Source organism: Oscillospiraceae bacterium NTUH-002-81 (assembly GCA_032620915.1).
Classification (GTDB): Bacteria; Bacillota; Clostridia; order Lachnospirales; family Lachnospiraceae; genus JAGTTR01.
The window spans coordinates 2973468-3031138 of sequence record CP136052.1; the positions used below are offsets into that span (position 1 = coordinate 2973468).

General features: G+C 44.7%; 49 protein-coding genes and 10 pseudogenes (2 of these 59 cut by a window edge). 11 read left to right on the plus strand and 48 right to left on the minus strand.

Translation table 11 applies throughout. The features are described from left to right. The 9 genes and pseudogenes from RJD28_14720 to RJD28_14760 all read right to left on the minus strand — a co-directional run. Positions 1-1519: the 5' portion of an acyl-CoA dehydrogenase family protein gene (locus RJD28_14720; protein ID WNV57468.1), read on the minus strand. Its footprint begins 395 nt before the window's first position; the window shows 1519 of its 1914 coding nt (coding positions 1-1519); its start codon is at positions 1517-1519; its stop codon lies off the left edge, out of view. 22 nt (positions 1520-1541) lie between these two features. After that, the gene (locus RJD28_14725) at positions 1542-1973 is read right to left on the minus strand and encodes an Rrf2 family transcriptional regulator (protein WNV57469.1); all 432 of its coding nucleotides are present in this window, start codon (positions 1971-1973) and stop codon (positions 1542-1544) included. A gap of 718 nt (positions 1974-2691) precedes the next feature. Further along, positions 2692-3393 carry a response regulator transcription factor gene (locus RJD28_14730; protein ID WNV57470.1) on the minus strand — a complete coding sequence of 234 codons (702 nt, stop codon included), beginning with the start codon at positions 3391-3393 and terminating at the stop codon, positions 2692-2694. Further along, positions 3386-6079 (minus strand): sensor histidine kinase KdpD, encoded by a 2694-nt coding sequence (locus RJD28_14735; GenBank protein WNV57471.1) that lies wholly within the window; start codon positions 6077-6079, stop codon positions 3386-3388. The genes RJD28_14730 and RJD28_14735 overlap by 8 nt, the downstream gene beginning before the upstream one ends. Before the next feature lie 72 nt (positions 6080-6151). Then, positions 6152-6670: a hypothetical protein gene (locus tag RJD28_14740; protein ID WNV57472.1), complete on the minus strand. Its 519-nt coding sequence runs from the start codon at positions 6668-6670 to the stop codon at positions 6152-6154. Between the two features lie 36 nt (positions 6671-6706). Next, positions 6707-7354 (minus strand): TrkA family potassium uptake protein, encoded by a 648-nt coding sequence (locus RJD28_14745; protein ID WNV57473.1) that lies wholly within the window; start codon positions 7352-7354, stop codon positions 6707-6709. A 10-nt stretch (positions 7355-7364) separates the two neighbouring features. Next, positions 7365-8696 (minus strand): potassium transporter TrkG, encoded by a 1332-nt coding sequence (locus RJD28_14750; GenBank protein ID WNV57474.1) that lies wholly within the window; start codon positions 8694-8696, stop codon positions 7365-7367. A 206-nt stretch (positions 8697-8902) separates the two neighbouring features. Next, a pseudogene (locus RJD28_14755) lies at positions 8903-9241 on the minus strand (potassium-transporting ATPase subunit C). Between the two features lie 350 nt (positions 9242-9591). Further along, positions 9592-10248, minus strand: a complete 657-nt coding sequence (locus RJD28_14760; protein ID WNV57475.1) for a peptidylprolyl isomerase — start codon at positions 10246-10248, stop codon at positions 9592-9594. Between the two features lie 150 nt (positions 10249-10398). Here RJD28_14760 and RJD28_14765 point away from each other — a divergent pair, with 150 nt between their 5' ends. From RJD28_14765 to RJD28_14780, 4 genes and pseudogenes are all read left to right on the plus strand, one after another. After that, positions 10399-12444: a hydantoinase/oxoprolinase family protein gene (locus tag RJD28_14765; GenBank protein ID WNV57476.1), complete on the plus strand. Its 2046-nt coding sequence runs from the start codon at positions 10399-10401 to the stop codon at positions 12442-12444. Then, positions 12444-14183, plus strand: coding sequence for a hydantoinase B/oxoprolinase family protein (locus tag RJD28_14770; protein WNV57477.1), 1740 nt, complete (start codon positions 12444-12446; stop codon positions 14181-14183). The genes RJD28_14765 and RJD28_14770 overlap by 1 nt, the downstream gene beginning before the upstream one ends. A 294-nt stretch (positions 14184-14477) precedes the next feature. Beyond that, on the plus strand, positions 14478-15626 hold the full coding sequence (locus RJD28_14775; GenBank protein ID WNV57478.1) for an SLC13 family permease: 1149 nt from the start codon (positions 14478-14480) through the stop codon (positions 15624-15626). Positions 15627-15695: 69 nt separating this feature from the next. Further along, a pseudogene (locus tag RJD28_14780) lies at positions 15696-16073 on the plus strand (transposase). A gap of 128 nt (positions 16074-16201) precedes the next feature. Here the strand turns inward: RJD28_14780 and RJD28_14785 are convergent. The 6 genes from RJD28_14785 to RJD28_14810 all read right to left on the minus strand — a co-directional run bounded on the left by RJD28_14785 (position 16202) and on the right by RJD28_14810 (position 23484). Further along, the gene (locus RJD28_14785; protein ID WNV57479.1) at positions 16202-18055 is read right to left on the minus strand and encodes an LPXTG cell wall anchor domain-containing protein; all 1854 of its coding nucleotides are present in this window, start codon (positions 18053-18055) and stop codon (positions 16202-16204) included. A gap of 528 nt (positions 18056-18583) precedes the next feature. Further along, on the minus strand, positions 18584-18940 hold the full coding sequence (locus tag RJD28_14790; protein WNV57480.1) for a hypothetical protein: 357 nt from the start codon (positions 18938-18940) through the stop codon (positions 18584-18586). A 36-nt stretch (positions 18941-18976) separates the two neighbouring features. After that, positions 18977-21289, minus strand: a complete 2313-nt coding sequence (locus RJD28_14795) for a DUF3848 domain-containing protein (protein WNV57481.1) — start codon at positions 21287-21289, stop codon at positions 18977-18979. 89 nt (positions 21290-21378) lie between these two features. Continuing rightward, positions 21379-22428, minus strand: a complete 1050-nt coding sequence (locus tag RJD28_14800) for a nucleotidyl transferase AbiEii/AbiGii toxin family protein (protein ID WNV57482.1) — start codon at positions 22426-22428, stop codon at positions 21379-21381. A gap of 4 nt (positions 22429-22432) precedes the next feature. After that, positions 22433-23170: a DUF6577 family protein gene (locus tag RJD28_14805; GenBank protein WNV57483.1), complete on the minus strand. Its 738-nt coding sequence runs from the start codon at positions 23168-23170 to the stop codon at positions 22433-22435. A 176-nt stretch (positions 23171-23346) separates the two neighbouring features. Next, positions 23347-23484, minus strand: coding sequence for a hypothetical protein (locus RJD28_14810; protein WNV57484.1), 138 nt, complete (start codon positions 23482-23484; stop codon positions 23347-23349). Between the two features lie 289 nt (positions 23485-23773). Between RJD28_14810 and RJD28_14815 the strand changes: the two genes are divergently transcribed. From RJD28_14815 to RJD28_14830, 4 genes are all read left to right on the plus strand, one after another. Next, positions 23774-23959 carry a BrnA antitoxin family protein gene (locus tag RJD28_14815; protein WNV57485.1) on the plus strand — a complete coding sequence of 62 codons (186 nt, stop codon included), beginning with the start codon at positions 23774-23776 and terminating at the stop codon, positions 23957-23959. 112 nt (positions 23960-24071) lie between these two features. Next, positions 24072-24482: a helix-turn-helix domain-containing protein gene (locus RJD28_14820; protein ID WNV57486.1), complete on the plus strand. Its 411-nt coding sequence runs from the start codon at positions 24072-24074 to the stop codon at positions 24480-24482. A gap of 150 nt (positions 24483-24632) precedes the next feature. Continuing rightward, positions 24633-25631 (plus strand): glycoside hydrolase family 3 N-terminal domain-containing protein, encoded by a 999-nt coding sequence (locus tag RJD28_14825; protein WNV57487.1) that lies wholly within the window; start codon positions 24633-24635, stop codon positions 25629-25631. Further along, complete coding sequence (locus tag RJD28_14830; protein WNV59642.1) at positions 25601-25840, plus strand: glycoside hydrolase family 3 N-terminal domain-containing protein; 240 nt, start codon at positions 25601-25603, stop codon at positions 25838-25840. The genes RJD28_14825 and RJD28_14830 overlap by 31 nt, the downstream gene beginning before the upstream one ends. A 346-nt stretch (positions 25841-26186) precedes the next feature. On the opposite strand, the gene ltrA is transcribed toward RJD28_14830, so the two are convergent. From ltrA to RJD28_14885, 11 genes and pseudogenes are all read right to left on the minus strand, one after another. Beyond that, the gene (gene ltrA, locus RJD28_14835) at positions 26187-27065 is read right to left on the minus strand and encodes a group II intron reverse transcriptase/maturase (GenBank protein WNV57488.1); all 879 of its coding nucleotides are present in this window, start codon (positions 27063-27065) and stop codon (positions 26187-26189) included. Between the two features lie 1114 nt (positions 27066-28179). Next, positions 28180-29349, minus strand: coding sequence for a site-specific integrase (locus tag RJD28_14840; GenBank protein WNV59643.1), 1170 nt, complete (start codon positions 29347-29349; stop codon positions 28180-28182). 192 nt (positions 29350-29541) lie between these two features. Next, on the minus strand, positions 29542-30756 hold the full coding sequence (locus tag RJD28_14845) for a tyrosine-type recombinase/integrase (protein ID WNV57489.1): 1215 nt from the start codon (positions 30754-30756) through the stop codon (positions 29542-29544). Positions 30757-30815: 59 nt separating this feature from the next. After that, a complete protein-coding gene (locus RJD28_14850) occupies positions 30816-31061 on the minus strand; it encodes a DNA-binding protein (protein WNV59644.1) in 246 nt (81 codons plus the stop codon). Continuing rightward, positions 31054-31476 (minus strand): type II toxin-antitoxin system PemK/MazF family toxin, encoded by a 423-nt coding sequence (locus RJD28_14855; protein WNV57490.1) that lies wholly within the window; start codon positions 31474-31476, stop codon positions 31054-31056. Before RJD28_14855 ends, RJD28_14850 begins: the two co-directional genes overlap by 8 nt. 473 nt (positions 31477-31949) lie before the next feature. Next, the gene (locus RJD28_14860; protein WNV57491.1) at positions 31950-32231 is read right to left on the minus strand and encodes a helix-turn-helix transcriptional regulator; all 282 of its coding nucleotides are present in this window, start codon (positions 32229-32231) and stop codon (positions 31950-31952) included. A gap of 473 nt (positions 32232-32704) precedes the next feature. Next, a complete protein-coding gene (locus RJD28_14865; GenBank protein WNV57492.1) occupies positions 32705-33436 on the minus strand; it encodes an ImmA/IrrE family metallo-endopeptidase in 732 nt (243 codons plus the stop codon). After that, entirely contained in the window at positions 33433-33693 is a 261-nt protein-coding gene (locus RJD28_14870; protein ID WNV57493.1) for a hypothetical protein, read from the minus strand. Before RJD28_14870 ends, RJD28_14865 begins: the two co-directional genes overlap by 4 nt. 81 nt (positions 33694-33774) lie before the next feature. Beyond that, the gene (locus RJD28_14875) at positions 33775-34002 is read right to left on the minus strand and encodes a hypothetical protein (GenBank protein WNV59678.1); all 228 of its coding nucleotides are present in this window, start codon (positions 34000-34002) and stop codon (positions 33775-33777) included. Between the two features lie 6 nt (positions 34003-34008). Further along, positions 34009-34218: pseudogene (locus RJD28_14880) on the minus strand (hypothetical protein). 391 nt (positions 34219-34609) lie between these two features. Then, a pseudogene (locus RJD28_14885) lies at positions 34610-35011 on the minus strand (DNA polymerase IV). 201 nt (positions 35012-35212) lie between these two features. Here RJD28_14885 and RJD28_14890 point away from each other — a divergent pair. Further along, positions 35213-35629: a helix-turn-helix transcriptional regulator gene (locus RJD28_14890; GenBank protein WNV57494.1), complete on the plus strand. Its 417-nt coding sequence runs from the start codon at positions 35213-35215 to the stop codon at positions 35627-35629. A gap of 48 nt (positions 35630-35677) precedes the next feature. Next, a complete protein-coding gene (locus RJD28_14895; protein ID WNV59645.1) occupies positions 35678-36187 on the plus strand; it encodes an ImmA/IrrE family metallo-endopeptidase in 510 nt (169 codons plus the stop codon). 155 nt (positions 36188-36342) lie between these two features. On the opposite strand, the gene bsh is transcribed toward RJD28_14895, so the two are convergent. From bsh to RJD28_14970, 15 genes and pseudogenes are all read right to left on the minus strand, one after another. Next, entirely contained in the window at positions 36343-37332 is a 990-nt protein-coding gene (gene bsh / locus RJD28_14900) for a choloylglycine hydrolase (protein WNV57495.1), read from the minus strand. Between the two features lie 116 nt (positions 37333-37448). Then, positions 37449-37579 (minus strand): annotated as a pseudogene (locus RJD28_14905) (CDP-alcohol phosphatidyltransferase family protein). Beyond that, a pseudogene (locus RJD28_14910) lies at positions 37569-38634 on the minus strand (FUSC family protein). The pseudogenes RJD28_14905 and RJD28_14910 overlap by 11 nt, the downstream one beginning before the upstream one ends. A gap of 33 nt (positions 38635-38667) precedes the next feature. Next, positions 38668-39711: a HAMP domain-containing sensor histidine kinase gene (locus RJD28_14915; protein WNV57496.1), complete on the minus strand. Its 1044-nt coding sequence runs from the start codon at positions 39709-39711 to the stop codon at positions 38668-38670. Beyond that, complete coding sequence (locus RJD28_14920; GenBank protein WNV57497.1) at positions 39711-40421, minus strand: response regulator transcription factor; 711 nt, start codon at positions 40419-40421, stop codon at positions 39711-39713. The genes RJD28_14915 and RJD28_14920 overlap by 1 nt, the downstream gene beginning before the upstream one ends. After that, positions 40400-41834: pseudogene (locus RJD28_14925) on the minus strand (phospholipase D family protein). The gene RJD28_14920 and the pseudogene RJD28_14925 overlap by 22 nt, the downstream one beginning before the upstream one ends. 197 nt (positions 41835-42031) lie before the next feature. Continuing rightward, positions 42032-43591 carry a cardiolipin synthase gene (cls, locus tag RJD28_14930; GenBank protein ID WNV57498.1) on the minus strand — a complete coding sequence of 520 codons (1560 nt, stop codon included), beginning with the start codon at positions 43589-43591 and terminating at the stop codon, positions 42032-42034. A 36-nt stretch (positions 43592-43627) separates the two neighbouring features. Continuing rightward, on the minus strand, positions 43628-44308 hold the full coding sequence (locus RJD28_14935; GenBank protein ID WNV57499.1) for a GTP pyrophosphokinase family protein: 681 nt from the start codon (positions 44306-44308) through the stop codon (positions 43628-43630). A gap of 38 nt (positions 44309-44346) precedes the next feature. Continuing rightward, positions 44347-44481 (minus strand): annotated as a pseudogene (locus RJD28_14940) (linear amide C-N hydrolase). Then, complete coding sequence (locus tag RJD28_14945) at positions 44433-45050, minus strand: MmcQ/YjbR family DNA-binding protein (GenBank protein WNV57500.1); 618 nt, start codon at positions 45048-45050, stop codon at positions 44433-44435. Before RJD28_14945 ends, RJD28_14940 begins: the two are co-directional and overlap by 49 nt. 82 nt (positions 45051-45132) lie before the next feature. Continuing rightward, on the minus strand, positions 45133-48273 hold the full coding sequence (locus RJD28_14950; GenBank protein WNV57501.1) for a type I restriction endonuclease subunit R: 3141 nt from the start codon (positions 48271-48273) through the stop codon (positions 45133-45135). Further along, positions 48257-48580, minus strand: a complete 324-nt coding sequence (locus tag RJD28_14955) for a hypothetical protein (protein WNV57502.1) — start codon at positions 48578-48580, stop codon at positions 48257-48259. The genes RJD28_14950 and RJD28_14955 overlap by 17 nt, the downstream gene beginning before the upstream one ends. Further along, positions 48567-49109, minus strand: a complete 543-nt coding sequence (locus RJD28_14960) for a hypothetical protein (GenBank protein ID WNV57503.1) — start codon at positions 49107-49109, stop codon at positions 48567-48569. Before RJD28_14960 ends, RJD28_14955 begins: the two co-directional genes overlap by 14 nt. A gap of 296 nt (positions 49110-49405) precedes the next feature. Beyond that, positions 49406-50266 (minus strand): restriction endonuclease subunit S, encoded by an 861-nt coding sequence (locus RJD28_14965; GenBank protein ID WNV57504.1) that lies wholly within the window; start codon positions 50264-50266, stop codon positions 49406-49408. A gap of 9 nt (positions 50267-50275) precedes the next feature. Beyond that, positions 50276-51259: a tyrosine-type recombinase/integrase gene (locus tag RJD28_14970; protein ID WNV57505.1), complete on the minus strand. Its 984-nt coding sequence runs from the start codon at positions 51257-51259 to the stop codon at positions 50276-50278. 282 nt (positions 51260-51541) lie between these two features. Between RJD28_14970 and RJD28_14975 the strand changes: the two genes are divergently transcribed. After that, positions 51542-51973: a restriction endonuclease subunit S gene (locus tag RJD28_14975; GenBank protein ID WNV57506.1), complete on the plus strand. Its 432-nt coding sequence runs from the start codon at positions 51542-51544 to the stop codon at positions 51971-51973. Here the strand turns inward: RJD28_14975 and RJD28_14980 are convergent. From RJD28_14980 to RJD28_15010, 7 genes and pseudogenes are all read right to left on the minus strand, one after another. After that, positions 51962-52486 (minus strand): restriction endonuclease subunit S, encoded by a 525-nt coding sequence (locus RJD28_14980; GenBank protein WNV57507.1) that lies wholly within the window; start codon positions 52484-52486, stop codon positions 51962-51964. The two genes, RJD28_14975 and RJD28_14980, sit on opposite strands and share 12 nt — an antisense overlap. Further along, the gene (locus RJD28_14985; protein WNV57508.1) at positions 52470-54044 is read right to left on the minus strand and encodes a class I SAM-dependent DNA methyltransferase; all 1575 of its coding nucleotides are present in this window, start codon (positions 54042-54044) and stop codon (positions 52470-52472) included. Before RJD28_14985 ends, RJD28_14980 begins: the two co-directional genes overlap by 17 nt. Before the next feature lie 327 nt (positions 54045-54371). Further along, positions 54372-55840: pseudogene (locus RJD28_14990) on the minus strand (relaxase/mobilization nuclease domain-containing protein). Positions 55841-55900: 60 nt separating this feature from the next. After that, positions 55901-56170 carry a protein BART-1 gene (locus RJD28_14995; protein ID WNV57509.1) on the minus strand — a complete coding sequence of 90 codons (270 nt, stop codon included), beginning with the start codon at positions 56168-56170 and terminating at the stop codon, positions 55901-55903. 16 nt (positions 56171-56186) lie between these two features. Beyond that, the gene (locus tag RJD28_15000) at positions 56187-56528 is read right to left on the minus strand and encodes a hypothetical protein (GenBank protein ID WNV57510.1); all 342 of its coding nucleotides are present in this window, start codon (positions 56526-56528) and stop codon (positions 56187-56189) included. Positions 56529-56646: 118 nt separating this feature from the next. Then, complete coding sequence (gene mobC, locus RJD28_15005) at positions 56647-56979, minus strand: plasmid mobilization relaxosome protein MobC (GenBank protein ID WNV57511.1); 333 nt, start codon at positions 56977-56979, stop codon at positions 56647-56649. After that, positions 56976-57671: pseudogene (locus RJD28_15010) on the minus strand (SNF2-related protein) (it continues 5540 nt past the right edge of the window). The gene mobC and the pseudogene RJD28_15010 overlap by 4 nt, the downstream one beginning before the upstream one ends.

A 57671-nucleotide genomic window follows, 5' to 3' on the forward strand; every position in this document is an offset into this window, starting at 1 on the left:
CGATGTACAGATTGCCGGTGAACTTCTGCCCGGACATACCCACATAGCGGTTCAGCGGCAGATATTTGAGAGTCTCCGCCACAGGGCGGGAAGAACCGATGGCCGCGCCGGCGGCCTTGGCCAGCGACTCTACCAGTTTCATGTTCTTTTTCTCCCCGATGCCCTTGCCCGCGGAGACCACCCGCTCCGCCTGCGGGATGGGCGTATCCATAGGGATGCCCACGGAGAAGTCGTGACCATCCTTCTTCAGCGCCGCTACAAGGTCGGCCACCTGCTGGGCAGCATCCCCTTCCCGGAAGATGGTCTTTTTGCGAATGCCGGTGATGGGCGCGGGTTTCTTGGCCGCCGAACGGCTCTCGCCGCCGGAGCTCTTGCCCAGCCTGCCCACCAGATGAGAGGCGATGACCACCCGCTGGATCTCGTTAGTGCCCTCGTAGATGGTGGTGATCTTGGCGTCGCGGTAGGCCCGTTCCACCTCCATGCCCTTGAGGAAGCCACTGCCGCCGTGGATCTGCAAGGCATCGTTGGTGACCTCCAGCGCGATGTCCGAGGCGTACATCTTCGCCATGGCGGACTCCATGCCGTAAGGCGCGTGCTGCTCCTTCAGCTCCGCCGCGGAGTAGATGAGGAACCGGGCGCAGCGCAGCTTGGTGGCCATATCCGCCAGCTTGAAGGCGATGCTCTGCTGGGCCGCGATGGGCTTGCCGAACTGGACGCGCTCCTTGGAATAGCTCAACGCGTGCTCAAACGCGCCTTGGGCGATGCCCAGCGCCTGCGCGGCGATGCCGATGCGTCCGCCGTCCAGCGTGGACATGGCAATCTTGAAGCCCTCGCCCTCCTTGCCCAATAGGTTTTCCTTGGGAACCTTCACGTCGTTGAAGATCAGCTCCGCCGTGGAGGAGGAGCGAATGCCCATCTTGTCATAGTGGTCGCCGAACTCAAAGCCCTTCCAGCCCTTCTCCACGATGAAAGCGGAGATGCCCCGGGTGCCGATGTCCGGCGTGGTGACGGCGAAAACCACATAGGTGTCCGCCTTAGGGGCGTTGGTAATGAAGATCTTGCCGCCGTTGAGGAGGTAGTAGTCCCCCTTATCCAGCGCCGTGGTCTCCGTGCCGCCGGCGTCGGATCCAGCGTTGGACTCCGTGAGGCCGAAGGCGCCGATCTTCTCGCCCTTGGCCAGCGGAACCAGATATTTCTTCTTCTGCTCCTCGGTGCCATAGGCGAAAATGGGCCATGAGCCGAGGGAGACGTGGGCGGAGAGGATTACGCCCGCGCCGCCGTCCACACGGGCCAGCTCCTCCACCGCGATGGCGTAGCTCAGGGCATCAAGACCGGCACCGCCGTACTCCTTGGGGTAGGGAATGCCCATCCAGCCCAGCTTACCCAGCTTCTTGACAGCCTCCTCGGGAAACTCATTGTTCTGATCCATTAAAAATGCGAGGGGCTTGATCTCCTCCTCCGCAAAACTCCGGATCTTCGCGCGCAGCTCTTCGTGCGCCGCCGTGGTTTGAAACAGCATACGGGTACCTCCTCTTAAAATTTTACAGCTCGCTTGTATCTTGGGGATCGGATCCGCCGGTCAGCAGCCTGCGCAGGCTCACGGCGCGGAACGCCTCGTCCTGCTCTCGCTGCAAGGCCGCCAGCTGACAGTGGATGGCGCACCGCCCATGCTTGTCCTGCCAGCGGCATTCATATCCCGGCTCCATGCAGGCGCACAGGATGCCCCGCTCCCCCATGACCTCCATGAGATCGTAGAGGGAGGTCGCGCCCAGATCACAGGACAGCGCGCAGCCGCCGAGGGCGCCGCGGCTCACCCGCACCAAATTGCCGGCGGAGAGCTTGCGCAGGATCTGGTAGGCAAACTGATTGGGGATCAATTCCGTTTCCGACATCTCGGCCACCGAATGCTTCTCCCCGTCCAGCAGCACCCGCAAAATGCGCAGCGCGTAGTCCGTCTCTTTTGTGATGATCATGCTCCGAATCCTCTTTTCGCTTGCTTGTTAATGCCATCATATCAATCTTGATAAATTTTGTCAAGATAATTTTCAAAAAAAAATATCGCTTTAACACAGACCGCCCCAGCCCGGGTCAGCTTCGCTTTCCATTCAGCGAAAAGCCATGTTCCTTACAATTATAGAAGCCGAAAAAGCTGTGCCGTGGCAGTCCGCCGAAAGCAGAAAAGACTATGACTGAAAACCAGAAAGCGGAGAAATTGGTTGGGGCTCGCAGGGGTCGCCCACCCAAGGCGGATGAGGCGATCCCTGACAAGCCTAAGCCATCCAACCGAAACAAGCAATAAAGTGCGTGCTTTTCATTTTATATTCGACACATTATGTTATGATAGGAAAGGTCAAGCTCCGTCAGTTCCAAAGCTGTCATTTTTGCGCGAATGGCCGTTGCCAGTACATCAATGCGCTTGTCAAGCCTTTATTATCTTCTGGTAAACTTGAAATGATGTTTCCAGACAAACCCAAAAGCAAAAACCAGAAATACACTACCGTTCATTCCAAATAACCAAGAAGCAGGGCATTGGGTCTCATTTCCCATTGTCCTGCTTCTTTTCATTCCAGATTATATTCGCATCATTTACCCATACATCCAATAAATGTCCATGGTAATCTTGCTGCTTTCATGGCCTGCCAGGTATTGAACCGTTTTGGGATCTAGAGAACACTGGCCGTCCTCATAGCGTTATTCTATTTTCATCATGCGGTAGCCCACACCAATATGTGTTTGAATATATTGTGGAGACTCCTCTGTTGGCTCCAGTTTTTTTCGCAATGTTGCCATAAATACCCGCAGCGAAGCCACATCGTTATCCCAACTGCGGCCCCAGATATTTTGTGTGATAAAGGTATGGGTCAGTACCTTGCCGACATTCTTGGACAGCAGACACAACAGCTTATACTCAATGGGTGTCAGGTGAAGTTCGTTTTCATCCAGATAAGCGCATCCCCCGGCATAATCCACTTTCAACTTACCATTCACAAATACAGAACTGGCAGTAAACATCTCTGCCGTCATCAGAGAAAGTCTTCGCTGCGTCACCCGAAGTCGTGCCAGCAGTTCTTCTACCGAAAAGGGCTTTGTCAAATAATCGTCCGCTCCGGCATCCAGCGCCTTGATTTTATCGTTATCCTCGCTTCGGGCGCTGATTACAATAATCGGAACATTGGACCAGGAGCGAACCGTTTGAATGACTTGAACGCCATCCATATCCGGCAAGCCCAAATCCAGTAAGATGATTTCAGGATTGTGCGATGTGGCCTCCATAATGGCTGCCGAGCCATTGGGCGCTACCACATAACGATAATCATTTGTTTTCAATGTGGTTGTAATGAGATTTCGTACAGACGGATCATCCTCAACCACTAATATCAAAGGTTTATTCATGAAGTTCTACCTCCCCTGCAGGTAATGTAAATTTAAAAGCAGTGCCATTTGGCTGATTGTCTGATACGGAAATCGTGCCGCCGTGGGCGGTCACAATGGACTTACAGAGGGACAGCCCCAATCCAAGGCTTCTGCGGCTGTCGACCACTTTATTGGCCCCACTATAAAACATATCGAAAATACGGGGTTTCTGCTCATCGGGAATCCCAGGGCCGTTGTCGGAAACGGAAACCGTGACCCATTGCTCTTTTTGATCGGTATGTATTTCAATTACTGAACCGACAGGGGTATATTTGATGGCGTTGTCAACCAAATTGATAATCACCTGAACGATCAGCTTCGCGTCAATGTGGGCAAGGATAAAGTCTTTACCGCTGGTCACACGAATGGTGTGTTCTTTACTCTTTCTGTTGATGTGCTTCAGTGCTTCAGAAACGACCTCATCCATGAGTTCGATACTCCGAGTCAGATTGACCTGTCCGCCCTCAATTCGTGTGACTGCCAACAGGTTTTCAACGAGATTAATCAGCCACATGGAATCGTCATAAATATCGGTAAAGGTCTGCTCCCGCAATGCATCGTCCATCTTTTTATAATTTGCAAGCAAATTGCCTGCGCTGCCGGAAATCGCTGTCAAAGGGGTTCGAAGATCATGAGAGATTGCCCGCAGCAGGTTAGCACGAAGCTGTTCATTTTGCGCCAGAACAGCCGCTTCCTCTTTTTCTTTGGCGTTTTTGATGTTTTCAAGTGCCAAAGCGCACTCGCCCAGAATAGAGAGGAGTACGCTGTTTTCGAAAGAGTCCAGCGGAATACCGTTCACCGCAATACCAGCCACTCCATATACATGCTGGTTGACCCGAATCGCAAGGTATAAACACTTTGCACTGGATAATGTATCTGTTGTGGCACCGGCGTGTTTATTGTTTCGGAAGACCCAATCGGCGACTGCTTTCTCGTTCTCAGAAATTAAATCTTCCTGAATGCTATTAACAGCACGAAAAACGTTAGGGGTGGCAAGTTCTTTACCATCAGACAGGTAGACGACAATATCTTTTTTCAGCAGCTTCATGAGCTGCCCTGCCGTAGCGGTGATTACCGCATTCTCATCCTGCTCTTTTTGCAGAAGCTGGTTGGTTTCAAAAAGAATCTTTGTACGGTAAGCTGTATGGGCAGATTGTTTCGCATTTTCTTTCAGCCGGGTAGCGAGAGATCCGGAAAGCAGTGTTACTATAAACATAATGGTAAAGGTAACAATATAGTTCGGATTGTCAAAATGGAATGTCAGTCTCGGAGTGGTAAAAAAGAAATTGAAAACCAGCACACTGACAACCGAGGTCAGAATTCCGCACAGTCGGTTGGTTGTGATTACAGCGGTCACAAGTACGCCTAATATGTAAACTGCGATAATATTACTCTCCGTGAACCCAAGAGCGTCAAAGCCACAGCCAATTAGTGTAGCTACCAGCAATACGACGATACTCTTCAGAACATCACGCAGGGGCATCGCATCTACCTGCGCCTTTCTCTTTTTTTCCTGATAGCTGGTTCCTGTGCTGGCATCCGGTATCACATGAATATCCAGATTAGGTACGCTGGAAATCAGGCGTTCCGTCAAGGTGGGCTTGCTGAAAATATTCTTTCGTGCAATGGTACTTCGTCCAATTACGATTTTTGAGATGCCGGAAAGACGGGCAAATTCCGCAATCTGATAAGGCACGTCATCGCCATAACTTGTCTCAATCGCAGCGCCAAGTTGCTGGGCCAGACGCTTATTATCCTGCAAACGCTTTTTATCATCGTCACTCATCGCCGCTATATTTGGCGTTTCCACATAAAGAGCGGTAAATGTCCCCCGAAAGGCTCTTGCCATCCTTGCAGCAGTCCGAATGATTTTTGCGTTGGATGGCGACGAGGAAAGACATGCCAGAATGCGCTCGTCTGTATGGTAATCGCCTCGGCTCTGTACTCTGGCGCTTTCCGTCAGCAAGTTCACCCGGTCAGCGCACCGACGGAGGGCGATTTCCCGCAATGCGGTGAGATTTTCCAGCGTGAAAAAATTAACTGTTGCCCGCTGCGCCTGATCTTCCCGGTACACATTTCCACTTGCCAGTCGTTCCAGCAACTCCGCAGGCTCAATATCCACCAGTTCTACCTGATCTGCTTGATCAAAGGTGGAATCCGGAATGCGCTCCCGCACAAGAATTCCGGTGATAGAGGCTACTGTATCGTTGAGACTCTCGATATGTTGGACATTTACAGTCGTATAGACATCAATTCCAGTATTTAGCAGTTCCTGAACATCCTGATACCGCTTCGTGTGCCGACTGCTTTCGGCGTTGGTATGGGCCAACTCATCCACCAGTATGAGCTGGGGATTTCGCTTGAGCGCAGCATCAATATCAAATTCACGAAGGGCCATTCCTTCGTAAGCAACTTGTTTCACAGGAAGCTGCTCCAAGCCGTCCAGAAGTGCCATCGTCTGGGGTCGGGCATGGGGTTCTATGTATCCAGCAACCACATCGATGCCACGCTCCTTAGCCTGATGAGCCGCCTGAAGCATGGCATAGGTCTTTCCGACACCTGCGGCATAACCGAAAAAGATTTTGAGTTTTCCGCTTTTCTTAGTGGATGTATCGTTACGGATCGCACGAAGAAGCTGATCCGGATCTTGTCTTGGCAGTTCCATTTTAACCCTCCTATCTGTCACTCAAGTAAAAGCGATTCCCTTTTTCAATATTATAACACACAACGTCAAAACCTACATCTGCGACTGATCCACGGCAAATTTGTTCAGGCATCCAATGGAAAAATCGACGACAGGTGATTTTTTGGAATCCCTCCATAGTGCTATTTGTGTGATTTGATTCTGGGTAATCGGCTCAATGGGCAAGTCAGCATGTTCCATCACAACTGGGGCGCAACGAAGAAGCACCATCCGTGCATTATAATGAGTTTTTTTTGATATGTCTGTATTCTCTGGTAAAAAAATTATGTCCAATTTGTGTGTTTCCAGTTCTCTGCACAATTCACTTTCTTCTCCGCTGAAAATATGGATAGAGATATCCGGATGCTGCTTTCCGTAAGTCTCGAAAGCATCTGCGAGACCGCCTGCCATTAATGGGTTGGAAAAACCAATTCGCAAGCTGTTTTCGCCGTAAGTCAGAGCAGTTTCTTGTCTATTCCAATTGTTTTCCAGAAAAACATCCAGTTTATTCATCAGAAAATACCCAAAAATAAATATAGCTGATGTACTTACAAGTAAAATAACATCCTGCATGGATTCACCCCCCAATTCCTTTGATTTTTCTTGAAATCAAGTATGAAAGCACTTTTGCAAATTTCTGTTACTTCCCAACGCCAACATGGTATCTCCTGCTTTCAGCACTGTGTCTGAAGAAATAGATAACTCCAGCTTGCCGCTTTTCTTGATTCCCATAATGTTAATATTGAATTTTTTACGAATATCAAGCTCTCCAATCGAATGGTCCGCCCAATCTTTGGGAATGGGAATCTCAAACATGGCATGATTTTCATCCAGTTCTATGTAATCGAGAATGTGATCCGCACTGTAACGGATTGCTGTCCACTTTGCGAGCTGTTTTTCCGGGTAGACTACTTCATTTGCACCGTTACGCAGCAAAAATTTTTCCTGAACATCAGTTGCAGCTCTGGAAACTACAAACCTCGCTCCTAATTCACTGAGCAGAGAAGTTGTTTCCAATGAACTTTGAAAGTTGTTGCCGATGGCCACAATGCATACATCATAGTTGCGAACACCGAGAGATTCCAAGAAATCGGCATTCGTACTGTCTCCAATCTGTGCATTGGTAACAAGGGGCAGAACAGCCTCTACACGTTCCTCCGAAGTATCTACCGCCATCACTTGATGACCCAAATGATTTAAGTGCAGGGCAATATGCTTTCCAAATCGCCCCAGACCAATTAGAAGAATTGATTTCATAATGTCTCCTTTATCCTACTGTTATTTTTTCCTTTGGTAGTTTTGAAACTTTCTTTTGTGCACTGGACAAGGCCGCAAAAATTAATGTAAGGCCACCGACTCGTCCAAAAAACATCAGCAGAATCAAAACACTCCGTGAGAGCAGATTCAGTTCCGGCGTAATTCCCAGGGACAGGCCGACTGTACCAACAGCTGAGGCAGTTTCAAAAAGGCAGGTAAGCATGGGAAGTCCTTCGGAAACGCTGATGATAAGGCCACCGGTACAACATAGCGTGATATACATTAGCGAAATTGTCGCTGCGTTTTTTACGACATCATCATCGATGCGACGTCCAAAGAGGTGTGCATTTTCTCTGCGCCGAAAGGTGGAAATTGCAGTAGTCAGCAAAACAGCAATGGTTGTTGTTTTCAAACCGCCTGCGGTAGACCCGGGACTACCGCCGATCAGCATCAGCGCAATGGTGATAAATTGTCCGGCCTCACTCAAATCGGTTAAATCCACTGTATTAAAACCCGCCGTTCGCGGTGTCACAGCTTGAAAAAGAGAAGATAAAAGCCGTTCCTTTTGGGTGAGATCAGCAAACTCAAAAAAATAAAAGTACATTGCCGGAACGATCAATAAAACCGCTGTGGTACAAAGAATCACCTTGCTCTGCATCCGATATTTGTGCAAATGCAATCGATTTGTCCGAATATCATCCCAAGTCAGAAAGCCAATGCCGCCAAACACAATCAAGAACATAATCGTAAAGTTTACGACTGGATTCGCTGCATAGCTGGTCAGGGAGGAAAAGGGAGTGCGCACACCCAACAGATCAAAGCCTGCGTTGCAAAAAGCAGACACGGAATGAAACAGTGCCATCCAAAGGCCAATTTTCCCGAAATCACGGCAAAACACCGGTGCCATCACGGCTGCACACAGCAGTTCCATCACCAATGTCACCCTGACGATAAAGCCAGTCAGGCGAACGATTCCTCCTACCTTTGGCGCTGAAATCGCCTCCTGCATGGTACTGCGCTGCATCAAAGAAATCTTCCGCCCGGAAAGCATTGCAAAGGATGCGGCTACGGTAATAACCCCCATGCCTCCAATCTGAATCAGCAGTAAAATGACAAGCTGGCCGAAGGCCGACCAGTATGTTGCCGTATCATGTACAATGAGTCCGGTTACACAGACTGCTGAAGTAGAAGTAAACAATGCCTCCGAGAAAGGCGTTGCCAGTCCGCTGCGGCTGGAAAACGGTAACATTAAAAGGAAAGTGCCGAAAAGGATCACACCGAAAAAACCGAGAATGATAATTTGAAACGAAGTCAACTTCCTTTTTAACAACACTACCCTCATAACTGCAATCCTCCTTTATGCCCCTTTACGTGTTCTTAATCATAAATCAAATGGAGTAAAGAAGGTAAAAGAGAATGCGTATCTGTATTAAGGCCGTCTAAAGATGCAGAACTTATTCTTTTTATCACGAGCTTGCGCCAGAAATTCAATCAGCCGTTTCCTTGTCAGAATCCTGCATAAGACATCACAATTTTTGCTATGTTCATTTATTCATCCAGGATACCATCCAGCATCAGATTGACCTCCAACACATTAACGGTTTCTTCGCCAAAGATGCCAAGGAATCGACCGTCGGTGCATTTTCGGATGATCTTGCGTACTTCATCATCGGTCATATCATTCGCTTTCGCAATACGTGCTACCTGATACTCCGCTGCCGCCGGGGAAATATGGGGATCAAGCCCACTGCCGGAACAAGTAACAAGATCCACCGGAACAGCTGTTTCATCCATATCCGGGTCGGCAGCCCGGAGCTTTTCCACCCGCTCTGCCACGAGCTGTGCATACTCCTCGCTTGCCGGAGAGATGTACGCCGTATTTTTGTGGCTTTAATTACAGAGGATTTTACAGGTAACAGAACAAGGAAAAAGCTTACCAGTCAGCGAATGCTATTAACATTATTCCATACGTCCATAGATAGAGGGGCATATTGAATATTGGGGCATCAGGAAATTCAAGAATTTAGGACATAAGATATTATGAAACAAAATGCAGGGATTTAAATTACAAAGATATAGATCCCTGCATCTGTTTTGAGAGATAATCACCAAACCGAAATCTATTTATCCATACATCTTATAATATGATTGCGTGTAACACTTTCTGTTTTCACACATTCATTGTAATCTAATTCTGTTAAATTACTTATTATATTAATAACGCAGTTTTTAAATTTTTAAGGAGAGACACAAGGCCAGAAAAGTGGTTTTGCAATGCCAGTCAGGCGAGTTGGTTCTCCATAAGATACGCCAAAGGTTTCAATCTGAATCTGTTCGATGAAGACAGGATAAACAGGGGTGTTGATCTTAACATTCGGTTCACCTGGATATGGAACAGGATAAGTTTCCAATTGTTCAAGACGTCGAATCTCTTCCATGCCATTTACAATTTTTCCGAAAATAGGATAAACGCCAGTGATTGCCGGGCAATCCGCAAGTGGAAAGAAAAATTCTCCGCCTGCAATCTCTGGTGCGCCATAACCGCCAAGCCCAATTGTACCTGGAACAGCTTCCAGATATTTTCCGGATTTTACATCATTGGGAATGAAATAGCAGGCTTTGGGATTATGAAAAGCATGGTAACTCATATCAAGAACCCAGCCTGGGACGATTCTCTCAATTGGGTAATGATCATAGACACCTTGTTTTGCAAGATATATAAAACTGGTAACTGCATTGGGGGCAATATCGGGGTAAAGCTCAATCTGAATAACACTGCCGTTTGAAAAAGTTATTGTGGCAACTGGATTTTGTTTCATTTTTTTGCCTTTCTGTAAATAGAAGATATCATTTATTGTCTGTTTTGCTTCATAGTAACACATTTCTTTTTCCAAATCTATATAGACTCAATAGATATTCTGCACTTCATTACCATAACAGATTGCTTTGGTAAAGTATATATGATACACTGATACGCAAGAATGGAAAAAATTGCAGTAGTGGATTTTGTACATTTGACAATAACATACGAGGAGGAACCTAATATGAAAGTTGCAACTGACATTGGCGGCACCTTTACTGATCTGGTAGCGATTGATGAAAATGGATCGCTGATTCTGGAAAAGGCACATACCACACCGCCGAATTTTGATCAGGGTGTTATGGACGTTCTGAAAAAAAGTGGTGTAGATATGAAAAGCATTGAGGCTTTTTTCCATGGAACCACAACGATCATTAATGCACTGACAGAAAGAAAAGGTGCAAAAACAGCCTTGATCACAACAAAGGGTTTCCGGGATATTCTGGAACTGGCGAGAGGTAATCGTCCGGATTTGTTTAACATGGTATTTGAAAAACCAACACCGTTTGTTCCGCGTTATTTACGCCGTGAAGTGACAGAACGTATCAGCTATAAAGGTGAAATTCTGACACCATTAAGTGAAGAAGATATTCGCACGGCAGTGGAATATCTGAAAAAGGAACAGGTGGAGGCTATTGCTGTCTGCTACATCAATTCTTATGCAAATGAAGAACATGAACGTAAAACAGTTGAAAAAATCAAAGAATTATGGCCGGAAGTATATGTATGCCCGTCTGTTGATATCACGAGAGAATGGCGTGAATATGAAAGAACCTCAACAGCTGTTCTGAATGCATACGTTATGCCGGTGGCATCCTCTTATCTGAATCGTCTGGGACAGAGACTTACAGATGCCGGAATGCCGGAAAACCGTTACATCATGCAGAGTAATGGCGGAACTACAACATTTGAACAGGCAAAACTGACTCCTGTTAATATTGTAGAATCAGGTCCTGTAGCCGGTGTGTTTGGTGCTTCTATTCTTGGAAAAATCATTGGCGAACCGAATATTATCGCATTTGATGTGGGTGGAACAACAGCGAAATGTTCTCTGATCGATCAGGGAGCAATAAAAGTAACTACTTCTTACTATATCGAAAAAGACGAAAGACATGCAGGCTATCCGATCATGGCACCTGTTATCGATATTGTAGAGATCGGAAATGGTGGAGGATCCATCGCATGGATCGATGAAGGAGGATCTCTGAAAGTTGGACCAAAGAGTGCAGGTGCGCTTCCGGGACCTGTTGCTTATGGAAAGAACGGAACAGAACCCACCACCACAGATGCCAATCTGATTGCAGGACGTCTTTCTGCGAAGAATTTCGACATGGAAGTCTCTCTTGACAATGTGAAGAATGCTTTGGTGGAAAAAGTCGGAAAACATTTTAATATTTCTGCGGAAGAATCAGCAGAGAGCATTATTCGTGTGGCAGATTCTAATATGAATAATGCGTTAAAGCTGATTTCTGTACGGCGTGGATATGACCCTCGTGATTTTGCGATGGTTGCATTTGGAGGAGGAGGCCCGATGCATGGACCGACACTCGCCAAAGAACTGAATATTCGTAAGGTCATTATTCCGGTAGCAGCTTCTGTATTTTCAGCATGGGGTATGCTGATGAGTGATATTCGTCATGACTTTATTCAGACAAAGATTCTTTCATTCCAGAATGCTTCTATGGATGAACTGAATGCGATGTGGAAATCACAGATTGATGAGGCACATAAGATACTGGCATCTGAGGGACTTAAGGAAGATCAGGCTGTATTTACTTTTATTGCAGATATGCGTTATGCGGGACAGGAACATACGGTACAGGTACAGGCTCCGGCTTATCCATGGAAAGAGGAAGATCGTGCTGAAATCATGAATCGTTTCCACAAAACACATGAGCATTTCTATACCTTCTCATTGCCAGATACACCGGCAGAGATTGTAAATCTTCATCTTGTGGCATATGGTCAGTTGAACAAACCTGCATTACAGAAGATTGCACCTCAAAAAGATGATATTTCCAGCGCATTGAAGGAAACACGTCCTGTATTCTTTAACGGTGATGGCTGGCTGGATACACCAATCTATGATCGGAGCAAGCTTGGATTCGGTGCAAAAGCACAGGGTCCATTGGTTGTAGAAGAGCCTACTACCGCAACTGTAGTTTGCCCGGGACAAAGCTTAAGTGTAGATGAATACGGTAACCTGATCGTAGAAATGGAGATGGAATAATGGCTGAGAAAGAAAAGATTAATCCGGTCACACTGGATATTGTAAAAGACTCTTTGATTGCAGTAAGTAACGAAATTTTCTATGCATTTGCACAGACTTCCATGAGCCCGATTATTTATGAAACACTGGATTATGCCAGCGGTATTGCAGATGCTGAAGGTCGACTGCTTACCCAGGGAAATGGTGTTACCGGATTTATCGGTATGATTTCACCCATGATTTGTGCAGTTGTGGAGAAACATGGAAAGGAAAATCTTCATCCGGGTGATGTATATATTATCAACGATCCGTTTATGGGCGGAGGAACCCATATGTCCGATGTTGGAATGGTAATGCCTATATTCTATCATGACGAGCTGATTGCTTTTGCTGGTAACAAAGCTCATTGGAGTGATATCGGAGGCATGGCACCAGGATCCTTTACGACTGATGCAACAAACCTTTATCAGGAAGGTATGTGTTTCTCTGGTACAAAACTGGTGGATCGCGGAGAACTGGTGGAACCTGTATGGGATCTGATGCGCAGCAATATGCGTTATCCGCAGATCTCACAGGGAGATATGTGGGGTCAGATATCCTCTCTTCGTACAGGTGAAAAACGTATTTGTGAATTATGCGATAAATATGGGGCAGACGTTGTAAAAGGATCTATGGAACGTCTGGTATCCCAGGGCGAAAAAGTAGCCCGCCGCCGTCTGGCTGAGATGCCAAAAGGCACATGGGAAATGGATGAATACATGGACAACGATGGACATGGCAATCCAGTTCATTTACAGGTAAAAGTTACCATTACCGATGATGAATTTATTGCTGATTTCACGGGTAGCGATCCGCAGGTAGTAGGATGCGTGAATTCCGGAGCAACGGCAGCATATGCAGGTGTAAAAGTAGTCTTTATGTCTGTGGTAGGACCAGAGTTGGCCGTAAATGATGGTGTATTTGCACCGCTGCGGACAATCTGTGAACCTGGCAGTGTATTGAAAGCGAATCGTCCGGCAGCAACCTCCTGTTATTATGAAAGCATGATTTACGTTATTGACTTGGTATGGAAAGCACTTGCACCGGTTTTCCCGGAATCTCTTGGTGCAGGACATTTACTTTCTGTATGTACCGTATTGATGGCCGGAAAACATCAGGACTTTGGAAATGATTATCTGATTATTGAGCCAACTGTTGGCGGATGGGGAGCTTGCAAAGGCCATGATGGTCAGGTAGGACTTTTCTGTGTTGGCGATGGAGAAACTTATAATGTGCCGGTAGAGATGGCTGAGACTCGTTATGGAATTCGTGTAGATGAGCACAGTCTGCATACTGATGGGGCAGGTGCGGGAGAATACCGTGGCGGAAGTGGTGCGGTTCGTGTATACCGTTCTATGAATGAGAATCAGACCTTTACAGCATCTTTTGGTCGAAATAAATGGCCGGTATGGGGTGCAGCTGGTGGAAAAGACGGTTCTGTAAATTATTTCCAGTTTATTGATGCAGATGGAACCGTAAGCGAACCAATGGGAATTGCAGCACGCCGTGTTATGAATACCAATGATGTTGTGCGTATGGTTACAGCAACTGGTGGTGGATATGGTAATCCGTTTAAGCGTCCTGCTGAAAAAGTAGCTATGGATGTTAAGAATGAATATATCACTGTGGAACAGGCCAAGGCTGACTATGGTGTTTTGGTTGATCCTGAAACATTCAAAGTGCTTGGATTGACAGAAGAACGTCAGAAAGCTGAAAAATAATATCATATTCAATGTATAAAGTAGATGCCGCAAAATCACTGAGATAAGGAATTTTGCGGCACTTCTTGTTTAGGAGATTTTTTAGTACTTTTTGAAAATATACTGATATTCTCAATACCTTTGGTCTCATAATAGGTAACCAATATCTTTTTGAATTCTACGACATAATTTACGAAGGGTGAGGAGCCCTATTAAGTCGAAAGGAAAATCCACAATACAAAATGATATTCTTTTTTTCTGGATGTTTCTGTGATATACTTATATGCAGTCGTATCAGACCGGAAAGGAAATATTATGTTACAAAAATTATATGTTTTTTTCAGGAAAGAAACCGTTTTGTCAATCGCAATGATCCTGGCGCTTCTTTCTATGTTCTGGGTCAGACCGGATAAGGCTTATTTTACTTATATCGATTTCAGGACTCTCGGGCTCCTCTTCTGTTTGATGGCAATTGTAGCTGGTTTGAAGGCTGTTGGTGTTTTTGATATACTTGCCAAAAAATTGCTGATGGGAACATCGGGAACTGTGGGTGTGATCAGGCTGTTGGTACTCTTATGTTTCTTCCTGTCAATGGTGATCACCAATGATGTGGCATTGATTACTTTTGTTCCTCTTGCACTGATCATTGTGCATAAACTGCCAAAGGAACTGGGCAATTACTGGCTTCTTAAAATAGTAGCCATGCAGACAATCGCTGCTAATCTCGGAAGCATGCTCACACCAATCGGAAATCCGCAGAACCTTTATCTATATGCCAGAGCAGGGATGTCCACGGCAGAATTAATAACCCTGATGCTTCCCTATTCCGCCACAGCACTTATCCTTCTTCTGATATGGATACAGGTAGCCGCTGCCAAAGCACCTCACGTATGCGGTTCCGAAAAAAATAAAACTCTTTTAGGATTCTCTGACAGAAAAGAACTTAACATGGAATACCTGGCCGCTTACCTGATCTTATTTACAATCTGCCTGCTCACTGTTGCACGTATCATTCCATACCAGATTCCTCTTGTATTGGTTCTTATATATATGCTGCTAAGAAACAGGGAAAATATAAGCAGAGTGGATTACTCCCTGCTTGCCACCTTTATCGCATTATTTATTTTTATCGGCAACCTTGGAAGGATTCCGCAATTCAGCAGTTTTCTGGAAAGAATCATGGCAGGAAGGGAAACACTTACTGCTGTTCTTGCTAGTCAGATTATGAGCAATGTTCCCGCTGCGCTTCTTTTATCCGGCTTTACAGATAATTACCGGGCTTTAATTGTCGGAACCAATATTGGAGGTCTCGGCACTCTGATTGCATCCATGGCAAGCCTGATAAGTTTCAAATATATTGCAAAAGAAAACAGGAATCTGAGAGGGAAGTATTTGGGAATATTCACAACCTCCAATATTATATTCATGATATTCATGTTAATATTGTATTTTTTTCTTAGATAAAGGTTTTCCCGGAATTACAAAAGCTATAACAATTCTTTCTTCGCAAAAAATTCTCCGCGGCACTCTCCTCCTCTTGGCTATCGTATGTGGCAGAAAAAAGAATCTAAACTGGAACTGGCAGCCTCCATGATCCGGCAGATTATGCCTGAATTTCACAGCAAAGATCATATCATCATCCTTTGTGACAGCTGGTATACAAAACAGAATCTGGTATCCATCGTTGATGAATATCCGAATCTGGATCTGATTGGCAATGCAAGGATTGATTCTGTCATGTATGATCCTGCTCCTGCACATACCGGCCGCAGAGGACGTCCCGCCAAACATGGGAAGAGACTTTCTGTTGAAACAGATTTTGCTTTTTCCAATGAAAAGATCGGAGATTACTATATCGGAGCACACCGTGTGATCACCAACCTTTTTGGATGTCGGGAAATTCAGGCTTATGGTGGGGAATATAACTTATCGCTTATGGTGGGGAAACCCGCTATTTGCTGCTTTGTGGCAATAGAAAAGCGCCACATCGCTGCGGCGCTTTTGCTTTGCCCGGAAGATGGAGCGAGGGGGCTGTTCAGTTATCTGTTGTGCTTTTTCTTGCTGGCAACAACGGCTGTTCCAATGGCTGCACTACCGCTGACAAGCATAAGGACAACCAGCAAAGCAGGGTTGCTGGTGTCGCCAGTCTGCGGAATGGTGTACTGAGGTGTGGCTGTTGCAGCAGGTGCCGGAGTGGCCGTGGCAGCAGGTGCCGGGGTGGTCTTGTCGGCGTCCTTGTATTGCAGGGCAGCAATCGCATCTTCAATAGCCTTTGCCATAGCGTCAACCTCTGCCTGCTGGGTAATGTTCTTACCACGGGTCACAGCATTCACAGCGGCTTCCACGGCGGTGAAGTCCTTGTAGTTATCCTTGTTCAGTGCATTTGCTTTGGCAATGGCTGCATCTACCTTTGTATAATCTGCATCCTTGTATTGCAGGGCAGCAATGGCATCTTCGATAGCCTTTGCCATGGCATCTACTTCGTCCTGTTCGGTAATGCTCTTGTCACGGACAACAGCATTGACGGCAGCTTCCACGGCGGTGAGGTCCTTGTAGTTGTCCTTGTTCAGTGCATTTGCCTTGGCAATGGCTGCGTCTACTTTGGTGTAGTCGGCAGGTAAATAAGTCATTGCAACCGTCTGCGTATGCGTTGCCGCATCGGCGGTGATCGTTATATTGCCGGTGTATGCTTTGCAGTTATCGGCTGTTACTTCAACAGGGTAAGTTCCTGCTTCCAAACTGACAGAGCCGGTAACCTCCTGACCATTCACTTTAACAACAACATTGGTCAGACCGTCCGGCGTTACAACGAAAGAAACCGGATAGACAGCCTTTGTGATAAAATGAACATTTTTATAAAGTGCAAAGTACTGATTACCGCTGGAAAGCAGGTCAATTTCTGTTCCTTCCGAGTCTACAGCTTTTGCATAGTTCAGATGATAGCCATCGGCAATCACAGGCACACATTCATCGAAAATTGCAGGGATATTATTCGCATTCGTATTCTTTGCATCAATCTCTGCTTCTTCTACGGTAAAAGTACCGTTACCGCCCATCGGGTATTTACCGTCAGTGGTTACTTTGGCGCCGCCCTTGATCAGAATATCGCCATTAGTCCATATTGCGCTGTCCGCAGTAGAGGTGCATTTTACCTCGCCGCCGTTAACCGTCAGATTGCCCTCGGTAAACAAAGCGGGATAATGGCTTGTTGCTTCCACCTTGGAGTTGATAATTTCAATTTTGCCCGCGCCGTTTTCATCGCCCATATACACTGCGTTAAATTGATCCTCGCTTGCAATCAAAGCAACCTCACTGTTGTTTTTGATTTCCAGTTCCTTGGCGCTTGCAGCAGTGTAATAGGAAGAAACCGCAACCTTTGCGCCGTCAATGGAAAGTATTCCTTTGTTATAAGAAGTAATTCCGCAGCCCTCAGCAGAAGTTATATCAAGCTTTGCACCTTCGGATATGCTGATGTTGCCATTAAGCGTATAGAGTGCATCCCATTTTACATTGATTGTAAGCTTACCGTCACCGATAATATTGTAATTATCACTGCTACCGTCTGCAAAAATTCCGCCGCCGTTATCTAAAGTAATGCTGTTTGTGCCGGAAAGTTTGATCGTTAAATCGGTGTCTCCGACTACTCTGATACCGTACTTAGGACTTTCATCGCTTTTGCCGCCGTTTGTAATTGCGGCATTGTTAAGCGTAAGGGTCTTTGTATTCGGGTCATAGCTTGCGGTTCCTTCTCCACAAGCGATAGAGAGCTTTTCGCTTGTGAACTGTTCGCCGTTTACATACAGATTGTAGTTTTCCGTAGCAAAGGCTACGGTCGGTAGCAATCCAGCTACCATTACAATGCTGAGTAGGACTGCAAATAGTTTTTTCTTCATAAGAGTTCCTCCATTTTTTAATTGTCCGCTATTTACTTCCTCCGACAGCGGACACGCCGGAGAAGACAGAAGGTTTAACCGGAAAAGATTGATTTGCCGGTCGTGGTTAGGACTTCAATATCAAACCACCATCCTTCCGGCAAACGCTAAAAACCAAAGCCAAGGCATAATGCGCCCTGTCTCCGGCAACTGGTTCGTTATAAATTGTATGAAATAAGACTTGACACGCTGAAAAACGGCGCTATGCTCCTGCCGAGCCGAGCCATTTTCGCGCCTTTGAGTATCATTGTCAAGCCCTCCTTCCGTAATTTTAGTAAGAAAAGAATATCAATCCCATTCCTCAAAAATATACATAGATATTATAGCAGATTGTCCATAAAACCACAAGTAGCGTTCAAAATATTGTCGGTCACTATTCTAAACGCATTACCTCTTCCATTATTATCCCGACTTTATGACTTCTTGAATACTATCTGAAAAAGAAAAACCGCTGTCCAGCCGACAGCGGTTCATCGTCATATTCTGTTTTCAGAATAGCCAAGCAAATAACGCTGATGCAGCGACAATCAAGGCACTTCCTGCCAGCGATAACAACATCGGCGCTGCAAATGGGCATAACAGCAGCGCCACAAGCGCCGAAGCTGCCGCCTGTGCATAGCTGCCATCCAGCAGCGCGAGGAAAGCCGCAAAGCCGCCCAGCCCGGCAAGAATCATACCAATGCTGCCGCAGATACCATACAGAAGATTAAGTACAAATCCTGCCGCATAAAGCAGCGCAATCACTGGCAACGCAAGTAAGCGCACAATCCACAGTACAACGATGTTGTTTCTTAAACGAGAAAACATTGATACCCCAACCATTCTTTCAGCAGTAGATCGACTCATTCAGCACAATCTCGGAAGCCACATTCTGCACATTGTTCATCTGCTGCAAAATCCTAACTTTTGGATTTTCTGCACCCACAGCATTTGGTTTTCCGCTTTAAGCGCTTCCGTTACGCTCTCCTTTTCGGCAAGTTGTTTTACCAGCCGAGAGAACAGTTCCTCTGCCTGCTCGTTTAGGTCGGCAGGATAATCGTTCAGCTTTCCGCTTATCAGCAGTTCGGAATAGAGTACCTTGCGGTGCTGTTTCAGATACCGCAAGTGTCGCTGTCCCCATACGCCGATGGGTCTGCCCTCCGGCTCGTCCTCTCCGGCAATCAGATAGTAGTCCCCGACAAGCTCATAACGCAAGCCTGTCCTTTCGTCTGTGATGAATTTTTCCATTGTGTGTTCCTCCTTGAATTTATATTGCTTCTCCGGCTTTCTGCTCGGATTGCTTACGATGATAATAGGCAAGCTGTTTCTGCCTGCGGTTGATTGCCTTACATTCCTCGGAGCATAGCACCTCCCTGACCGTTGGACGGCCAGAAGGGCATGCCGCAAATCTTGCAGACCTTTTGACGGAAGGTGTGGTTGCCCTTTTCGGCATAGCGTTTCTTTTTCTTTTTCGGCTTGCTGATGGGCTTTCGTGCAATCGGTGTTGCAAAACCTCTGCCTTGTGCTGTTTGGATAAAACTCTTTGCCGCATTGTTCGCAGATACGCTTCGGGTACTTATGACCGTCATTCGCCGCCCAGCGTTCTGCCTTGGCTTTGGCTCGATGGGCAACATTACTCTCACGCTGCCGGTTCTTCTTTCGCTTGACCTTTTCCGCCGCTTCTCGCTCGGCCTTCCGCTTTGCTTCGGCAGTTTCCTTTTCGGAAAGCGGGAGGTCAAACTGCCCGATGAAGTTATAGTAGATGTCCACCTGCTGCTGTCGGTTCGGCTTTTTGCCTATGGCTTCGTGAATAACGATTTTATCAATTAGTTCACACGCCATCTCTTTTGTCAGCTCTGCGGGCTGCTTATACTTCTTGATGAGCCTGATAAACCGCCCGATATGGGCAGAGGACGCTTTTGTTTGCTCCAACTTCTCCTGAATTTCTGATACTTGGCTCTCAAGGCTGTCCTGCTCAGCAGAATATTTTTTCATCAGGGACTTGTACTGCTTTTCAGGCAGCAGACCTGAAATGAAATTCTCATAAAGACTTCCAATCAGGCGGTCAAGCTCATTCAGTCTGCGGTTGATTGTCTGAAGTTCTTCCTTTTGCTTTTGCGGTTTACTGTTCGCCTGTGCTTCCCATTTGCTTTTCAATTCTTCGGCAAAGCCACGCTCATCTGCGATAATGTGGCTTGAAAGGCGTTGGATAGAACGCAGCACCAACTGATAGAGGACTTTGTCGCTGATATGATGGATGGTGCAGTTCACGGTTCTGTTCCCGTAGCTGCTGCATCGGAACGAGTGATAGGGTTCTCCGCTTTTGTAGTAATTCGTCTGATAGGACATCTTACTGCCGCAATCAGCGCAATACACAAGACCGGGCAATAAGCATTCCTCTTGGTGCGTCCCTTCCTTTATACGGCGTGTGGCGTGTTTCAATCTTCTGTGCGCCTGCTCCCAAAGCTCGCTGTCAACGATTGGCTCGTGGGTGTCCTCAAACACAAGGCGTTCCTCATCGGTGGCAAAGCGGCGTTCATCGGTCTTAAAATTCGTTCCAATGGGCTTTCTCAGCACAGTATGACCGAGATATTCCTGTCGGTTTAAAATCTCTCTTACCGTGTTTGCGTTCCAGTTTGTGCAGCCGTACTCTGCTTTTCGGTTGCATTGTTCGGGGTGATATTGGAGGGTGTACGCCGATGGAATCAGCACCTTTTCCTCCGTTAGCTGTCTTGCAATTGCCGGAGGTGTCAAGCCCTCTGCCGCAAGCTCAAAGATGTGTTTTACCACCTGAGAAGCAACAGGATCGACCACTAAGGTCTGTTTATCTTCGGGCAGTCGATTGTAGCCGTAGGGAATGCTGCCGGAGCAGCGTTTTCCGTCGCTCATACGGGACAGGAAGATGGACTTTATCTTGTTGCTGGTGTCCTTGGCGTACCACTCGTTCATTATGTTGAGGAACGGGGTGAAGTCGTTATCCTGCTCCCAATCCCTAAATACGTCGGCGAGGGGACTGGGAGATTTCAGAAGCGCTTTGGCCTGCGCATCCGGCAGATCATTGTATTCCATCGAAAGAAGAATGTCCTCCCGAACCGTGTACTCATAGGTGTGGTTCAGAACTTCTTCCGAAGGCTGGGAAAGCAGCCATTCCCGATAGGTTTCCTGCTCGGCAAACATCTTTTGATATAATGCTGTGTTCAACTCTGCATTGGTCATGTAGTAATACCTCCGTTTTGATTTTGATATAGAAAAAGCCGACTGGCTCTCAAAAGAACACCAATCGGCGATGTATATGAATTTTTATGTTAGCCCTGCAATTCGGCCAATAATCTGTCTGTTTTTATAACATAGGCGTATGCCGCAGGATTGACCTTTCTCATATAGCGAAGAGAAGCCAATTTTTCCTGCTCTATCTTCATATCCAAGAACTTCGCATAGTCATTTACGCGCAGATATTCTGTATCCGACAACAGACATGCAACCATATACATGATCTTAGCAGCTCTCCCAGCGGCAATCTCTGGCGTATAGTTCTCGGCATAAATATGGCTTCTCAGTTCCCGAATACCCTTTACATAAATCGGATATTCCTCTTTGCTCACTTTTCCACGGGATGCAATGCACAATGCAGCTTCAAAAGTATCCCACAAGCAATCTTTACTGTTGCTTTCAATTCCTCGATAAGCGATTTCCGCCTGTGCAATTTTCCCATATGTAGGTCCTATCTGCTGAAAATCTGTAAATATCTCCAGCAGAGAAGATACATCATAGAACTGCTTCATGACTTCCATGTCTTTTCCGCAATTTAACGGAATACCTGTGGTGTGTGGAGCAAATGCTGTCAATTTATCCGCCAGAATGCAGTTTGCTGACGGTAGGGAAACAGTAAGATATTCCGGTTCTGTCAAAAGAAGATCATTCTGAATTTCTTTTTGAACCAGCTCTGAGTAATGATTGTGTTCAAACAGAACATCCAGAAGAATGTAGAATGGTCTGTTATTGATTGGAGAATCATAAGTGAACTTAAAGTGCCTTTTTTCAATATTGTTCTTTCCAATCCACTTCTGTTCCTCAACAGCCTTAAAAGGGAAAATCTCCGATGCTCGATCCAAATACTTATCCAAATCTGTACCCGGTTCAGCAATAATATCAATATCTGTAGATAACCGACGCGGATGTTCCATCAGCAGCATAAGGCAGGTGCCACCTTTGAAAATAAAGGGCATACCAACCTTCGCAAGTGCTTCCAACAGTCCAAACGCATATACAGCACGTTCCAAAAGTACAGGATCTCTGCGACTGGTCCTTTGCAGCTCTCTAATATGTTCTTCGGCAAAATTCTCTTGTAACAGCATATCTTTACCTCTTTGTTCGTAATGTGATGTTTGTTTTCTCTCTAATCAGTTTCTTAATTTTTTTATCAACGGCTCTGCGTGCTGCATATCGAAATAGACAACTCTCATCTACCACATACATGGAAAATGCGTCCTCATATATAGTCGGATATTCACTCTCACTGACAGAATCAAGCAGTAGCGGGTCTGCAACTATATCAACAAGCAATTTCTCCAATCGTGTATGCCATGGGATTCCAGCGCTTTTCGGTGCCTCTGTTGTGAGCTTGTTAATAACAATCATATTGTCGCTCCAATACTGGTGATACATTTCCAGTGTTGGGTTAATAAACACTTTTCCAAAATACTGGTCCTTTAGCATGTCAAACACAAATTCTATTACATCAGATTCCACAGATAAAAACAGAACATTATGTGCAAGTTGATGATTCACAAAATCATTGAGCTGAATCAGTTCCAGGATAGAAAAATCTACCAGCGGATATTGTTCCTGTATCAAAGATGCCACTTCTACCGCCAGATCAGAGTATTCGTGGTCATATGGTCTTGCATTATTACCAGGAAGGCAGTACAGGCCGTTACCAACACGAGCCAGATCACCATCTTTAACCATTGACGCAAATCTTTTATAAAAGGAAGCATCGCTTAATTGATATCCAGCGTTACGGAACGATTGTAATACTTGTTGCCTGTTGAAACATTTTTGATTCTTTACACCTTCAAAATATCTCGAATCGGTCATTCCTACACCTCCATCTGATTATTTTTGCGGCAGTAAACGTCATTTGCTGCCGCTACAATAACAGTATATTCATGTCAAACGCTTTTGTCAATATTTTTGCGGCAGTAATCTCGTTTTACTGCCGCAAAAATAGTTCTTCTATATAGTATGACCGATATCTCCAATTCTATGCACATTCAAATCGTTTTGATTTTTTTGAGATACGCCACCGCATCGGTATGACCACGGAAGTAAATCTGCTGTCGCTCCATATCATCCCGCTGACGTACCAGATGCAGATACTGTGTAAAGGCTGCGTGTTCCTTAGCGGTCAATCGAATTTCTCCGCTAGGTGTAGATATGTATCCTGCTTATAATTTGATGTCTGCCAATTTTCGAAGAACAGGAGCTCCTTTTTTCCAGCTAAAATGTGAGCGGTCTCATCGGAAAAACTAGGCGTATTTTTCCCATCGCCAACGCTAACCGTCGTAGGGAAGGCATACTCTTCTGGTTGGCACAATATTCCTAAATCTGCTAATTGGGAAAATTCTTCTCTGGAACAAGAAATCTGAATAGAATAAAGCCGGAGGAATAGGGGCATAATGCTCCTGCAGGATCAAATCCTTGGCCCAGTTCCGAAGAATCTCTGCCGCAAACAGAGAAGAACGCTGCAAGCAACCAGTCACACTGCGGCTTTCCCCTCAAACAATCAGACGTGCAAAATCCCTTGGTAAAGGATACACTTCCGTTCTCAGTCGCATACTTGAAAGCGCCCTTGAAAACCCGGATATTGTAAAACATTATCTTTGATAAGTAAGCGCCTCATAATCCACCGTCCGGCAAGATCAAAGTAGAGATGAGATAATGAGACCGAGGTATCAGAAGACCCATCGGTACCAAAAGTCTCAAGGAGGTCTCAGGAATGCCGGACGAGTTTCAAACCCTGAAAAAAGAGAGAAGTATCGAAATCATAAAAGCGTGCAACGGAAGCGGTATGCCAAAGCGGCAATGGTGCCGGGAGCATGGGATCAGCTACAGCACGTTCATGCGTTGGCAGAGGATCCTGCGAAATGAGCTTGCGGGAGAGATCATGGTTACACAGGCAGTGGTTCCACTGCAAATCGAGCCGCAAGCTTCCCGCTGTACGCCTGCTCAGGAAGTCACGATACAGAAAGACGGTATCTCCATCAGCATGCACGGAGTAAGCAGCGATACGGCGAATATGTTCGATTTCAACGAGCAAACAAAGCAACCTATCTTGAATTTTTTAAGCAGAATAGCAGATCCCATATTATCGTTGACGGCCGTGCCTACACGATTGACCAATTTTTAAAACTATACTGATTTGAGCACTATCTGGGCTATCCCGGATAGTGCTCTTTGGTTACGGGCGATTATTGTGCGGATACTTTTTTCTTTCTTTTTTTCCCGGTTTATGTTAGACTGAAGCTACTTTGAAAGGAGGCGCCTATGAAACGCTTTTTTGGCCGCGCTTTTGGCGGCATTGACTGTATTTACCCTTACAGGCTGCGGAAAAACAGAGAATCCCGCTGAACCGGTGACGCCGGGACAGGCAGAGGAACCCGCCACGCCCACGGAACCGGAGCTGACGCCGGAGGAAATCGCGGAACAGGAACGTCTGGCGGCGGAAAAGGCCCGTGAAGAACGGCTGCAGGGACTACTGGACTCCATGACCTTAGAGGAAAAGGTGGGACAGCTTTTCTTCGTCCGGTGCCCGGAGACCAACGCCGTGGAGGATATTTCCACCTACCATTTAGGAGGCTATCTGCTGTTCGGACGAGACTACAAGGACGGCGACAACTGGCTGACGTGGGAGCAGTTCATCCAGAAAATCGAGAGCTACCAGGATGCGACCGCTATCCCCCTGTTTATTGGAAGCGACGAGGAGGGCGGCACCGTCACCCGGGCCAGCCGAAACCCTAACCTCTTCTCTGAACCCTTCAAATCTCCTCAGAAGCTGAACTACATCGGCGGCATTGAAGAAATTCTCCGGGATACGGACACCCGAAGCCGGGAGCTGCGGGCACTGGGCATCAATGTAAATTTCGCGCCGGTGTGCGACGTGTCCACCGACCCGAAGGATTTCATCTATGACCGGACGCTGGGGCAGGACGCGAACATGACAGCGGATTATGTGAGGCTGGTGGTGCCGGCCATGACAGAGGGCGGTACGCTGCCGGTACTGAAGCACTTCCCCGGCTACGGTAATAACGCAGACACCCACACCGGCATCGCCGTGGATCAGCGGCCGATGGAGACCTTTGAGACTGCCGACCTGCTGCCCTTCAAGGCGGGGATCGAGGCCGGGACTCCCTTTTGTGCTGGTGAGCCACAACATCGTCAACTGCATGGACCCGGAGCTGCCGGCGTCCCTCTCCCCCTGCCGTTCACAAAATTCTGCGGGAAGAATGCGGCTTTGACGGCATCGCCATCACCGACGATCTGGCGATGGACGCCGTGAAGGCCTACGCCAAGGACGGCGCTGTAGTTGTGCTGGCCTTGCAAGCGGGAAACGATATGGTTGTTACCACGGACTACCGGACCCAGATCCCCGCCGTCATTGCGGCGGTGCAGGAGGGCACATTGGATGAAAGCGTCATCGATGACGCCTGTCTCCGGGTACTGCGGTGCAAGGACACCTTTTTGAGGATCCCAGAAAACAATCCCTGATTGGATATTCCATGAAAACAGCCTGATTTGCTGCATTTTTTTGAAAATGTGCAACCAAAACGCCTCTTTTTTCGTCTTTCCTTGTGAACAGCTATTGGAAAGACCGGTCTATGGGAAAGGAGCATTTCTATGAAAAAGTCTCTGCGTTTTTGCGTTTTACTAACTTTCGCCGCCGCGCTGCTGACGGTCTCCGTCTTTGCGGACACTTTGATAAGAAGAAACCCACCTCATATGCAGAGGTGGGTTTCTTCTTATCATTTTTCAACTATCCAAATATGTTCTGGACTAAATCGAAATGTGTACTTTATATCTTTATTGAAATTAGACTTACCAGTCGTCATTGCAATCACCGTATATTTTTTCTTGCCTCTAAATCCGACCTTGTTAAAATCTGTGACACCGAAGCCGTCGGCACATATAGACATAGCATCCTATTCTTGCAGATGATTACTGTATCATCTGCGTACCTTACAAGAATACCGTGAGTAAATCCATACTTTTCCCACAGTCTGTCCAGTGTATTTAAGTAGATGTTTGCCAATAACGGAGATATAACTGAACCTTGACTTGTTCCCTGTTCAGAAATTGTCAGTACATTTCCGTATAATACTCCTGATACTAACCATTGTCTTATCAGCTTCAATATCCTACGGTCTGATATTCTCTGCTCTACCAGTTTCATCAGCTTATCTTGGTTTACGTTATCAAAGAACTTCTCAATATCTGCGTCTACTACATAATAGCCCTTGTTGTTACACGCTTTTCTTACCACTTCCAGTGCTTGCTTGGCACTTCTTTTCGGTCGGAATCCATAGGAACAATCTCTAAAGTCAGCTTCGAATACTGGCTCTATTGCTATCTTGGTAGCCATCTGCACAATTCTGTCCTTGACTGTTGGTATTCCAAGAGGTCTTTCACTTCCGTCTGGTTTTGGTATCATAACTCGCTTTACTGGGGATGGTTTGTACTTTCCATCCATCAGTTCCGATTTGATTTCTGACAGGTATTTTTCAATTCCCATCTCTTCAATATCTTCGATTCTGATACCATCTACACCACTGGAACCTTTGTTAGCTTTTACCCGTTTCCATGCTTCAAAAAGTATATCATCCCGATATACCTTATCGTAAAGTACATGAAATCTTCGGCTATCGCATTTCTTGGCTGTCAGATATAGTTTGTTTTGAAGTTGTCGAACTTTTTCTTTGGAGTTGTTAGTCTGCATGACATTCTCTCACTCTTACCCTCTCTACAAACGTGAATGAAGCAAGGAACCTTCCCATAGACTGCGTTTTCTTGCACAGGCATTATCGGTACTATGTTCCTCTCCGACTCCCTCCCATCAGAAATACGATTTCGCCAAGCTTATACGCTTTCTTTTTACCTTTCGGTGATGGGTAGGGTCTCTCCAGTTCCGAACCACACTTTTCATACATACCGTTTCCTCTATACCGAGGGATTCCTCTGTGCTGCTTTCCAGTTTCTTCACACGTTCCATGGCTTTCACCCATATACCCAAGGTTCAGCTTCCCTTTGCTCTCTTTTCAGAGACCCTTTTAACGATACGGCAGAATTCACTTTATGTTACGGTCTGTATAATTGCTCGCCCCTCTTACCGAGGTTACTTTATCCACTCGCTTAGTACCCTGCATTACTGCAACGCACCGAGTTTAGCTATACGGCTCACTGGCGATTACCGTGACCGGACTTACACCGGCTAGTGTGGTCCAGCTTCGCTGGACACACGAAATAGAAAAAAGCCGCCACTTCAAAATTAACAGTGAAGTGACGGCTCTTTCTATCGCCGGAATACGAGTTCCTGAAATGAAAAAAAACACCCAGCATTTATACTGTGTGCTACATCAAATTCATATTCAATTATTCAAATTAGCTCAAACTATGCCAAACTGCCACAGCCAAAAAACGAGGGGAAGGAGGGCTGAAAAGCACCCCAAAAATCGGCTCTCGGTTAACCACTTTGGGAACCACTTCCCCCTCTTTTTTGCCCTCTTTTTGGCCAGTTAACCACTTGCGGACCACTAAAAATCGGATGAATTCGGCTCTCGTTTTGCCAAATTTGGTCAAACTTTTGTCACCCGTTTAGATATAGCAAAAGCCCGGAAAACCTTGATTTTCCGGGCTTTTTGAACCATTTTGATATAGTCTGAGCAGTCGATTATCGCTTGCTGAACTGAGGTGCGCGACGTGCAGCCTTGAGACCGTATTTCACGAAACCGAAGCTCGATTTTGCTTGATTTTACGCGGTTTTTCAAGCTTTTTGCTCTTCGTCCACCAGTTCTTAAACCCACGATTTTGTAGGCTTTTGTCGGATTTTAACCCTAATCTTTTTTTGATGTGTCGATTGCTCTGTTGATCACCCCATGTAATTGGGCAGGTTTATTATACTTGACTTTGGCGTAAATGTCCATAGTCACCTTGCTGTTTTCGTGTCCGGCAAGATACTGTACGGTTTTAGGATCAACCGAAGCATAAATCAGATTCGTGATATAAGTGTGACGCAATTGATGCGGTGTCACTTGAAAATCCATCGTATATACCAACTTCGGATTGTTCGGCTGATGCTCACCAAGCTTCGGCTTTACCACATGCTTAATCTTCTGCTCATTCACATAGGTGTAATAGCAGCGTTCTTCCGTAGAACGAACTGCTATGTACTTCCACACCCTCACGAACTGGGATTCAGCCAGAGCGTTACCATTCCTGTCAGAGATCACATATTCCGATTTTGACTTTTCTTTTGCCTCTTTCAAACATTCCACCAGCTTGCCCGGAATAGGAATGTCCCTTTTAGCTGCTGGCGTTTTTAATTCTGTTGAAATTACCGGACGATTATTCACAGAACGCCATGCTCGCCGTACCGAAATATATGGAGTGGCTTCATCCAGGAAAACACAATCCCATCGCAGTGCAAGAATTTCTTCCCGCCGCAACCCTGCGTACAACCCAATCATTACGAAGACATACGGTGGTAATCCCCTGATTGTATCCAGAAGAATTTTCACCTGCTCATCCGTCAATGCCTTCTTTTCCTGCTTTGGTGTTCCGCCTTTTGCGGAAAGCGACGCAGCCGGATTATAACTGATGATTTTGCTTTCTTCTGCTGAATAGAAAACACATTTGATCAGCATATTCATTTTGCTGTACAGGGAAGCTGATTGCTTGGAGATTGGCACCAGCAGCAAGCGAAGGTCATCGGTCGTCACTTCGTCCATATACATATCTCCAATAGCGCCAATAATATATTTTCTTATCGTGCGCTCATATCCACTCAATGTGTTTTCTCGCACACTCGCCGAGCGCATCTTCAACCATTTTTCGCAATACTCAGCTACTGTCGGGTTATTCTTCCGGAATATTTCATCCTCAATACTGCGCTTCATCTCAATGGATTTATCGTACAGCTCTTCAGGAGTCTGTGCATATAGCGAAATCCATTTTCCATCCGCATCCTGCATTCGTGTTCTGTAATATTGAACGCCCCTCTTCATAATTGTTCCATATTCCGGCACTACTTTTTTTTCTTGCCATTATTGCTTCCTCCATTTTCTTGATATATCCAAATTGATCTTTGCTCTTTAATTATCCAGAATGCTGCTCCGGTTCTCAAGGATGTCGGCTATATGTAAAAAGAGCAGGGATTATCCCTACTCTTTTTGATCTCATTCATGAAACTGTCTGGCCTATTCTGCATCCCACAGTGTAAAGGTATCCTCTAATATACCCGCCAGTTCATCCGGTCGGTTATACTTTGCCTTTGCATAAATGTCCATCGTTATCTTGCTGTTCTCATGACCGGCAAGATATTGAACTGTTTTAGGATCAACCGATGCGTGAATAAGATTTGTAATATAAGTATGCCGCAGCAAATGTGGTGTCACTTCAAAGTCTAAGCTATAAACCACCTTTCCATTATGCGCAGCTCTTTCGCCCAGCACTGGTTTCACCGTATGCTTCACTCGTTTTCCATTCTCATAACGGTAGTAGCTCCGTTCCTTTACAGTTCTGGTCACAATATACTGCCAGAGCCTCTTAAACTGCGTATATGAAAGCGGTTCGCCCTCGTTGTTCGCAACAACATAGTCTGATGTGGAATTCTCCTTTGCTTCTCTCAGGCATTTCGCCAGGCAATCAGGAAGCGGTACATCTCGATGAGCAGCCTTTGTTTTCAGTTCAGACATTATTATCGGTCGATTGTGCTCTGTATGCCAAGCTCTGCACACTGTCAAATACGGTGCTGCTTCATCCAGAAAAACTGAATCCCACTGCAATGCAAGAATTTCTTCTCGCCGAAGCCCCGCATACAAACCAAGCATCACAAATACATACGGTGGTAATCCTCTTATCGCATCCAGCAATCTCTCCACCTGATCATCAGTCAAAGGGTTTTTCTCTTTTTGAGGAACGCCCCCGTTCTTTCCAGACAAATAAATTGTAGGATTGTCCTGAATCACTTTGCTTTCCTTTGCCGCCGCAAAGATGCTCTTATAAAGTATATTGACCGATTTGTACACAGACGCTGATTTTTTGGATACCGGAACCAGTGCCAGACGAATATCATCCGCTGTAACATCTGCTATATTCATATGACCCAGAGGCTTTATAATATGCCGGTTTACTTTCGATGTGTAATCCGTCAACGTAGTGGCTCTTACCTGTGCGGATTGTAACAACAGCCACTTTTCGCAATACTCCTTTACTGTGGGGGATGATCTACGAAAAGTATTATCCTCAATCTGCTCTCTCGCTTCGAGCACTTTATCATATAATTCTTCACGGGTTCTGCCATACAACGCCACCCGCTTTCCATCAGCATCCTCAATTCGAGTCCGGTAATATTCCTTACCCGCCATGATGACGGTTCCGTACTGAGGAATCGCATATCTTTTTCTTGCCATCTTCGACACCTCCAAACTTTTAGCTGATATATTCATTATTGCGAATAACCTGCCAATACTCAACGATGTCGAATTCCGCTCCTGGCTGTTCTCTTCTTTCGGAAAGTCGGATTGTTATCCTTCGGCCTTGCACGATGTGTAGACCTTGCAATATACTCCTGAAGTCCAACTTCAGTAAAATAAACACAGCCATTCTCAACATACTGAACGTAAGTGATCAGCCCTTCCATTCTTGCATGATCCAAGGTGTCCAGGCTAATCCCCAACATCTCAGCGGCTTCTTTACGCTTAATCAATTTATCCACCATCAAAATTCACTTCCTTTCGGCATTTGCCTTGTCTTTTTTTCTCCGCCTGTTCCGGAATATAATATCCAAGCTGCACTTTCACAGCTTCATCAATTCCGCGCATCTGTCCCTTACTTACCTTGCCGAGATACCGAATCACACAGGTCTTATCACATGTATCAAGCTGCTCCGCCAATACCATCGAAGATCTTGCCAGCCCTTTTGCCTTCCGAAGGAAATAATGTGTTGGCTGGCTTCTTTTTTTTTGAATCTTCGTTGTCAGAGGAGCAACCGTAATCGTCGGCGAATAAAAGTTGCCGACATCGTTCTGAAGAACCACTACCGGACGAACACCGCCCTGCTTTGATCCTATCGGAACACCAAGATTGGCAAGGTAAATATCTCCTCGCCGGTAAACCCAGTTTTCTTTCATCTGGTTGCCTCCAATCCCATAATCATCTATGGATAAAAGCTGACAAAAAATAATACAACTGCTTTATTCTGACAGCTTTTCTTAAAATATGGTTTCTCTGTACTTTTTCTTGGTACCCCAGAGATCGGGGATTTCTCACAAGCGGCAGTGTGCTTCACTGCTCCATTGGAATTTAACCATCCCGCCTTCTTTATGGCCGGACCGCGAATTACGGAAGTATCATTGTCCCTGACAGGCTTTTTACACCACCGTCGGTTGCAATCCGACATTTGCTGCTGCGATTCCGCTTCGCCCCTGTTGGGCATCATGGCGTGCAGTCGAAGGCTCGTTCTGTCAGTAATGTACTTGGAGAATGAGTATTCAATTTTCATAGTTCATCAGCCTTGTTGCCTTAGCTGTAAAGTAAGTATAAAAGAATGCGGTTTTACATAACACGCCGGAAACTGCGACTTTGCCCACCTAATTTTGCGAGTTCACATCAGTGCTTCCTGAAGCTGCGTAATGGCATCCTGCACTCTCTTTTTCAACGCATCCACATCCTGTCTCTTGCCAATAATCAGATAATCCAGCGTTACTCCAAAGAATTCCGAAAACAGAATCATGTCGTTATAAGATGCCGATATTACTCCGCGCTCAATTTTTGAAATGCGTTTTGCATCAATATCAATCGCCTCAGCCAGAGCCTCCTGCGTATACCCTTTTGATTTGCGCAGCTCTTGAATTCTTGCTCCACATACATGCTGATCGTAATACATACTTTCTCCTTCCGCACAGCCGGTACAGAACCGGACCAACGGAAGGTCAAAAAAGGAGCCGCATGACGGTGAAGAAAAAATCCTGTGCCGATAAAACAGAACATGGGTATTCCATAATTCTGTCTCATGCGGCATTCGGAAGACTTCGCCTGTCAGCGGCTCCACAGCACAGCTATGACTTATAAAATTGTGTTAATAGGGTTATTTATTGTCATCTCAACCATTCAGAGACGAATAGTAGAGCTGCAATCTCCGTAATCTTCTCATCTCCAAAACATTGAAGACGGTCTCACGTCCGCAGGCCTTGCATTTGGTCTGCACATGTCCTCTGGTATCCTCAAAGACGATGATTGAATTATGTCGGCAATAAGGACACCTGACAATCCTGGGCTTTTGCGAAGCAATCGCATCCTTTGCCCGGATGATTTTAATCTGCATTTCCGCAGATGGTTCCGATACTCTGATATTCCTGCTCATGGCCACACCTCCAATGGATCACGATATTCATAATCCTTTTTCCGGTTCAGATAGCCCAGTTGTTCCAAGCGGATAGCAGCTGCCGATCTCGAAACGCCAAAGACACCACAGAAAGTATCTATCTTCACCTGGTCTTTGTTATAAAAACGCCATCCATAACATGTCAGAGGCTTTCTGCTGTTGATGAACCACATCGCCCGATCCACTTCTAACTGGGGCATCAGGATGGCAGCTCCCAGCGAATTGGCCTGCCACTCGTTCCAATCTTCCTGCGTTCTCAGAACGCGGGAACCTTTTTTCCTCACTTCCGGTCTCTTATGGCAGGCTATCTTTCGGTCATCGGCATCCAGCTGAAACAATATCTGGTGAGCGCACTCATGTGCCAGCGTAAATCTGCGTTTTCCGCAGAGTTTCCGAATATTCTCTGGTTCAATGAAACTCTTGTCCAGAACCACATCATTAGTTTTCAGGAAGATGCTCCTCTGACTTCCATCAACCTCTATCTGATATTCTGTATCCACATACGCGGTCAGACCATAGATGCTTCCGTCCGAGGACAACTTTTGAAATGACACCTTCAGGTTCAGATAATCGGATGCAAACTGGTCAATGGGTGTCGGAAGCGCAAATCTTGCCGGATCATCTGCTTCGCTGCCGAAAAAGGACTTTTGAAAATCTCTTATCACTGCAACAGCGATTTCTTCTATTTTTTTCTGTGAAAGGATCATAGGCACTGCTCCTTTGCCTCAACGAACCATTTTTCATCTTCGTTGAACAGAAAACTCTCATGCCCACCGATCATGACCGTATAACGAATTCCGCAGCCGCCCACTTTCGTGGAAGAAGCTCGGCACTTATGCTTCAATCGGTCGATCTCATACACCCGTCCGTCAATCCATCGAATTAGGCGCGGGCGAATATTTCCCTCTGCATCCACATCTAAGTTCACAGGTACATATACTTTTCTACATTTCTGTTCCGACATATTCTACGCTCCTCCTCTGTAAACCGGCGAATGTGTTGACTTCTTTTAGCAAAGAACTCACCAGATTCTACCGGTGCTGTATTAACCAATCATTCCTGTCGGCATAACCAAATCCACTTTTCGCTCTGTCGGCATCTTGCTTTTCTGAAAAAGTACCCCATTTTTAATCGCATCTTTCCCAAATCGGAATCGAATCTGCTCAATCGCTGCGTCCAGCCGTTCCTGGCGATCCAGTGATTTCACGTCGGTGAATAGGTCGTATTGTATCGGACAATCCTCTTCAAACAGGTTGATTGCCCGAACCGTCACTGAACGAATCGGATGCTCCCACTGATAGTTCTTTGCAAACAGTGCAAATGCGGTTTTCGCCAGATAGGTAGGGCTTTGTGTCGGAATACCAATCCGGCACTGCCACTCTTTCGTGTAAAGCTCGTTGTTGCGGATGGAAATCGCTATTCCGCCAGCTTTCTTTTTTATGTGCTCGCAGCTTGGTTCCGATCTCCTGCACCAGTTCCAGCATGACACACCAGACTTCGGCGTTATTCTCCAAATCCTGCATGGTCGTTATTCCGTGCCCAATGCTCTTTACTGGGGAGACATAATCGGAACGCATAACCGGCGAATCATCCAGTCCATTGGCATATTTCTTAATCGCCAGTCCATTCTTTCCAAGGCGGCACTTCAAGAAATCATCCGATGTTGCAGCAAGCTCTCCAATGGTATGAATCCCATAACCGGACAGAACCTTCTCGGTCGCTCTGCCGACTCCAAGCAAGTCAGAGGCGGGAAGACACCAAATCTTCTCCTGGAACGAATCTGCTTCGATGCAGGTAATCGCATCCGGCTTTTTCATATCCGACCCAAGCTTGGCAAAAATCTTATTGAAGCTCACTCCTGCGGAAATCGTAAGTCCCAATTCAAACTTAACCGTTCTGCGAATCTCATCTGCGATTTCAAATCCGGTTCCCATGCAGCCGCTTCCGGTCACATCCAGCCAGCATTCGTCCATCCCATACGGCTCGATCTGATCGGTATAGCGACCGTATATCCCACGAGCCAGCTTTGAAAACTTCATATATTGCTCATAGTGCGGCTCCACGATCACAAGATCCTGGCACTTCTGCTTTGCTTGCCAGATTGCCTCTCCCGTGGAAACGCCAAACGCCTTTGCTGCGTAGTTCTTCGCAAGTACGATACCATGCCGTTCCTCCACAGAACCACACACTGCCACCGGCTTGTTCTTCAGTTCCGGATTCAGCATACACTCGACAGAGGCATAGAAATTATTCATATCACAGTGAAGAATCACTCTTTGCATCCTGTATTCCTCCTCTCCGTTCGTGAAAGCACGAACAACTTTTCACGAACGCATTGACACACAGCATTTCTTGTGATACTATAATTACACGAATTGTATTTCGTGTTTTCATCGTCATTATAGCAAGCACAGTTTTTCGTGTCAATAGGTTTTTATGAAAAAGTGTTCGTGTTCGTTATCAAAAAAGAAAGAGGTATTTCTATGGTCTTCAAAGAAAGGTTGAAAGAAAAAAGAACAGAAGCCAATTTAACTCAGGTAGAACTTGCAGAGAAGGCCGGTGTAACCGCCCGCACAATTCAGAATTATGAGCTTGGCAGCCGCAAACCATCCAATATGGTTACGATCCAGAAGATTGCGGATGCGCTGAATACTACTACTGAGTACCTGCTGGGAAGCAGCGGCACCTATGTCGTAGAAGCTCATGAAAAAGGCGGCGCAAAAGCAGCGAAAGATATTGAAGAACTGGTCAGCGAAGTGACCGGTATGTTCGCTGGCGGCGAATTAAGCGAAGATGCCATCGAAGGAGCTTATAAAGCTCTGACCGATGCCTACTGGATTGCCAAAGAGAACAATAAAAAATACGCCCCGAAAACGAGGCGTAAAAAATCCGATCAGTGATATGTATCGTACACACTTTTCGCTATACTGTAAACTGGAGGTGGTATGATGAATGCGGAACAGCTTTCACGGGTCGGTGAGAAACTGGTAAAACGCTGCGGTTCCAGAGACCCTTTTGAAATTGCAAGGCAGCTTGGTATCAATGTCATGCTTTGCGAAAATTTCGGTTCCCTGAAGGGAATGTACCGGGTGATTAAGCGAAATCGCTTTATTTTCCTGAATAACAGTCTGGATGAAAATATGCTGCGCATCGTGTGCGCACATGAATTAGGGCATGATCAGCTTCACCGGAATATGGCGAAAACCACCCCGATTCATGAGTTCATGCTCTACGATATGAAATCCAAACCGGAATATGAAGCGAACATCGTAGCAGCAGAGATTCTGATGGACAGCGATGAAGTCCTTCGTTACATCTATGAGTATGGATACACAGCCGAGCAGATCGCCAGTGCGATGTCCACCGACATCAATCTGGTTGCGCTGAAGGTAGCGCACCTGGCTACACTTGGCTATAATCTGCACGCGCTGGAACACAAGAGCAACTTTTTGAAATAACGTACCTTTGAGGAGTCTGGACTGGCTCCTCTTTTTTGTTGCACAAATTGTGCAGGCGGTGCTTGCACAATTATCAACCTAACATCTGCATTCCATACAATCTCGATATTGTCCTCCTGTTGTTCTGCGTTATGCTTTCTCCGTGCATTTTCGTATTATTTATTCTGCCATCTGACTTCGCCCTTGGACAGAAGCGGATAACAGATCAGCTGATCTGAATCCAGATTTTCCGCATGCATGTCAACCGCTGTGATCTGATGATTATCATAAGTCGTATAATAGTAAATACCTTTTGCTGTATTACAACAGGACGTGTATATCGTGATCTCATATTTGCCTTCTGTCACCTCACAGCATCCACGCTGCTGATCTACGGATCCTAAGATATGGAAGAACTGACTTACACTCTCATCCTCTTCTTCACCGGAGATCGAATTTAATTTTGTAAAGGCAACTTTCACAAATCTTGACTGGCTGGAAAGATCTCCAGGTATTCCCATTCCACCCATTCCTCTGCTATATGCATCAAGCTGTAATACTCCTGCAAAAGTACTCTCCGGCTGTTTTCTGGATACTCCGGCATAATTATTCAGTGCAAACATCTGACTCGGGAATGGTGGATTATTGGTAAGCACTCCTACCGGATTATCATATACATGCAGCCCATCTTTCATAGACTCAACAACGATACAGGAGTCTTTGTCTGCAATGATCCAGTGAAGCTGTGCTGTCGGCAGCTGTTCACTGAATGCTGTACCTGTCAGTCTCATTGCTGCCAGCTTCTCTCTCGCCTCTGCTACAGTAGCACACTGTGTAAGGATCCATGGGATGAACTCGAACTGTGCCACCTGGCTGACTTCTGTTTCATCTTCCGGCAAAGCCTCTTCATATGCCGCATTGCCGACAAAATTAAGACCTGCCATTCCAAGGCCTTTTTCATTAACAGCATCATAATAAAGCGGATAACCTTCTGCAACAAATGCCATTCCGATCAAAGCATAATGGCTTTTTATCTTCCCGGCAAACCGGAAATCAAATTCGTAATTTCTTGGCGTTATCGTGATCTGTTCCCCATAGGAAAATTCATAATCAAGCGTTCTGCCCATATAAAAATCTTTTGTTTTGTAAGTTGCTGCTGTACACATATCGAACACCTCTTCTTTCTGCTATAATAGTCCTGCAAACAATCTCATAAACAACTGTCCGAGCCATAAATATGCACTCCGTCCTGTGCGGTACTTTTCGGTCACTTCCCTGCATTCATTCGAGGATTTTTCTTTACACAATAACTCCATATAATTACCGGAATCAGACAAAGCCGAAAAAAGAAAGAAGATTAGGAACCGTAATAATTCTATTCAAATTTTCTTCCTGATTCACTTCACTCTGCATGTACGGTCACCTCACTTTCCTTTTTTTTAGGCATAAACCAATAAAATATAACACAAAATGCTAAAGCAAACACAACACCAAAAACATTTTGACTCACTCTAAGACCAACCGCTCCTTGTAGTCCATATGTCTCTGCAGCAATGGCTAAAGCACCAAATGTGTTAAATACTGCCTGCCAGCCATATTGTGCTGAAAATCCTACACCGATTCCACCAAGAATTCCTATATATGCATAGATTGACGAAGGAAGCAGAAAATATAATACTGTAAAACATATAACACCTGCAATATTTCCGACAATCCTTTTACGGACTCTGTAGTGCATATCTTCCATAGACGGCAAAATCACGGACATGGCCGCAATACCAGCCCACATTGCACGTGGCATATTACAAAGTTCTGCAATGCAAAGGACAATCGGTACGCATAAAATCTGACATATCTGCCATTTTGTTCTGGAAGAAGTGATATCAAATTCTTGTATCAGATCTTTCAGATTTCTTTTATAAGTTCTGTTTTTATGATTTCGATAAAATACGAAGCAGGTAAGTGCTGCACCTAAAGCCATTCCGACTAATCGCATCTGATAGCTTTTTCCCGTAACATCATAACCATATAGCAGCAGATACCCAAGAACCAATGTAGATTGATTAAACATGGATGGATTATGGCATCCGAACAGAATCAACACAGCCAGTGCCGCAATATTTAACAGCATTCCCAATACCGGTGAAAACTGATTTGCTAAATGCGGACATACAGTCATAATTACAAAGAACAAAGCCAAAAGCATCGTAGATTGTCCGGTGTGAATCCCCAGATCCGCATTCCTAAACACCATGAGACATAATAAGACTACTACACCTACAATGCTGTTCTCATTTCCAAATAGGATGCTGAAAATACTAACAAACAAAAAACAAAATGCCATTGTAGCAGCTATCTTCACCAGATATACCCACATATGATATAGTTTTTTCTTTTAGTGTTTCACTCTTTTTCAACAGGTTTTTAGAACCTGCCTGATTTAACTGCAACTCCTGATAAAATGTCATATAAATCCTCCCATCTTCTAATTTATCTTAAAACTAGATAATCTCATCTTTCTGCTTTGGCAGCTCTATAACAAATCTGCATCCACCATATTCACGGTTTTCTGCTTTGATTGTTCCTCCGGCACTATCTACAATCCGTTTTACAAGTGCAAGACCTAGGCCATTTCCTTCTGCTTTATGAGATCCATCTACCTGATAGAACTTGTCAAATATTCTGGATTTTACATCATCCTCTATTCCTGGTCCTTCATCTTCCAGAATGAACTTAACAGAATCCTGTTCTTGTTTCAGAAACATCGTAATTGTCCCCTTTGAAGGGCTGAACTTAATCGCATTATCTAAAAGATTTATCCAGATATGCATAAAAAGTCCTTCATTCGCAGTATATTTAACTTCCTCCAATTCTACCTGAAAACCAATTTCTTTTTCTGTCCATTTTGTTTCCAATGAAAGAACTGCCTGGCGGATCTGTTCATCCAGACGATATTCTGTTTTTTTCATTGGTATATTCTGATTCTCTAACTTGGATAACAGCAAAATATTACCAACCAATCCGGAAAGTCTTTGGGTGTTAAATAAGATTTTTTCTACATATTCCTCTTGATCCGGAGACAGTTCTTCTCCCTGAAGCAGCATTGTATATCCTTCAATGGCATTAATCGGGGTCTTAAACTCATGAGAAACATCAGATACAAAATCCATCTGCAGCACCTCTGTTGCACGAAGTTCTTTTGTCATAACGTTAAAACTTTGATAAGATTCTCCAACTTCTGCTATACGGCTATTCGTTTCCAAATGCTGTTCAAAATCTCCCCGAGAAACTTCCTTCATTGCTTTACTAAGTCTTGTAATTGGTTCTAGTAACTTTGCATTAATAAAGGAAGTGATCAGCCCTGCAATCAATGTATTGAAAATCAAAAGCCAGCCAAGCACAGGTATGCTGCCCGGCAGATTAAAAAAATGATTCAAAAAAGCAAATAATAAAGCAGATATGACTGTTGAAAATACAAGTGCCAGCCAGATTGCACCAGTCAGACAGGATCGAATCCGCAATCCTTTTTCTTTCTTTTGTTCCATTATTTTTTCACCACCTTGTATCCAATTCCACGCATTGTTACGATTTCAAAATCAGGGTTATCTTTCAAACGCTCCCTGATTCTTCCTATATGTACCTCTATCGTATGTGGGTCTGCCTCCGTCTCGTATCCCCATACTTCATCCATCAACTGTTGTTTTGTAAATATTCTGCCTGGCGAAGCTGCAAGCTTATATAAAAGCAGGAATTCTTTTTTAGGCAAAACAAGACTTTCCTTATCAGTTGTAACCGTCATTGCATCATAATCAAACTCTGTTGAACCGATCACAATTTTGTGTTCATTCAGTATCTGTGCACGGCGAAGCAGTGCTCCGACTCTTAAAACCATTTCATTCACATTTACCGGTTTTACCATATAATCGTCACTTCCCGAAAGAAATCCCTGGCGCATATCATCAAAGGAACCTTTCGCAGTGATCATAAGTACAGGTATCTGATATCCTGCTGAACGGAGTTCCGACACCAGTTCATAACCATCCATAACCGGCATCATAATATCAGAAATGATCAGATCAATATATTCCTTAACCAATACGTCTAATGCCTGTGCTCCATCCGATGCACTTTTGACTTGATATCCATTCTTCTCAAGCACTTTTTGGAATAGCTGGCTTAATTCTTTATCATCTTCTACAATCAATATTTGAAACACGTTTTCCTTCCTCCTTATTAAAACAGATACCTTGCCCATCCAAGCAGATGCTGTACCAAAAATATTTTTCTCTGACGTTTCTTTGTTAATTCGATTGGCTCTACATGATATGGATCACGATAGGTTCCATCTTCCAATACCTGGCGGGACACTCTTTCATATTCCATCATGCCCTCTTCCAACTGTTTATTAATATCTTTACTGCGAATTACAAGCATCAGTTCCGTATCCAGATATGCACTTCTCATGTCCATATTAAAGGAACCGATTACAGACAGATCATCGTCAATCAGAATACTTTTTCCGTGGTATGAATAACCGCCTTCATATTCCCAGATATTAATTCCTGTACTTAAGATTCTATTTCTGTTTTTTCGCATAATCGGCAGCTCCAAATGGATTTCCATTGTTGGCAACCGAATTGGTCATGATAGAAAAATCCGGAACTCTCTCCGCAATCTCTTTCCATGTATTAGACATCATATCATTGCAGATAATATATGGTGTATGAATTTTCACGCGCTCTTTTGCATTTTTCATTAGTTCTCCCAGTTGATACCAGACTACTGGTTCCTTGGGACCTGTGTGGATAGGATTTGACACTAATGCAATCTTTTCTGTCTCAAAAGTTTCGTCCGTGTAATCGGTATCGCAGATTCTTTCCTTATTCTCTTCAAAATATTTCTGATAGCCGTTCTGCAGCTCTAAAACTGCGTTCTTTACAGATTTTCTATTTGCCAGTTTTTTATTGTCATGAAAATAACCACTGTCTTCTTGTTCCCATATCGTTTCAAAATACTCTAACAACTGATTAACTGAATTTTCTTTCTCAGGTTCATCGCAAACCACTAACACATCTCTGTCATAGTTCTTATGTCCCAGAAAATCACCCAAGAAATAATTGTATGTATTTCTTCCACCAAGAATATATGTCTTACCATCTGCAATCAAATATTTATCATGCATTCTCCCCATCATCTTCCATGGTTTCAACGGATTGGCCTTATTATACAGTTTAATTTCAACATTCTCATGGGAAGATAATCCATAGAAATACGGATTTCCTTCCATATCAATCCAGCTCTCCATTCCATCTACTAACAGACGAATATGTACACCTCTGTCTGCCGCATCATGCAGTGCTCCTAAGATCAATTTTCCACTTTCATCGGATTGAAATGCAAAAGTAGAAAGAATAATTTCCTTTTTTGCATTCTTGATCAAACGCACTCTTTGTAAAAGCGCTTCTGGATTCTTTTCTATGATTACTGCCCGTTCTGTATTTTCACTGCATTCGTTCCATGACCCATTTTTTGTTTCTTTTTTGGTTGTATTGGACACTTCCGGCTGCTTTTTATATGCAACGCAGATTCCGAGCAATTCATAAAAAACCACACATAAAAAAATTGACAGTATAGCAAAAACAATTTTAAATATCTTACGTTTTCCCATCGCACATCACCTGACTTTTTTCATCTTATGTCTATACAATACAAAGTCAGCCTCAATTTAACCTCAACAAGGTTTGTTTTTTTCATCCATGCAAAATCTTCTTTGTACAACAGACTGTTAGATATAGCAAAAACGGCCTTTCAAAAACAGTTAACTTCTAAATCAACTGTTTTTTGAAAGGTCGTTTCATCAAATTCTTATAGCAATCCAGCAAATAATCTCATAAATAATTGTCCCAGTCGCAAATATGCACTTCGTCCGGTTTGATATTGGTCTGTCACATCACGACATTCTCCCATCGTTCTTATCAGATCATTTTTTATTTCCACAACTGCCTGACAATCTGCCATAAAACAGCCGTTTTCAAAATGGTGATATAAACTTCGATAATCCAAATTAATTGTTCCACAAGTTGCCATACAGTCATCTGCCACACTCATTTTTGCATGACAGAAACCAGGGGTCCACTCATAAACACGAACACCATGTTTAACTAATCCATGATAAAAAGAACGAGTTACATTATAAATGAATTTTTTATCAGGGATACCAGGTGTGATAATTCTTACGTCTACCCCTCGCTTAGCAGCCAGACATAACGCATGCGTCATTTCATCTGTTATGATTAGATATGGAGTCATAAACCAACAATATTTTTCAGCTTTATTTATCATACTGATATAAACTTCTTCTCCGACCTGCTCATTATCCATAGGACTGTCTGCATAAGGCTGAACAAAACCTGTTTGCTGTGCTTTATAATCGTAATGAATAATGTATTTACTAAAATCAGTATCATTCGTAGCTTTTTCACTAACAGCATTCCACATTTCTAAAAATGTCACTGTAAGCGACTGAACAGCATCTCCTTCTAAACGAATACCTGTATCTTTCCACTGTCCATACGGGTGTGTGTAATTAAAATATTCGTTTGCTAGATTATATCCACCTGTAAATCCGACTTTTCCATCAATAACTGTTATTTTTCTATGATCACGATTGTTCAAAAACAGATTTAAACCTGGCATAAACGGATTGAATACACGGCAATGAATTCCTATTGCCTCCATTTTTTTCACAAAATCTGTGTTAATAAAGCCTATAGAACCCATATCATCGTAGAATACTCTAACTTCCACACCTGCTTTTACTCGCTCTTCCAGAACATCTTGAATCTTATGCCATGCTTCAGCGTCTTCTATCGCATGATATTCCATAAAGATAAACTTTTGTGCTTTCTCCAAATCCTTAAGCTGTGCCTCTAATCCTTTCACTGCTTCATCAAAATACACAATATCCGTATTCTGATAGATTGGATACTGCGAATTTCTTTGTATATAACTTGCAATATTTCCTGCCTTCGGAATCGTTTCGTTTATTCTGTTTAAGCACTCCTGATTATCGGAAAGCATTGGTAACAATTTGCTATCAATTTCTGCATATCGCTCACGCATTTTATGTGTGCCGCCATTCAAACCAATCAATAAATATAGGCCTACACCCATAATTGGGAAAATTAAAATTAATATAACCCAAGGCATTTTCATGGAAGATGTCTTATCTGATGCATACAATCCCAAAACTAAAATTCCACTTAAAATCCTTGTAAATAGATTTATGATTTCTGCATATTCATTTAAGCGTGTTACAATAGTAATAATAAAAACTACTTCTAGAAGAATGCAGACTATGGAAAAACACAATCGTTTTACTCCGTTTTTTGTTTTCGCTTTTCCTTCTAAAGTATCTTGTTTCATATATATTCCAACCTTTCTACTCGATCAAATTTCTGCTTAAATTTCGTGGAACATACCAATTTTGTCTTTTATTCTCTGCATTTCATTATCTGCTTCAATGATAGCTTTTGCAGAATGAAGTAATTCTTCACTTATCTCATCATAGCCAGGCATTTCTTCAATTCCTTTTTTATAGCGAAGTTGATGTTCCAATGTTGCCCAGAAATCCATACCATTGGTTCGAATCTGTAATTCTACACGCATAGGTGTTTTACCCTTAGCAAAAAATACTGGTATTTCAACAATCATATGATAGCTTCGATAACCATTCGATTTTGGATTTTTTATATAATCTTTTATTTCAATAACTTTAATATCATCCTGTTGGGTAATCAAATCTGATATCATATAAATATCGTCAATAAACGCACAAACTATTCGAACGCCTGCTACATCATTGAGATATGTCTGTATATTTTCTGTTGTAAATTCATATCCCATCTTCTGCAGTTTATTGTAAATACTATTGGGCTTCTTAATTCTTGTTTTTATAAAAGAAATAGGATTTCGATTGTTCTCAACTGAAAATTCATCATCCAAAACCTCAAGTTTAGTTTGTATCTCCCGAATAGCACAACGATACATCATCATTAAATTATAAAATTTTGTAGCATTATTTAAAAACTGTAGTGATTCCGGACTGTCCATCCTGAGTTTTTTTACTTCATCTTTTGTCATGGAACTTTCCTTTCTACCTCATCCCTGATTTCAAAACATTATTTATTTTGATAGTTGATTCGTTCTCCTTGAATTACTGGATAACAAATCATTTTATCACTATCCAGATTTTCTACATGCATATCTACTGCACTGATCTGATGGTTTTCATAAGTATTGTAATAATACCATCCTTATGGCAGACCGTGGTTACGAAAGTTTTAATACCTTTGCACACCTGATCCGGAAGGGAATGTATTTCGTTATCCGCATGAAAGCGTTCCCGGTAATGCTTGTTCATCTTTTTCGGCGAGCCGGTATAGGTGAGCAGCCACTGCTTGCCCTTTCTGTCATTTTCTTTGCCATTTGCGGAATCTCCTGGATTTTTTGCTGATGACTTTGGTTTGCGCTTCTTCGGTGCCGTCAGCTCATAGCTCAAAGAAAGCAGGTCTTTGATGGCATCATCCAGTTCTGGTTTGCCAAGCTGAATACTGAGCCATTTTTCCTTGTTCATGTGATAGGCCGGAAAATAGCCGTCCTGCCCACGAAGAGAGCCGATCAGCAGCGGATCACTTTTCACATTAAGGACATCAACGATGCCTGCTTCCGGCAGTCCCAACTTATCAGCAGATACTTCCAGAACTACACCATACCATTTATTATTGTCATTGTGCCGCAACACCGCATTCCAGTCATGCCAGGGGTATTCCGGCTCTGTGCCGTACTGCTGGCGTATCCATATAAATAATTCTTGTCGTGTCATCTCTTATAACAGCTCACTTGCATCTTAAATTTTCTCTACAATCGCGTTTACATACAAGTCCGTCATATTTTCGCTCAATATATTATTCCGAATACTTCTTGAAATTCTCTGCTTGTTCCAAAACCTCTTTGTAAACATCATCAATGGTTACCGGAGGATAATCAAACTCATCCAGAAGCAAAATCAGGTCAACTTGCAAATTTGCCTTAATATCATCACGGGTAGACCAGTCAGTGTACTTAGCTTTATCATCGACAATGACCTTAATCCTTTTCGACAATTCGATCATCTTATCGTCCGGGTACTCGAACTCGTACTTCTTAGCAACCGCCTTGAGGATGTCATAGAATGCTTTTTCTTCATAGTCAATTCCCATGCCCTTGAAGGAATCTTTTTCCTTTTTAAGTTCTTCAAGGAGCTTCGCAAGCTGCTCTGCCACATCGTCAAGGACTTCGTTAGCGAAAGCTTCATCACGACGGCGATTATTGTACTCATCAACAACCCGCTTGAGGCGGTCCGAGAACTCCATGCCCATAATGCGGTTGACTTTTTTATACTCATCAATCGCTTGAGAAAGAAGCCTCTGCAATACCTTAATTTTCGTGTTTGGAAGCTGGATTGCATTGATCTTATCCAGATACTCATCGCTGAAAATATCAACTGAGATATGCTTTCCGGTTTCAAACAGCTCCTCTATACCATCAGATTGAATTGCCCCCTCAAGAAGTTCACGGACGCGGGCATTCATTTGTGAAATGTCGGGGGCATCACCCTTAGTGAGTTTGAAAAGAATAGAACGCACAGCACAATAGAAGTGCAGATAGTCCTTCTCTCTATCGGAAATTGCATCGCTGGAACTGCATAGATTGAACGCTTGCTTCATACGCTTGACAGCAGCCATAAAGCGAGTTTCCAAATCTTCCGTAAGCTGGACATACTCAACAGCACGGTTGAGGCAAGCAAGCTGCTCTTTCGGTGATCCGTTGAAGTAATCCGTACTATTGAAGTTGCGGAACATCTGTGCCAAAACATCAAGCTGGTCTTTGACAATCGTGACAGACTGTTCGACACCTTCAAACTCATCGGTTTCAAAGTTGGTGTACTTCTTGAGGGCGAGATTCATGTTTTTCTTGATACCGATATAGTCCACAATCAAGCCCTTGTCCTTTCCGGTATAGACACGGTTGACACGGGAAATTGTCTGAATAAGGGTATGCTGCTGGATTGGCTTGTCGATGTAAATTGTGTCAAGTGCCGGTACATCAAAGCCAGTCAGCCACATATCAACGACAATTGCAATTTTGAAGTTGGATTTAACGTTCTTAAACTGGCGGTCAAACTCCTTGCGATCATCCTTCGTTCCCAGCATTTCATAAAGCTCTGGCTCGTCATCTTTATTTCGCGTCATGATGAGCTTGATCTTCTCGATGGGCTTGAGTTCCTTTTTCTCTTTTTCCGTCAGTTGAACCCCGTCAGGGCAAACCTTTTTCTCTGCCCATTCCGGTCTCATTCCAACTATAATCTGATAAAAAGCGTATGCAATCTTGCGATTAGAGCAGACAAACATTGCTTTTCCTGCGACCGTAGCTCCTTCGGCAACGCGGGTCTCATAGTGGTTAATGAAGTCCTCCGCAACTGCATGAAGTCGGTCAGGATCACCGATGATCGCATCAATATGAGCAACCGCCTTCTGGCTTTCCTCAATCTGATGCTCATTTGCACCTTCAACAGCACAACGGTCATAATAATCTTCAATTTCCCGAACCTTTGCCTGATCAAGAGTAACCCGTGCAGCGCGTCCGTCGTAGACAAGGTTGACTGTGATACCGTCTTTGACCGCCTCTGTCATTGTGTAGGCATCGACAACTGGACCGAAGACTTCAATCGTACCATCCACGGGCGTACCGGTGAAACCGACATAGGTTGCATTAGGTAGAGAGTCATGTAGGTATTTCGCAAACCCATAGGTTCGCTCTACACCTTCAGCAGTGACCTTGACTTTTTGATCGAGGTTTATCTGACTACGGTGCGCCTCATCGGATATGCAGATCACATTTGCTCTATCGGTCAGAAGCTCCAAGTCCTCGGTGAACTTCTGGATAGTGGTCATGTACACACCGCCGCTTGTTCTGCCTTGAAGTTCCTGACGCAGTTTTTCGCGGGAATCAATGCTCACAACGGTTTCGTCACCAATGTACTTTTTGGATGCTACAAACTGTTTTGAAAGCTGGTCATCCAAATCAGTTCGGTCGGTAATAATCAGGATTGTAGGGCTATGGAAGAAGGTACTCTTCATAAGCATTCTGGTGAGGAAGAGCATGGTGTAGCTTTTTCCGCAGCCTGTCGCACCAAAGTAAGTGCCGCCCTTGCCGTCGCCTTCCGGTCTGAGATGCGCCTTGATATTCTCAAACAGCTTGACCGCAGCAAAATACTGAGGATATCGGCAAACAATCTTAAGATCTTTATCTGAGCTATCAGGGAAATAGACAAAATCCTTGATAACCGCCAAGAGCCGTTCTTTGCGGAATAGTCCACTCACCATAGTTACAAGGGAATTGATGCCATCCAATTCCTTATCGTCAGCCTCAATCTTTCTCCACGCATAGAAAAAGTCATACGGAGAAAAGAAGGAACCGTATTTATTATTTGCACCATCGCTTATGACGATGAAGGCATTATACTTGAATAGTTCAGGAATATCACGGCGATAACGCACGGTGAGCTGAGTATAGGCGTCCATGATCGTTGTATTTTCTTTGACTGCGCTCTTGAACTCAAGCACAACAACAGGAATACCATTGATGAAGACAATCCCGTCAGGTATGCGTAGCTGGTTGTTGATGCCTTCAATTTCAAATTGATTGACGATCTTGAACACGTTTTTCTCCGGCTCATCGAAGTCGATCAGCTCAATATAAAGGTCCTTCTTTGTGTGATCCTCGCGGTTGAAGATGAAGCCGTCACAAATCATTTTGCAGACAGCTTTGTTTGCCTCGTAGATCGTGCCGGAAATAGACCTCAGGCGAAGGATGATGCTATCAGCTTCACTTGGGGTAAGCCCTTCTGTGGCATACCTATTCAAGAGGTACTTCCGCAGATCGTCGATAAGCAGAACCTCAGAGCGTTCACGATGAATCTGCTCACCATTCAAATAGATATATCCTTCATCCTGAAACAACTCCATAATGGACATTTCAAGAGAATGCTCATTGAAGTTCGCCATTATCATTTCCCCCTAACCGCCTCTGCATTTCTGCTTCAAAGGCTTTTTCTCTTTGCTGGAAGTCATACTCCTGATACTTCAATCCCAAACGTGTCAGCATGAGTGTACCTTCCCAGTCATCAATGTTCGAGTATTGCGTTGCATGGTTTACGTCAGTGAGAACGCCGAGAATCAGACCCGTACAATCGAGTGCAAAGTCTATCATTTCCTGCACATCCGGATATAAAATAGGATGACGGTCTGTCAGGTTTTCATTGCTCAATATACGCTGTTCATCGTTGTGGGCATAGAGCTTATTCCGTTGCATTCGGATATTCTCTCTTTTTTTTTCTTAGCGCGCAGAACCGTTTCTGATACAAGGCTAAAAACTCAGGAAAAGTCAAATCAACCTGAACAGGGATAGTTTCAGCATCTGGAGCATCAAATATAGCAAAAAGATGTCTGCTCATCTCGACATGTTCCTTAAAAAAGAGTTCCTCCTGTGGTTTTAGCTGGTGCTGATATGGGATTTGATAGGAATACGTTGTCCCCTCATGTTCCACGGTCATTGTTTCTCTGTACTCAGGAAATAGGTCTTGGTTTTCCGCGCATTTTGCAAGGAGGGTTCCAATGGACACGACTCCATTTGAGCTATCATACAGTTTGGCAATCTCCATAAAGCAGGCTTTCATCAAAGCTCCGTGGATCGTTTGATAGAACGCTGGTGACAACTTCATTTCTTCCGCGTATTCATGCTGGTTCTTTCGATACTGCTGCAAGATGAGGTAATAGGCTTTTGCGTCAAAAGCTCCTTGATGAAGCTCTTCGGCAATTTTGATCAGCGTATCCTTATCCATTTTTATCCCTCCCTTCGTAGATAAATGATAATTTAGCGGCTTAACTAACCAGACGGCTAAGTAGCAGCTCCCTAATCGTTTCGAGCTTCCGTATTTCTTTCTCGTTGTTCAACTTTCCAGCAAACAGAGGATGAACAACAGAGTTGAATCTATCCAGAACCTCACTATCAGGGATGGTAATTGGAAAGCTCTTCAAGTTTGCTTGATTGATTTTGGGCTGGGCAGCTCCCGTAACAATTGGTGACATATTTGTGTTGGACAAAAAGAGGTACAGGCTATCTTCGGTGAATCCAGCTTTACCTTTTTAGAATGTGAGCGTGGTTGTTTGCCCAGAACTTCCCAATTATATGTTGCAAAAGAGGATGTCCACTATCGTCAACGACATAAATGCCGTCTTCACTCAAAAGAAGGTACTCGCCGTCAAAGATGTAATCATCCACATAGTCTACTATTGAAACTGCACCATAATAAGGATATATACGCGCCATGTCTGCCCGTTCTAACGAAGAGAGCGGTTTCCGCATTGAGTCAAAGAACTCGGCAATTTCATCTACGCTTCCAACCCTCCATGAAATTGGGCAGTTTCCGCCAAACGGTTTATACTCAACAAACCACGCTTTGTAAACTGCTTGCGCAGTCGCAAGCAAATTATCATTTAACCGCCGCTTTAGTTCGATACGTTCTGTGATGGTCTGATACGCCCTCACAATGCTACGTTGCTTATCAATAGAGGGAACAGGCAGTTCCACTTTGCAAAGTTCATCCCAGTCAAAGATTTCTCTAACACTTCCGTGAGACATATATCTGGCGTAGCGATCAAACTCCGGTCTGCTAAACCAAAGCATAAGGTATTCTGGATCAAGCTCATTCTTATTCACAACCTCAAACACGGTATATGAACTTGAAATAATGCAGTCCTTATCTCGTAAAAGGGCAATTGAAATCTTTTCGCCATTCCGAGACGTAACAGGGCCGTATGCAAATTGCCCAGTACGAATAATCTTATAGTTCGACAAGTCTGTTCCAACAATATTCGCAATGGAGGGAATAAATTGCTTGCTGATGCTGACACCAAGCAAATAATCAACTCTCAAATCCCTGTTTCGTTCGTCAACCGGCTGAATGAAATCTCCAAGCAACCTATATCCTTCTTTCATTGTGACACCTCACCCTATGTATTTTCTGTGTGCCAGCTTGACATTTTGCTGTTTGACCATAGCGTAGTGCATAGTCGTGTCGATTTTCTGATGTCCTAAGAGCTGCTGGACTTGCTCTATGGGCATTCCTTTGTCTATGGCTGATGTTGCCAATGTTCTTCGGAACTTATGTGGATGGACACGAGGCAAATTTAGCCTTTTTCCAAGTTCTCGAAGCCGTCTTTCTACACCGCCGATTTGCAAACGGTCATGCGGTGCGGTCAGCGAGACAAGCAACGCTGAACAGGTGTCTGTGCGGCTTTCCAGATAGTTTTGGAGATGGATTTTTGTCCTAGCATCGAAATAAACGATCCGTTCCTTACTTCCTTTTCCGAAAACAACGCATTCCCGTTCATTGAAGTTGATGTCATCACGGTTAAGGGCAACCATCTCACCAACACGCATTCCAGAGGACGCAAGAAGGTCTATCATCGCAAGATCGCGGACATTGCAGCAGTTGTCCCGCATGATTTCCAATGCCTCATCGGTGTAGGTTTCCTTGATCACCTTTGCCGTTTTTACTTTGTGAATCCGGCGTACCGGACTTTTCACGATGTAGTCCTCATCCTCAAGCCACGAAAAGTAGCTGGACAGGATGCGGCGGATATTATCTATCGTGACCTTGCTTGACTTACGGTTTGTCTGATACTCTGTTAGGTACTTTCGCAAGTCCTCAGTTACGATCTCTTGTGGCTCTTTGTCAATGCCGGATAGCATTGACACAATGGTCTGACGGTAATAGCTCAAGGTTTTTTCTGAGCAGCCTTCAATGCGTTTTGCGTTGATGAAACAGACAACCGTGTCGACCTTTGCGCTTTCTACCATGCCCGCGCTGTAACTTAGCTCTACGCCACTCAGCACCCCTTCAAGGACGCTTTGAAGTTGTTTTAACTGTGCGTTGTTCAGAAACGGAAGCATCTGACGCTGCACTTCTTGAATCAGTTGTTTTTTCATTGTCGTATCTCCTTTGTTTATTCTCAGAGAACGACTTTTCAGTGGCAGTTCTTAGGGTAAAACTCTCGCCACTGGTGAGAGTAATGGACGGTAAATGATAATTTAGAGGCGCAAACACAGGCTCTTTTTGATGAACTCTTCCTTCGGGATGGAATGCCTGATTGCACTCTCAGCGAAATTGCTAATGTGAATCCAACTCGAACATTGTCAAAAGGCTGCATCGCTAAATGCTATGATATGTCCTGCCTTCCGACTCGTGGCTGCATCCCAGAAGGCGGCGAAATGAAAGCCTATAATGGCGGTGTCCGGTTCCAAAATGGCGACACCCTAATTGCGCGTATTACTCCTTGCCTCGAAAATGGCAAGGCAGCGTATATTAACATCCTCAATGACAAAGAGGTTGCTTTCGGATCCACGGAGTACATTGTGTTTTCTCCGGTTGATACGATGCCATCTTCATTTTACTATTTTTTAATCCGAAGCAAGAAGTTTCGGACTTTCGCATTACAATACATGAACGGTTCGAGTGGACGTCAGCGAGTATCAGGCGATGAACTTGCCGCGTTCCCTTTGACCAAGCCGTCGCACGAAGCACTTTCTCGGTTTGATATGGTTGCAAAACCTGTTTTGGAACAGTTTAAGGTGGCTTCCCTGGAAATCAACCGCTTGAATGCGCTTCAACAGCTTATTATAGCTTCAATCTCAAGCCGCTAAATTATCATTTTCCGATCTTTTTAAAGCAATGCGGTCGGTGATTGCACGGTAGGACTCGACGATTTCACATTGTCTCGCGTAGGAAGGAACAGGGAGCTTTATACGGCAAAAATCATCCCATGTAATTCCGCCTCGAACACTGCCGTCCGTCATGAACCAGCACTCGCGATCAAACTCCGGTCTGCGAAACCACATCATCAAATACTCTTCATTCAAGATGTCGCGATCAATAATCTCAAACATGAAATATGCCGGAGATACTATTGCGGGGCTACCTTTCTCATAGAGCGCAATCGGAAGACGTTCATCGCGTCCAACGTGCATTGGGTTACAGGCAAACAGTCCCTTGCTGATTAGCTTATACCGGCTCAAATCTGTGCCAATTACATTTGCGACGGAAGGTATAAACTCTTTGTCGATGCTTATGCCAAGAACAGTGCTGGTGACTTCCTCGGAGTTCCGATAATCAACAAGCTGAATATGTTTACCAAGGGGTTCATAATTCGATTTCATAGCCCAGCTCCTTAAACACGGTCAACAGGTCAGCCTTCGACTTCTCTTCTGCAACAAGCAGATCACGAAGCTCGCTTTGCAGCATCTTCATTTTCGTATCAAAGTCGATATTCTCATCACGGTTTACAAACTCAATGTAACGGCTCGGAACAAGGGTAAAACCCTTCTCTGCAACCTCATCAAAAGATGCGCTGTAACAAAACTCAGGCACATTCTGATAAGTTTCTTCATAGCCTTCCTGCTGCCATGCGTGGTAGACGCTCGTGACCTTCGCACGGTCTTCTTCTGTCAGTTCAATGTACTTCTTTTCATAGGGGCTTCCCATTTGCCGCAAGTCCATGAAAAGAATCTCCCGCTCACGGTTACGGAAGCGTTTTACCTCGCTATTTTCTTCAACCACACGAGCCTTTTTGTTCTTATTCAGAATCCAAAGCGTAACGCTGATGTCAGTGGTGTAGAAGAGGTTTCGGGGAAGGATGATGATTGCTTCAACGAGATTGTTCTCGATGAGCTGACGGCGGATTTTCAGCTCTGTGCCATCGTCAGAGAGTGCACCGTTTGCAAGCAGGAACCCAGCAACACCGTTCTGAGATAGCTTTGAAACGATGTTCAGAATCCAGCCATAGTTTGCATTGCTCGTGGGTGGAACTTCATAGCCGTCCCAGCGCGGATCATCAGTCAGCTCATTATCACCACGCCATTCTTTCTGGTTAAAAGGCGGGTTTGCCATAATGTAATCTGCCTTGAGGTCCTTGTGCTGGTCATTGGTGAATGTGTTCGCTGCCATTTCTCCAAGGTTTGCAGAGATGCCGCGGATAGCCAGATTCATTTTGCACAGCTTATACGTTGTGTTTGTATACTCCTGACCGTAGATAGAGACCTTCTTCTTGTTGCCGTGATGTGCCTCCACGAACTTCATTGACTGCACAAACATACCGCCAGAACCGCAGCAAGGGTCATAGAGAATGCCATCATATGGTTCAATCATTTCTGCAATCAAATTGACAATGCACTTCGGCGTATAGAACTCGCCCTTGCCTTTGCCTTCCGCAAGTGCAAACTTGCTCAGGAAGTATTCGTAAACCCGCCCGATAATGTCATTCTCTTTATCGCCCGTGTTGATCTTATCAATCTCGTCCAGCAGTGATGCCAGCTTTGCTGTGTCGATGTGAAGACGTGAGTAGTAGTTGTCCGGCAGTGCGCCTTTCAGTGCGGGATTCGCTTTCTCAATCGTATAGAGGGCGGTGTCAATTTTTAACGCAATGTCATCCTGTTTCGCATTCTCCATGATAAAAGACCAACGGCTGATCTCAGGCAGGAAGAACACGTTGTCCTTCGTATAGAAGGCAACATTGTCAACAAACTTCTCACCGTATTTTTCAGAAATAGCTTTCCTTTGTGCCTCAAACTTATCACTGGCAAACTTCAAGAAGAAAAGACTGAGAACGACGTGTTTGTATTCTGCTGGCTCAACAGAACCACGGAGTTTATCTGCGGACTTCCACAGAGCTTCCTCCATAGAAATTTCTTTCTTAGGTTTAGATGCAGCTCGCGCCATATTGATTTCTCCAATTCATTTTAATATATCTCGCATTCATATACACTACTTTGTAAATATCAGTTTTCGAGGTTTTTGCATAATAATCCAGTTAATATTATAGACTTATCAGCGAACAAAGTCAATTTAGAACCACTCTTCTGCAAGCAGGGCTTTCGTGACACGAAAGCGATTTTCTGCTTGTTGGGGAATCTCCCCAATCCCCATAGAACGCTGCCTGCGGCATCGGGCTGCGCATCCGTTCCGGATGCTTTAACGGCAGTTCCTGCCAAAGAAAAAAGCCCGGTGCAGAATGAGCATTACGCCCACACTGCACCGGACATTCCATCATCGACTGCTTTGTCTATTTTCTTCTTCCTGCCGAACTTCCTGCTCATGCAACTGCTCTTTTTTCTGCTCATCCTCTTTCAGGATTTCTTGCACAATCTTCTGAGCCACAAGCCAATCCTGCATTTCCGATTTGGTCTTGCGGTACTCTGCATAGGAGCTTTTCTTTCGTTCCAGAAGCATCGCATACTCTGCGTTCAGCTCGCTGATGCGCGGGAGCTTTTTGTCAGAACCGTTCTCTTTCTTATAGGCATCAAACGCCTTTTTTCGCTGCGCTGCGTAAGGCCAGCGTATCCCGATGGGCTTCATAGAACTCTCGATTGTAGCCGGATGCCTTATACGCAGCGAAAATATCTTTTGTTTTGGCATAATTGATTAGATGCTTCCGCAACACTGACACTTCCGACATCCGTGCCTCATCTGCCTTTACAGATTCCAGCAACGCATCACATTTTTCAGAAATTCCATCTGCCTTTTCTTTCAGTTCTGCATAACTCTTGATTCCATGCTCCTCCATGAACATCATAGCTTTTGCCATTTGCTTCAGATTAAAGACTTTCGCCCAGCGCGCATACCCTGCGCCTTTGCCCGCCTGCATTTTGGCACGGATATCAATAAGGAACGACAACTCCGCCTTCTGATGTACCTGCGCCGACCGTGCGCTTGTGCGGTTTTTTCTCTGCAAATTTACTTTTATGAACCGCGTTCCCGGCAATCACTTCGCAGAGTTCTTCAACCGAATATCCTTTGCCAAGAGAGCGGAAACGAGCAAATCTGGCGTGGCCTTTCCCCCGCAGGGCAGGCTGTTTTCCATCTTTATACTCGTACCCTGCTTCCTGCAAAATTTCAATCAGTTCCCGGAAGTCTTTTGGTTTTCTTGCCAATGCTGCATCAATGGCCTCGCAGATTTCATCCCGCTGCGATTTTTTCTCCGGGTATTCCGTTCTCTTCTTCCGCTCTGCATAGGGCTTCCGGATAATGACCGATAACCGGTGTTCCAGGCAGACGATATCACTGAGCCTTGCCAGTGCAAGACCGGATAAGCGAAAATCTCGGAATTTTCTGGTGCAGTCCAATGTAGTCGAATTAAAAATAATATGGTTATGAATGTGCGCACGATCAACATGGGTAGCCACGATAAATGCATGTTTTCCCTTTGTGAATCGCATGGCCGTCTCATATCCAACCTTGTTTGCCTCCTCTGGTGTGATTTCTCCTGGCTTAAAGGATTGCCGAATCTGATATGCAATCACATCATGCGCCTGGGTTCTTCCCGTGATATGCTCATACTGCCGTTTGGAAAGTAGGAATTCTTCATCACAGGTCTTTGCGTCACAGGCATACGCGCTGATATATTTTCCATCTTCCGTCTTTGCTGCATTCTCAGTATAATCAGTACGGTCAGCCAGACACTGCGCCACCGTCTTTCCTTTATTAATATGCAGCGCAATTAGTCTTGTAGCCGCCATTTTCATATTTCTCCATCTAAAAAGAGCTACCCGAAGGCAGCTCTTACCAATCTACTATTCTCATTTTAACATCCGTTCCCGGTCATAAGCCCCCTGCAAATAAACGGCCTGCTTGATGATTTCTTCCATATCGAAATAGACGCACATAATGCTTTCGTACAGCTTCCACACATTAGATTCGCTGCCTCCCACCATTTCCATCAGCTGGTCTTCCATCTTCGATTGCTCAGACTGTTTTTCCTGATAAGCTGTCTCTTCCACAAAATGATTCTCTCCATCTGTTTCCTCGTACCGTAAATCATAATAATCTTTCATAAACTGAATATCCATCTAATCCCTCCTGAACTCAAATTGTCAAAACATCCTCTACACACTCGCACAGCCGTTCCATCAGTTCCATGATGCCGCCCGCACCAACCGCAGCTGCGAACAGCCCCATCTCAATCAGGGTCAGCAGGAACACATCCGTCCAGCTCGCCCGAACCACCGAATAGATACCGCAGCCAAGAACAAACAGCATAACCGGCGAAAGCACCCACAGGGATAGCTGCATCAGCAGATTCCAGATAAAGCATAGAAATCGCAGCAGAAACGCAACCGGCAGCAAGAGGATTTTCAGCACCAGCTTCAACAAAAAACATACGATCTTCATGGATTTCACCCCTTCGTTTTTCTTTTTCATCTTCATTTTACTGTACCCGCTTGCCAAACACCACGATGTCAATAGGGAGACCCGCAAAAATATGTAACGGCACAGACAGTTTCATCTGTGCCATGTGCTGTAAAAATCCCGCACGTTTGCGCTGTCAGCGAATACCGGAAAGCCTCTTCAGGATCAGCTTCTGCATCTCCCAGAGTTCATCCAGCCGCTTCTGCAAATCCCGGATATCCTCCGCATAGATGCTTCCGGATTCATTGGCTCGTTTTGCGTACTGGTTCAGGTTGTTGCTGCATCGGCGAAGAAGAGTGGATACCTGCGCCACATCCGACAAATCAAGATTCACGCAGTACCCGTCCATCGCCATTTTTCTCATATAGGCACCGGTGTTCCGAATACCCAATTCCTTCTGCTTTTCACGAATCCTTGCCAGCTCTTCCGGATTTACCCGGACGTTGATCCAGTGTTCCCGAACACTCATAGTGCCACCTCCTCATCATCTCGATGTGCCATCGGCGGAATGCGACCGGCACGGTCACGTAGCTCTGCCAGGACAGACGGTTTTTCCGTTGTTCTCTCACGGTCAGGATCATCATTTCCACGGTCATCCATATTCAGCAGTGCGTCCAGTTCTGCCAGTCTTGCACTCTTTTCTGCCAGTTCTGCCTCCTGGGGAAATGGCTTTCCAAGCTCGGCCTGCGCCGCTTCCTGCTGGCTCCTAAGATTGTCCAACTGCTGTTCCGTCTTTTTCCAGCCTTGCTGGAATCCCGGCAAGAGCATTGTCCAGACGCTGGATATTGCCAGCAGCACTGGTGCCGATGGGCACTCGGTGGGTCATCTCGCCTTTCAGCAGCACCTGATACTCTTTCTGGAAGCTGTCAAATGACAACTCCATCTTGAAACCGCGATAGCTGCCAAGCGGCACTGGCTCCAAACTCTGATTGGTTTTACAGATTGCGAGGATTGCTTCACCGGCCTCTGCTTTTTCAGTAAAGCGTGTGTCATTTACTTCCATGCCGCAGAACCCTTCTTCCGGCAGCGGATGTGCCGCCACCGTCCGAATATCCGACTGAAAGCCCTTGATGAACCCCTGCGTTTTTTCAATCTCCGCAGGGAAATATTTCATCAGCTTATCCTCCAATCGGTACTGCTGGCTCTGATGGTCTGCCTTCA

What these genes read in the sequence shown, in the direction of transcription:
- RJD28_14955 (WNV57502.1), bottom strand. Translation starts at nt 48,580, where the DNA reads ATGCAACGGAATAAGCTCTATGCCCACAACGATGAACAGCGTATATTG.
- RJD28_14840 (WNV59643.1), bottom strand. Translation starts at nt 29,349, where the DNA reads ATGAAGAGGGGCGTTCAATATTACAGAACACGAATGCAGGATGCGGAT.
- RJD28_14920 (WNV57497.1), bottom strand. Translation starts at nt 40,421, where the DNA reads ATGGGCAAGGTATCTGTTTTAATAAGGAGGAAGGAAAACGTGTTTCAA.
- RJD28_14870 (WNV57493.1), bottom strand. Translation starts at nt 33,693, where the DNA reads ATGTCGGAACAGAAATGTAGAAAAGTATATGTACCTGTGAACTTAGAT.
- RJD28_14960 (WNV57503.1), bottom strand. Translation starts at nt 49,109, where the DNA reads ATGGATAAGGATACGCTGATCAAAATTGCCGAAGAGCTTCATCAAGGA.
- RJD28_14860 (WNV57491.1), bottom strand. Translation starts at nt 32,231, where the DNA reads ATGTATTACGATCAGCATGTATGTGGAGCAAGAATTCAAGAGCTGCGC.
- RJD28_14855 (WNV57490.1), bottom strand. Translation starts at nt 31,476, where the DNA reads ATGAAAGAAAACTGGGTTTACCGGCGAGGAGATATTTACCTTGCCAAT.
- RJD28_14785 (WNV57479.1), bottom strand. Translation starts at nt 18,055, where the DNA reads ATGAAGAAAAAACTATTTGCAGTCCTACTCAGCATTGTAATGGTAGCT.
- RJD28_14975 (WNV57506.1), top strand. Translation starts at nt 51,542, where the DNA reads ATGAAAGCCTATAATGGCGGTGTCCGGTTCCAAAATGGCGACACCCTA.
- RJD28_14735 (WNV57471.1), bottom strand. Translation starts at nt 6,079, where the DNA reads ATGGAACTGCCAAGACAAGATCCGGATCAGCTTCTTCGTGCGATCCGT.
- RJD28_14820 (WNV57486.1), top strand. Translation starts at nt 24,072, where the DNA reads ATGCCGGACGAGTTTCAAACCCTGAAAAAAGAGAGAAGTATCGAAATC.
- mobC (WNV57511.1), bottom strand. Translation starts at nt 56,979, where the DNA reads ATGAGTGTTCGGGAACACTGGATCAACGTCCGGGTAAATCCGGAAGAG.
- ltrA (WNV57488.1), bottom strand. Translation starts at nt 27,065, where the DNA reads ATGCAGACTAACAACTCCAAAGAAAAAGTTCGACAACTTCAAAACAAA.
- RJD28_14800 (WNV57482.1), bottom strand. Translation starts at nt 22,428, where the DNA reads ATGCTGTTACAAGAGAATTTTGCCGAAGAACATATTAGAGAGCTGCAA.
- bsh (WNV57495.1), bottom strand. Translation starts at nt 37,332, where the DNA reads ATGTGTACAGCAGCAACTTACAAAACAAAAGATTTTTATATGGGCAGA.
- RJD28_14740 (WNV57472.1), bottom strand. Translation starts at nt 6,670, where the DNA reads ATGCAGGATGTTATTTTACTTGTAAGTACATCAGCTATATTTATTTTT.
- RJD28_14805 (WNV57483.1), bottom strand. Translation starts at nt 23,170, where the DNA reads ATGACCGATTCGAGATATTTTGAAGGTGTAAAGAATCAAAAATGTTTC.
- RJD28_14725 (WNV57469.1), bottom strand. Translation starts at nt 1,973, where the DNA reads ATGATCATCACAAAAGAGACGGACTACGCGCTGCGCATTTTGCGGGTG.
- RJD28_14775 (WNV57478.1), top strand. Translation starts at nt 14,478, where the DNA reads ATGTTACAAAAATTATATGTTTTTTTCAGGAAAGAAACCGTTTTGTCA.
- RJD28_14845 (WNV57489.1), bottom strand. Translation starts at nt 30,756, where the DNA reads ATGGCAAGAAAAAGATATGCGATTCCTCAGTACGGAACCGTCATCATG.
- RJD28_14915 (WNV57496.1), bottom strand. Translation starts at nt 39,711, where the DNA reads ATGGAACAAAAGAAAGAAAAAGGATTGCGGATTCGATCCTGTCTGACT.
- RJD28_14965 (WNV57504.1), bottom strand. Translation starts at nt 50,266, where the DNA reads ATGAAAGAAGGATATAGGTTGCTTGGAGATTTCATTCAGCCGGTTGAC.
- cls (WNV57498.1), bottom strand. Translation starts at nt 43,591, where the DNA reads ATGAAACAAGATACTTTAGAAGGAAAAGCGAAAACAAAAAACGGAGTA.
- RJD28_14770 (WNV57477.1), top strand. Translation starts at nt 12,444, where the DNA reads ATGGCTGAGAAAGAAAAGATTAATCCGGTCACACTGGATATTGTAAAA.
- RJD28_14790 (WNV57480.1), bottom strand. Translation starts at nt 18,940, where the DNA reads ATGAGTCGATCTACTGCTGAAAGAATGGTTGGGGTATCAATGTTTTCT.
- RJD28_14980 (WNV57507.1), bottom strand. Translation starts at nt 52,486, where the DNA reads ATGAAATCGAATTATGAACCCCTTGGTAAACATATTCAGCTTGTTGAT.
- RJD28_14890 (WNV57494.1), top strand. Translation starts at nt 35,213, where the DNA reads ATGGTCTTCAAAGAAAGGTTGAAAGAAAAAAGAACAGAAGCCAATTTA.
- RJD28_14730 (WNV57470.1), bottom strand. Translation starts at nt 3,393, where the DNA reads ATGAATAAACCTTTGATATTAGTGGTTGAGGATGATCCGTCTGTACGA.
- RJD28_14745 (WNV57473.1), bottom strand. Translation starts at nt 7,354, where the DNA reads ATGAAATCAATTCTTCTAATTGGTCTGGGGCGATTTGGAAAGCATATT.
- RJD28_14765 (WNV57476.1), top strand. Translation starts at nt 10,399, where the DNA reads ATGAAAGTTGCAACTGACATTGGCGGCACCTTTACTGATCTGGTAGCG.
- RJD28_14865 (WNV57492.1), bottom strand. Translation starts at nt 33,436, where the DNA reads ATGATCCTTTCACAGAAAAAAATAGAAGAAATCGCTGTTGCAGTGATA.
- RJD28_14950 (WNV57501.1), bottom strand. Translation starts at nt 48,273, where the DNA reads ATGGCGAACTTCAATGAGCATTCTCTTGAAATGTCCATTATGGAGTTG.
- RJD28_14985 (WNV57508.1), bottom strand. Translation starts at nt 54,044, where the DNA reads ATGGCGCGAGCTGCATCTAAACCTAAGAAAGAAATTTCTATGGAGGAA.
- RJD28_14895 (WNV59645.1), top strand. Translation starts at nt 35,678, where the DNA reads ATGAATGCGGAACAGCTTTCACGGGTCGGTGAGAAACTGGTAAAACGC.
- RJD28_15000 (WNV57510.1), bottom strand. Translation starts at nt 56,528, where the DNA reads ATGAAGATGAAAAAGAAAAACGAAGGGGTGAAATCCATGAAGATCGTA.
- RJD28_14970 (WNV57505.1), bottom strand. Translation starts at nt 51,259, where the DNA reads ATGAAAAAACAACTGATTCAAGAAGTGCAGCGTCAGATGCTTCCGTTT.
- RJD28_14995 (WNV57509.1), bottom strand. Translation starts at nt 56,170, where the DNA reads ATGGATATTCAGTTTATGAAAGATTATTATGATTTACGGTACGAGGAA.
- RJD28_14935 (WNV57499.1), bottom strand. Translation starts at nt 44,308, where the DNA reads ATGACAAAAGATGAAGTAAAAAAACTCAGGATGGACAGTCCGGAATCA.
- RJD28_14795 (WNV57481.1), bottom strand. Translation starts at nt 21,289, where the DNA reads ATGACCAATGCAGAGTTGAACACAGCATTATATCAAAAGATGTTTGCC.
- RJD28_14945 (WNV57500.1), bottom strand. Translation starts at nt 45,050, where the DNA reads ATGACACGACAAGAATTATTTATATGGATACGCCAGCAGTACGGCACA.
- RJD28_14750 (WNV57474.1), bottom strand. Translation starts at nt 8,696, where the DNA reads ATGAGGGTAGTGTTGTTAAAAAGGAAGTTGACTTCGTTTCAAATTATC.